This is a genomic window from Methyloversatilis discipulorum (assembly GCF_018780585.1).
GTDB classification, from domain to species: Bacteria; Pseudomonadota; Gammaproteobacteria; order Burkholderiales; family Rhodocyclaceae; genus Methyloversatilis; species Methyloversatilis discipulorum_B.
In genome coordinates, this window is sequence record NZ_JADMJL010000022.1 from 1 (window position 1) to 57,671 (window position 57,671).

The 57,671-nt window shown below is 66.7% G+C and carries 48 protein-coding genes (1 of these 48 running past the window's edge); 35 read left to right on the top strand and 13 right to left on the bottom strand.

Annotated features, from left to right (window positions below):
* On the bottom strand, window positions 1-664 hold a 664-nt coding region (locus tag IV112_RS11110), incomplete at its 3' end, for a sulfate ABC transporter substrate-binding protein (protein ID WP_304003558.1).
* Window positions 665-862: 198 nt separating this feature from the next.
* Here IV112_RS11110 and IV112_RS11115 point away from each other — a divergent pair.
* Genes IV112_RS11115 through IV112_RS11125 form a run of 3 tightly spaced genes read left to right on the top strand, consistent with a single transcriptional unit; the run spans window position 863 to window position 4,063 of the window.
* Window positions 863-2,044 carry an FAD-binding domain-containing protein gene (locus tag IV112_RS11115; protein ID WP_304003559.1) on the top strand — a complete coding sequence of 394 codons (1,182 nt, stop codon included), beginning with the start codon at window positions 863-865 and terminating at the stop codon, window positions 2,042-2,044.
* 7 nt (window positions 2,045-2,051) lie between these two features.
* A complete protein-coding gene (locus IV112_RS11120; protein ID WP_304003560.1) occupies window positions 2,052-2,501 on the top strand; it encodes a DUF3429 domain-containing protein in 450 nt (149 codons plus the stop codon).
* Between the two features lie 2 nt (window positions 2,502-2,503).
* Window positions 2,504-4,063 (top strand): cryptochrome/deoxyribodipyrimidine photo-lyase family protein, encoded by a 1,560-nt coding sequence (locus IV112_RS11125; RefSeq protein ID WP_304003561.1) that lies wholly within the window; start codon window positions 2,504-2,506, stop codon window positions 4,061-4,063.
* Window positions 4,064-4,079: 16 nt separating this feature from the next.
* Here the strand turns inward: IV112_RS11125 and IV112_RS11130 are convergent, their stop codons facing one another.
* The 4 genes from IV112_RS11130 to IV112_RS11145 all read right to left on the bottom strand — a co-directional run bounded on the left by IV112_RS11130 (window position 4,080) and on the right by IV112_RS11145 (window position 8,320).
* On the bottom strand, window positions 4,080-5,255 hold the full coding sequence (locus tag IV112_RS11130) for a trans-sulfuration enzyme family protein (RefSeq protein WP_304003562.1): 1,176 nt from the start codon (window positions 5,253-5,255) through the stop codon (window positions 4,080-4,082).
* A 53-nt stretch (window positions 5,256-5,308) separates the two neighbouring features.
* The gene (locus IV112_RS11135) at window positions 5,309-6,202 is read right to left on the bottom strand and encodes an adenylate/guanylate cyclase domain-containing protein (RefSeq protein WP_020164562.1); all 894 of its coding nucleotides are present in this window, start codon (window positions 6,200-6,202) and stop codon (window positions 5,309-5,311) included.
* Window positions 6,203-6,208: 6 nt separating this feature from the next.
* On the bottom strand, window positions 6,209-7,201 hold the full coding sequence (locus IV112_RS11140; RefSeq protein ID WP_304003563.1) for an HpcH/HpaI aldolase/citrate lyase family protein: 993 nt from the start codon (window positions 7,199-7,201) through the stop codon (window positions 6,209-6,211).
* Between the two features lie 126 nt (window positions 7,202-7,327).
* Window positions 7,328-8,320 carry a malate dehydrogenase gene (locus IV112_RS11145; protein WP_024300454.1) on the bottom strand — a complete coding sequence of 331 codons (993 nt, stop codon included), beginning with the start codon at window positions 8,318-8,320 and terminating at the stop codon, window positions 7,328-7,330.
* A 223-nt stretch (window positions 8,321-8,543) separates the two neighbouring features.
* On the opposite strand from IV112_RS11145, the gene IV112_RS11150 reads away from it, so the two are divergent.
* The 17 genes from IV112_RS11150 (at window position 8,544) to pqqE (ending at window position 25,682) form a co-directional block, all read left to right on the top strand.
* Window positions 8,544-9,272 carry a GntR family transcriptional regulator gene (locus tag IV112_RS11150; RefSeq protein WP_019918357.1) on the top strand — a complete coding sequence of 243 codons (729 nt, stop codon included), beginning with the start codon at window positions 8,544-8,546 and terminating at the stop codon, window positions 9,270-9,272.
* 54 nt (window positions 9,273-9,326) lie between these two features.
* Window positions 9,327-9,713: a succinate dehydrogenase, cytochrome b556 subunit gene (gene sdhC / locus IV112_RS11155; RefSeq protein WP_019918356.1), complete on the top strand. Its 387-nt coding sequence runs from the start codon at window positions 9,327-9,329 to the stop codon at window positions 9,711-9,713.
* Window positions 9,707-10,054, top strand: a complete 348-nt coding sequence (sdhD, locus tag IV112_RS11160; protein ID WP_019918355.1) for a succinate dehydrogenase, hydrophobic membrane anchor protein — start codon at window positions 9,707-9,709, stop codon at window positions 10,052-10,054. The genes sdhC and sdhD overlap by 7 nt, the downstream gene beginning before the upstream one ends.
* Window positions 10,055-11,842, top strand: a complete 1,788-nt coding sequence (gene sdhA / locus IV112_RS11165; protein ID WP_304003564.1) for a succinate dehydrogenase flavoprotein subunit — start codon at window positions 10,055-10,057, stop codon at window positions 11,840-11,842.
* A 10-nt stretch (window positions 11,843-11,852) separates the two neighbouring features.
* On the top strand, window positions 11,853-12,563 hold the full coding sequence (locus IV112_RS11170; protein ID WP_304003565.1) for a succinate dehydrogenase iron-sulfur subunit: 711 nt from the start codon (window positions 11,853-11,855) through the stop codon (window positions 12,561-12,563).
* Window positions 12,564-12,565: 2 nt separating this feature from the next.
* A complete protein-coding gene (locus IV112_RS11175) occupies window positions 12,566-12,826 on the top strand; it encodes a succinate dehydrogenase assembly factor 2 (RefSeq protein ID WP_304003566.1) in 261 nt (86 codons plus the stop codon).
* A 50-nt stretch (window positions 12,827-12,876) separates the two neighbouring features.
* On the top strand, window positions 12,877-14,169 hold the full coding sequence (gene gltA / locus IV112_RS11180; protein WP_304003567.1) for a citrate synthase: 1,293 nt from the start codon (window positions 12,877-12,879) through the stop codon (window positions 14,167-14,169).
* Between the two features lie 186 nt (window positions 14,170-14,355).
* Window positions 14,356-17,175 carry a 2-oxoglutarate dehydrogenase E1 component gene (locus tag IV112_RS11185; protein WP_304003569.1) on the top strand — a complete coding sequence of 940 codons (2,820 nt, stop codon included), beginning with the start codon at window positions 14,356-14,358 and terminating at the stop codon, window positions 17,173-17,175.
* A 28-nt stretch (window positions 17,176-17,203) separates the two neighbouring features.
* A complete protein-coding gene (gene odhB, locus IV112_RS11190) occupies window positions 17,204-18,493 on the top strand; it encodes a 2-oxoglutarate dehydrogenase complex dihydrolipoyllysine-residue succinyltransferase (protein ID WP_304003571.1) in 1,290 nt (429 codons plus the stop codon).
* Between the two features lie 95 nt (window positions 18,494-18,588).
* Window positions 18,589-20,025, top strand: coding sequence for a dihydrolipoyl dehydrogenase (gene lpdA / locus IV112_RS11195; protein ID WP_304003573.1), 1,437 nt, complete (start codon window positions 18,589-18,591; stop codon window positions 20,023-20,025).
* Window positions 20,026-20,041: 16 nt separating this feature from the next.
* Window positions 20,042-21,187, top strand: coding sequence for a cell division protein ZapE (zapE, locus tag IV112_RS11200; RefSeq protein ID WP_304003575.1), 1,146 nt, complete (start codon window positions 20,042-20,044; stop codon window positions 21,185-21,187).
* A gap of 199 nt (window positions 21,188-21,386) precedes the next feature.
* The gene (locus IV112_RS11205) at window positions 21,387-22,262 is read left to right on the top strand and encodes a hypothetical protein (RefSeq protein WP_304003577.1); all 876 of its coding nucleotides are present in this window, start codon (window positions 21,387-21,389) and stop codon (window positions 22,260-22,262) included.
* Window positions 22,263-22,385: 123 nt separating this feature from the next.
* Window positions 22,386-22,460, top strand: coding sequence for a pyrroloquinoline quinone precursor peptide PqqA (gene pqqA, locus IV112_RS11210; protein WP_008060142.1), 75 nt, complete (start codon window positions 22,386-22,388; stop codon window positions 22,458-22,460).
* A 144-nt stretch (window positions 22,461-22,604) separates the two neighbouring features.
* Window positions 22,605-23,522, top strand: coding sequence for a pyrroloquinoline quinone biosynthesis protein PqqB (pqqB, locus tag IV112_RS11215; RefSeq protein ID WP_304003578.1), 918 nt, complete (start codon window positions 22,605-22,607; stop codon window positions 23,520-23,522).
* The gene (pqqC, locus tag IV112_RS11220; RefSeq protein WP_296811294.1) at window positions 23,519-24,247 is read left to right on the top strand and encodes a pyrroloquinoline-quinone synthase PqqC; all 729 of its coding nucleotides are present in this window, start codon (window positions 23,519-23,521) and stop codon (window positions 24,245-24,247) included. Before pqqB ends, pqqC begins: the two co-directional genes overlap by 4 nt.
* An 8-nt stretch (window positions 24,248-24,255) precedes the next feature.
* Entirely contained in the window at window positions 24,256-24,528 is a 273-nt protein-coding gene (pqqD, locus tag IV112_RS11225; RefSeq protein WP_019918341.1) for a pyrroloquinoline quinone biosynthesis peptide chaperone PqqD, read from the top strand.
* Window positions 24,525-25,682, top strand: a complete 1,158-nt coding sequence (gene pqqE, locus IV112_RS11230; RefSeq protein ID WP_304003580.1) for a pyrroloquinoline quinone biosynthesis protein PqqE — start codon at window positions 24,525-24,527, stop codon at window positions 25,680-25,682. The genes pqqD and pqqE overlap by 4 nt, the downstream gene beginning before the upstream one ends.
* An 82-nt stretch (window positions 25,683-25,764) precedes the next feature.
* Here pqqE and IV112_RS11235 read toward each other — a convergent pair whose 3' ends face one another.
* Complete coding sequence (locus IV112_RS11235; protein ID WP_304003581.1) at window positions 25,765-26,646, bottom strand: hypothetical protein; 882 nt, start codon at window positions 26,644-26,646, stop codon at window positions 25,765-25,767.
* Between the two features lie 212 nt (window positions 26,647-26,858).
* Between IV112_RS11235 and IV112_RS11240 the strand changes: the two genes are divergently transcribed.
* Both IV112_RS11240 and IV112_RS11245 read left to right on the top strand, forming a co-directional pair.
* Window positions 26,859-30,194 carry an MHYT domain-containing protein gene (locus IV112_RS11240; RefSeq protein WP_304003583.1) on the top strand — a complete coding sequence of 1,112 codons (3,336 nt, stop codon included), beginning with the start codon at window positions 26,859-26,861 and terminating at the stop codon, window positions 30,192-30,194.
* Window positions 30,195-31,238 carry a response regulator gene (locus IV112_RS11245; RefSeq protein WP_304003584.1) on the top strand — a complete coding sequence of 348 codons (1,044 nt, stop codon included), beginning with the start codon at window positions 30,195-30,197 and terminating at the stop codon, window positions 31,236-31,238.
* A 6-nt stretch (window positions 31,239-31,244) separates the two neighbouring features.
* Here the strand turns inward: IV112_RS11245 and IV112_RS11250 are convergent, their stop codons facing one another.
* The 4 genes from IV112_RS11250 to asd form a co-directional block, all read right to left on the bottom strand.
* The gene (locus IV112_RS11250) at window positions 31,245-31,616 is read right to left on the bottom strand and encodes a hypothetical protein (protein WP_304003586.1); all 372 of its coding nucleotides are present in this window, start codon (window positions 31,614-31,616) and stop codon (window positions 31,245-31,247) included.
* 136 nt (window positions 31,617-31,752) lie between these two features.
* Entirely contained in the window at window positions 31,753-32,136 is a 384-nt protein-coding gene (locus tag IV112_RS11255) for a hypothetical protein (protein WP_304003588.1), read from the bottom strand.
* A gap of 13 nt (window positions 32,137-32,149) precedes the next feature.
* Window positions 32,150-32,338: a hypothetical protein gene (locus IV112_RS11260; RefSeq protein WP_304003589.1), complete on the bottom strand. Its 189-nt coding sequence runs from the start codon at window positions 32,336-32,338 to the stop codon at window positions 32,150-32,152.
* Window positions 32,339-32,447: 109 nt separating this feature from the next.
* A complete protein-coding gene (gene asd, locus IV112_RS11265; RefSeq protein ID WP_304003591.1) occupies window positions 32,448-33,326 on the bottom strand; it encodes an archaetidylserine decarboxylase in 879 nt (292 codons plus the stop codon).
* A 35-nt stretch (window positions 33,327-33,361) separates the two neighbouring features.
* On the opposite strand from asd, the gene IV112_RS11270 reads away from it, so the two are divergent.
* Entirely contained in the window at window positions 33,362-35,011 is a 1,650-nt protein-coding gene (locus IV112_RS11270; RefSeq protein WP_304003593.1) for an aminotransferase class III-fold pyridoxal phosphate-dependent enzyme, read from the top strand.
* A 133-nt stretch (window positions 35,012-35,144) separates the two neighbouring features.
* On the opposite strand, the gene IV112_RS11275 is transcribed toward IV112_RS11270, so the two are convergent.
* Window positions 35,145-35,759 (bottom strand): hypothetical protein, encoded by a 615-nt coding sequence (locus tag IV112_RS11275; protein ID WP_304003595.1) that lies wholly within the window; start codon window positions 35,757-35,759, stop codon window positions 35,145-35,147.
* Window positions 35,760-35,953: 194 nt separating this feature from the next.
* Here IV112_RS11275 and IV112_RS11280 point away from each other — a divergent pair, with 194 nt between their 5' ends.
* A complete protein-coding gene (locus IV112_RS11280; RefSeq protein ID WP_304003596.1) occupies window positions 35,954-37,771 on the top strand; it encodes an EAL domain-containing protein in 1,818 nt (605 codons plus the stop codon).
* Window positions 37,772-37,784: 13 nt separating this feature from the next.
* Here IV112_RS11280 and IV112_RS11285 read toward each other — a convergent pair whose 3' ends face one another.
* Window positions 37,785-39,617, bottom strand: a complete 1,833-nt coding sequence (locus tag IV112_RS11285) for a pseudouridine synthase (protein WP_304003598.1) — start codon at window positions 39,615-39,617, stop codon at window positions 37,785-37,787.
* Between the two features lie 115 nt (window positions 39,618-39,732).
* Here IV112_RS11285 and htpG point away from each other — a divergent pair, with 115 nt between their 5' ends.
* Window positions 39,733-41,661 carry a molecular chaperone HtpG gene (htpG, locus tag IV112_RS11290; RefSeq protein ID WP_304003599.1) on the top strand — a complete coding sequence of 643 codons (1,929 nt, stop codon included), beginning with the start codon at window positions 39,733-39,735 and terminating at the stop codon, window positions 41,659-41,661.
* Between the two features lie 112 nt (window positions 41,662-41,773).
* Here the strand turns inward: htpG and IV112_RS11295 are convergent, their stop codons facing one another.
* The gene (locus IV112_RS11295; RefSeq protein WP_304003600.1) at window positions 41,774-42,505 is read right to left on the bottom strand and encodes a Crp/Fnr family transcriptional regulator; all 732 of its coding nucleotides are present in this window, start codon (window positions 42,503-42,505) and stop codon (window positions 41,774-41,776) included.
* Between the two features lie 374 nt (window positions 42,506-42,879).
* Between IV112_RS11295 and IV112_RS11300 the strand changes: the two genes are divergently transcribed.
* From IV112_RS11300 to IV112_RS11345, 10 genes are all read left to right on the top strand, one after another.
* Window positions 42,880-43,059: a prenyltransferase gene (locus IV112_RS11300; protein ID WP_304003601.1), complete on the top strand. Its 180-nt coding sequence runs from the start codon at window positions 42,880-42,882 to the stop codon at window positions 43,057-43,059.
* Window positions 43,056-43,379 carry a hypothetical protein gene (locus tag IV112_RS11305; protein WP_304003603.1) on the top strand — a complete coding sequence of 108 codons (324 nt, stop codon included), beginning with the start codon at window positions 43,056-43,058 and terminating at the stop codon, window positions 43,377-43,379. Before IV112_RS11300 ends, IV112_RS11305 begins: the two co-directional genes overlap by 4 nt.
* A gap of 311 nt (window positions 43,380-43,690) precedes the next feature.
* On the top strand, window positions 43,691-43,852 hold the full coding sequence (locus IV112_RS11310; RefSeq protein WP_304003688.1) for a DUF1328 domain-containing protein: 162 nt from the start codon (window positions 43,691-43,693) through the stop codon (window positions 43,850-43,852).
* Between the two features lie 61 nt (window positions 43,853-43,913).
* The gene (locus IV112_RS11315; protein WP_304003604.1) at window positions 43,914-44,216 is read left to right on the top strand and encodes a DUF883 family protein; all 303 of its coding nucleotides are present in this window, start codon (window positions 43,914-43,916) and stop codon (window positions 44,214-44,216) included.
* A gap of 108 nt (window positions 44,217-44,324) precedes the next feature.
* A complete protein-coding gene (locus IV112_RS11320) occupies window positions 44,325-46,697 on the top strand; it encodes a phosphoketolase family protein (protein ID WP_304003605.1) in 2,373 nt (790 codons plus the stop codon).
* 316 nt (window positions 46,698-47,013) lie between these two features.
* Window positions 47,014-47,328 (top strand): BON domain-containing protein, encoded by a 315-nt coding sequence (locus IV112_RS11325; RefSeq protein WP_304003606.1) that lies wholly within the window; start codon window positions 47,014-47,016, stop codon window positions 47,326-47,328.
* A gap of 109 nt (window positions 47,329-47,437) precedes the next feature.
* Window positions 47,438-56,281, top strand: a complete 8,844-nt coding sequence (locus IV112_RS11330) for a glycoside hydrolase family 94 protein (protein ID WP_304003607.1) — start codon at window positions 47,438-47,440, stop codon at window positions 56,279-56,281.
* Window positions 56,282-56,403: 122 nt separating this feature from the next.
* Entirely contained in the window at window positions 56,404-56,604 is a 201-nt protein-coding gene (locus IV112_RS11335) for a CsbD family protein (RefSeq protein WP_304003608.1), read from the top strand.
* 156 nt (window positions 56,605-56,760) lie between these two features.
* Entirely contained in the window at window positions 56,761-56,976 is a 216-nt protein-coding gene (locus IV112_RS11340; RefSeq protein ID WP_304003609.1) for a hypothetical protein, read from the top strand.
* A 32-nt stretch (window positions 56,977-57,008) separates the two neighbouring features.
* Window positions 57,009-57,671 carry the beginning of an EAL domain-containing protein gene (locus IV112_RS11345; protein ID WP_304003610.1) on the top strand. 1,860 nt of this gene lie beyond the right edge of the window, so 663 of the gene's 2,523 nt are visible here — the first part of the coding sequence; the start codon lies at window positions 57,009-57,011; the stop codon falls past the right edge of the window.

Genomic DNA, 57,671 nt, shown 5'->3' on the forward strand with positions numbered 1-57,671 from the left:
AGGCTTCGTTTTCCCAGGCGATCAGCACGTCGCCGATGCCGCGCTCGACGAAGGTGGTGGTCGAGCCGCGCGCGCCGGAATCGAGCACCTTCACGTTGGCGAACAGTTTCTTGACGAAGTCCTTGGCGGTGGCGTCCGAGCCGCCCGGCTGCTTCAGCGCGTAGGCCCAGGCGGCCAGGTAGTTCCAGCGGGCACCGCCCGAGGTCTTCGGATTCGGCGTGATCACTTCGACGCCTGGCTTGACCAGGTCGCTCCAGTCCTTCAGGCCCTTGGGGTTGCCCTTGCGCACCAGGAACACGATGGTCGAGGTGTAGGGTGAGGCGTTGTGCTGCAGCCGCTTCTGCCAGTCGGCGGGGATGAGCTTGCCGTTCTGATGCAGTGCATCGACGTCGTAGGCCAGCGCCAGCGTCACCACGTCGGCTTCGAGGCCGTCGATGACCGAGCGCGCCTGCTTGCCGGAGCCGCCGTGCGACTGCTTGATGGTGACGTTGTCGCCGGTCTTGGCCTTCCAGTGCTTGGCGAAGGCGCTGTTGAAGTCCTGATAGAGCTCGCGCGTCGGGTCGTAGGACACGTTCAGCAGCGTGATGTCGGCGGCGAAGGAATTGGCGACAAGCGTGGTGCCGAGCAGCAGGCTGGCGGCGAGGGTGCGCAGGGTCGTTTTCATTTTGTGTGGCTCCGTGTTGGGAAACATGCGATGGAGCGCACTCTAGGCAGCGGGCCGTGCGAAGCGAACCAATTAAAACTGCGCTGCTTTGCAGTGGATTCCTGCAAAGCATTTGCAGCGGAGTGGGAAGCGACCGTGCGAACCTGCGCGGGATTTTTCCGGCGTGGCAGTGGTCTGTGGCACGAAAGGATGCTGCCGATGAACGACCTCTTCACCCCACTCGCGCGCGACGCGGCCGACCACGATTTCGAACCGACACCGCGGGCCGCGCTGGCGCGTATCGACGCCGTCCGCCCGGGCGTCTATGCGCGTACGCGCAATCACCTCGACGGCGCGGTGACGCGGCTGTCGCCCTATCTGACGCACGGCTTCATCGATGTACCGCAGGTGATCGAGCGGCTGTCGCAGCGCGTCGCACTGTCGGCGGACGACAAGATCGTGTTCGAACTGGCCTGGCGCGAGTACTTTCACCACCTGTGGCGCCACTCGGGCGAAGGCATTTTCGAGCCGCGCCGGCCGCCGCCGGCCTCGGGCTACGCCGCAGCGGTGCCGGACGACGTGCGCGCGGGGCGCACCGGCGTGCCGGTGATCGACGGCGCGGTGCGCGCCCTGTACGACACCGGCTATCTGCACAATCACGCGCGCATGTGGCTGGCCAGCTATGTCGTACACCTGCGCAAGACGCACTGGCGCGCCGGCGCCGACTGGATGTACCGCCATCTGCTCGACGGCGATCTGGCGTCGAACACGCTGTCCTGGCAGTGGGTGGCCGGCACGCTGACCGGAAAGCCTTATCTGTTCAATGCGGAGAACGTCGCCCGCTACGCGCCCGATCTGGCCAGTCCGGGTACGGTGATCGACGCCGGTTACGAGGTGCTCGACCGCATCGCACGGCAGTCGCCGGACTGTGGTCCGGAACCCGGGCACGCACCGGGCGTGGTCGAACCGGCGCCGGGCGTGGTGCCCGACCCGGATATCTGGGGCCTGCGCGACGACCGTCGCGAGTGCTGGATCATGCATCCGTGGGCGCTGGGCGCGCCGCCGCAGGGCCGGGTGATCGGCTGGCTGGAGCCGTCCTTCCACGCGCGCTTCCCGTGGAGCGAAAAGCGCTGGAACTTCGTACTCACGCGCATGCGTGCCGCCTGCGACGGCATCGTCGTCGGCGATGCGCGTGCGCTGCGCGAACGGCTGGGCGAGGTCCGGCTGGCGTCGATGCAGACGCTGAATCCGGGCTATACCGAGGCGATGCACGCCGCCGGCGTGCTGTGCGAGCCGGTGGCACGGCAGTTCGACGACCCACCGCAGCCCATGCCGTCCTTCACCCGCTTCTGGCAGACAGTGGCGCCGCAGGCGGCGACTACGCAGCCTTGGCATCGCTGAGGATTCCATGACACTGAACGTTGCCGCTCGCCATCCCGCCCGGCTGCTCGGGCTGGCCGGCCTGCTTCCATTCGTCGGACTGACCGTCGCCATTCACGCCCTGGATGCGCAGCGCGCGTCGCTTGCGCACGCCCAGCTCGCCTACGGTGCCACCATCGTCAGCTTCATCGGCGCGCTGCACTGGGGGCTGGCGATGCGCGACGCCGCACTCGATGCGACGGCGCAGTGGCGCGCCCTCGGCTGGGGGGTGATGCCCTCGCTGGTCGCCTGGTGCGCCTTGCTGCTGCCGCTGCCGACCGGGCTGTGGCTGCTGGCGGCGCTGGTGCCCGCCTGCTGGTGGATGGATGCGCGGCTGTCGCGTGCGCTGTCGCTGGAGCCGTGGTTCATGCAGCTGCGCACGCTGCTCAGTGCCATCGTGACGGTCTGTCTGTTGCTGTCTGCGCTGGCGATGGCCTGACCATGCAGGTGGTCTGGTTCAAGCGCGACCTGCGCGTCGCCGACCACGCGCCGCTGTGTGCCGCGGCAGCGGCGGGGCCGGTGCTGGCGCTTTACGTCTACGAGCCGCGACTGCTTGCCGAGCCGGACGTCGATGCGCGCCATATCGGCTTCCTGAACGAGGCGCTGGACGATTTCGAGCGCCGGCTGCACGCGCTCGGCCTGCCGCTGCTGCGCCTGCACGGCGACATGCCGGCACTGCTCGAACGGCTGCATGCGTCCACGCGGATCGATGGGCTGTGGAGCCATGAGGAGACCGGCAACCTGGCCAGCTTCGAGCGCGACCGCGCGGTTGCCGCCTGGTGCCGGCAGCACGGCGTGGCCTGGCGCGAACTGCCGAGCGGCGGCGTGGTGCGTCGGCTCAGCGACCGCGACACCTGGTCGGATCGCTGGATGCGCCGCATGACTCCGGCGCCGCTGCCGCCACCGCCACGCATCACGGCGGCACGCGTGCCGCTCGCTGGCCTGCAGCGCGCGCCGACTGCGGCCGAGCTGGGCCTGCACTCGACCGACATCGAAGCGCGCCAGCCGGCGGGCAGGGCGCAGGCGCGGCAGATACTGGACGATTTCCTCGCGCACCGCGTGACGCGCTACCGGCGTGGCATGTCGAGTCCGCTCAGCGGTGCGCACGACTGTTCGCGCCTGTCGCCGCATCTGAGCTTCGGCTCGCTGTCGCTGCGCGAGGTCGTGCATGCGGTGTGGCGCGAACGGGCCCGCTGGCTCGCGCAGCCACCAGGCGCGCACGCGCAGGCCGTGCTCGCCGGCCTCAAATCGTTCGAGAGCCGGCTGCACTGGCACTGTCATTTCATCCAGAAGCTGGAGTCGGAACCGCAGATCGAGCTGCGCGCGGTGAACCGCCTGTACGACGGTCTGCGCGAGGCGGACTACTCGGTCGAGCGGCAGCGCGCGTGGTGCCGCGGCGAAACAGGCTATCCCTTCATCGACGCCTGCATGCGGGCGCTGAATGCGACCGGCTGGATCAACTTCCGCATGCGCGCGATGCTGGTCGCCTTCTCGTCCTACCAGCTGTGGAACCACTGGCGCGAACCGGGCCTGCATCTGGCGAGGATGTTCACCGACTTCGAACCGGGCATCCACTGGCCGCAGGTGCAGATGCAGTCGGGCGTCACCGGCATCAACACGCTGCGCATCTACAACCCGGTGAAACAGCAGCTGGACCAGGACCCGAAGGGCATTTTCGTGCGCCGCTGGCTGCCCGAACTGGCGCGCGTGCCGCTGTCGTTGCTGGCCGAGCCCTGGCTGATGAGCGTCGCACAGCAGCGCGAAGCGGGATGCCTGATCGGACGCGACTACCCGGCGCCGGTGGTCGATCACATCGTCGCCGCGCGCCATGCGCGCGACGCCGTGTGGGCGGTCAGGAAGAAGCCGGAGGCGGCGGCCGAGGCGCGACGCGTGCTGGTGCAGCACGGCAGTCGGAATCCGGACAGGGAAGGGCGGCGGCGCCCTGGGCGCAAGGTGAAGACGAAAGCTGACGACGGCGGCCAGATGGGCTTCGGCTTCTGACCGCCCCCTGACCCCTCTAGTCCCCGAGTGCCTGCACCAGATCCGCGATCAGGTCATCCGCGTCCTCGATGCCGATCGACAGGCGCAGCATCGAATCGGGAATGCCGCGCCGCGCCCGTTCTTCCGGCGCGATGCCGTGGTGCGTGGTGGTGCAGGGCTGGGTGACCAGACTTTCGACACCGCCAAGGCTGGGCGCCAGCTTGATCAGGCGCAGGCGGTCGGCGACGCGGGTGGCGGCGGCGCCGTCGCCGCGCACGACGATGCTCAGCATGCCGCCGAAGCCATCCATCTGCGCCCTGGCCAGCGCATGACCCGGTGCGTCCGGCAGTCCCGGGTAGTGCACGCGCGCAATCTTCGGGTGGCGCGCCATCGCCTCGGCCACAGCCTGTGCATTGGCATTGTGCTGACGCACGCGCACGACCAGCGTGCGCAGGCTGCGCGACAGCAGCGCGGCGGTTTCCGGCGACGGCACGGTGCCGAGATTCTTGCGCCAGGCCTGAATCGGCTCCAGCAAGGCTTTGTTGGCCATCAGTGCACCGGCGGTCAGATCGCTGTGACCACCCAGATACTTGGTCGCGCTGTGCATGACGATGTCGGCGCCCAGTTCGAGCGGCCGCTGGTTCACCGGCGACGCGAAGGTGTTGTCGATGGCCACCAGCGCGCCGTGTGCATGCGCCCTGTCGGCAAGCGCGCGGATGTCGACGACGTCCAGCGTCGGGTTGGTCGGCGTTTCGAAGAACACCAGCCCGACGCCATCGGCCAGCAGCGCGTCGAGCCTGTCGGACTCGCTGCCGAGAATGCAGTGCGTGCGCAGTCCGAGGCCCGGCAGCTGCTGTTCGAGCAGTTCCAGCGTGCCGCCATAGGCATCTCCGACGCAGACGATGCCCTTGCGGCCGTGCGTCAGGAAAAGCGCACTGAGGGCTGCCATGCCGGACGAGAACACCCAGGCCGCCTCGGCCGACTCCAGACCGGCCAGCGTTTCCTCGACCGCCTGTATCGTCGGATTCAGACCGTAGCGCGTGTACAACCCACCACGCCTGCGGCCGTCGATCACCTCAAGCAGATCGGCGGTCGAATCGAAACCGAAAGTGGTGGTGTTGTAGACCGGCGGGTAGGGGCTGCCATAGGCGTCACCGGTCGTGTGACCGTGAATTGCGCGAGTGGCGAGGCGTGTGTGCTTGGTGCTGGACATGGGCGGCCTTCCTTCAGGGGAAGGCCGAAGAATACGCCGGCTGAACGGTGAGATCAGCCCAGGCAGAAGAACTCGACCACGTCGCTCGCTGCGCTGCGCGGTGAGCCGAAGGCGAGCCAGCCGTGGCCGTCGATGACGACTTCCTCGCGCGTCAGTGCGAATTCGTGGCGACCCTCGATGGTGACGAAGGTGCCGTTGCTGGAGCGGTCAGTCAGTACGAAGCGGTCGCGGCGGAATTCGAGGTCGCAGTGCTGGCGCGACGCGCGGGCGTCCTTGACCAGGATGTCGACGCCGGCGTCGCGTCCCATGCGCAGGCGCGGATGTTCGGCGCCGAGCAGCCAGACGCGGCCGCCGTGGTAGACGCGCATTTCCAGCTTGCCGCTGCTGAAGTTCAGTCCGCCGACGTGGGTGACGTGCTCCGAGTGCTCGCAGCGCAGTTCGCACATTTCGACCGAGCGCGCGACACCCTTGACGACGCGCGGCGGCATCGGCCGCACCATATGCTGGAAGTGCTCGCTGAGGCGCACCGCGGCTTCGGTCGACACGATGGCGCGGCCGTGGCTGCCCAGTTCGGACAGACGGGCGGCGATGTTCACCGATTCGCCGTAGATATCGTCGCCGGTTTCGATGACCGGTCCGAAGTGGAAACCGGTGCGCACGCCGAGCGAGAAATGCGTGGCCAGCGGCAGGCCGCTGATGTCGCGGTGGATGGCCAGCGCGGTATCAGCGGCGTGGTCGCAGGCGCGGAAGGTGGCGAGCAGGCCGTCGCCCGTCATCTTGATCACGCGGCCTGAACTGCCGATGACCGAGTCGCGCATGGTGCGCAGGCAGCGGTCGATCAGCGCGAAGGCGGCGGTGTCACCCATGCGCTCATAGAGCTGGGTGCTGCCCACCAGGTCGGCGAACAGCACGGCGCATTCCTTCGATACGGGCGGTACGCGGGCCATGATTCCTTAGGCGAAGAAGCGGCTGCGCACGTCGTCGGGCAGGACGACGCCGGTGGCGTGTGCGCGGGCGAGCAGCTCCCAATAGTAGCGATAGGAGGCGCGATCGTGCAGCGTGTCGTGGTGCCGCGTCGGGCCCCAGCTCGCGTCCTGCGCACCGCAAAGGATGGCGATGGCGTCCTCGACTTCGCTGAAGTCGGGCCGCATTTCCTCGACGATGGGCAGGATCTGGTTCGGGTGGATGCTCCACATGCGCATGAAACCGAACTGGCGGCGTGCGCGGCGAGCGTCGTTGCGGATGAAGTCGACGTCGCGGATTTCGGTGGTGACGTTGTGCGTCGGCACCACACCGCAGCCGTGCGCCGCGGCGGCGATTTCGCACTTGGTGCGCACGATGATGGGGTGTTCGAACTGGGTCGGGCTCTTCATCGCGTCGCCCGGCAGCGCACCGTGGTGGGCGCTGACGAAGTCCATCAGGCCGAGGTCTATCGATTCCACGCGTTCCATCGCGGCGATGTTCCACACCTCACGCAGCGCGCCGTGGCTTTCGATCAGCACGTGCACCGGAATGCTGCGCTTCAGACCGGCCATCGTTTCGCAGGTGCGCAGCCAGTCGAGCTGCACGCGCACGTCGTCGGCCGAGCGCGCCTTGGGCAGTGTGATGAAGGCAAGCTTGTCGCCGGCTTCGCCGACGATGACGTCCATGTCGGCCTTCCAGTGCGCATGCGTCACGTCGTGGATGCGCACGCCGACGCGGTTGAAACGGTTGTCCTCACTGGCGATCACGGACGCGCACAGCTTGCGGTGTTCGACCTCGTTGCCGGCGGCTGCGCCGTCCTCGCAATCGCAGGTGACGTCGAAGATGGGGCCCAGTTCGGCCTGCAGCGCGAGCGCCTTGCGCATCAGCTTTTCCGAGCCGGCGTAGTGGTCGACGGCGGGCAGGATGGGGAAGGGCTTGTCGCCCTTGTACAGCACCTCGCGCGGATGGACGGCAGCGTTCATGCGGAAAACTCCGGCATAAAAAAAGCGGCCACGTTACCGGGCCGCTTCTTTCGATTCAAGCCTGTGCGCCCCCGGATCGGCCCAGCAGAGCGGGGTGATCCGGAACGGGCGCACATGACCGGCAGATCAGAGCAGGTCGGCGACGCCGGCGCGCTCCTCTTCCAGTTCGGCCAGCGTCTTGGCGACGTAGGGCTTCGAGAACTCGTCGATCTCCAGGCCCTTGACGATGGTGTATTCGCCGTTGGCGCAGATGCACGGGAAGCCGAACACCAGGCCTTCCGGGATGCCGTAGGAACCGTCGGACGGCACGCCCATGGTGACCCAGTCACCGTTTGAGCCGAGATGCCAGTCGCGCATGTGGTCGATCGCGGCGTTGGCGGCCGAAGCAGCCGACGACAGGCCACGGGCCTCGATGATGGCGGCGCCGCGCTTGCCGACGGTCGGCAGGAAGGTCTTGGCGTTCCACTCCTGATCGTTCACCAGCTGGGCGACGCTGTCGCCGTTCGAGGTGGCGAAGCGGTAGTCGGCGTACATCGTCGGGCTGTGGTTGCCCCACACGGTCATCGTCTTGAATGACGACACCGGACGGCCGATCTTGGCCGACAGCTGCGACAGCGCGCGGTTGTGGTCCAGACGCAGCATGGCGGTGAAGTTCTTCGCCGGGACGCGGCCACCGGCCTTGGCGGCGGTCTTCATCGCGATGTAGGCGTTGGTGTTGCAGGGGTTGCCGACCACCAGGATCTTGCAGTTCGGGCTTGCGTTCTGGCCGATGGCCGCGCCCTGCACGGTGAAGATCTTGGCGTTTTCGGTCAGCAGGTCCTTGCGCTCCATGCCGGGGCCGCGCGGACGGGCACCGACCAGCAGCGCGAAGTCGGCGTCCTTGAACGCGACGTTCGGGTCATCGGTGGCGATCATGCCGGCGAGCAGCGGGAAGGCGCAGTCGTCCAGTTCCATCATCACACCGGTCAGCGCCTTCTGGGCCTGCGGCAGGTCGAGCAGTTGAAGAATGACCGGCTGGTCCTTGCCGAGCATTTCGCCGCTGGCGATACGGAACAGCAGGGCGTAGCCGATTTGACCGGCAGCGCCGGTCACCGCGACGCGAAGAGGCGTCTTTGACATGGTGGTCTCCTGTCTGAGGATGGGACGGGGCGTTATCAGTGCGTTGTGCGCGGGCCGAATTATGGTCGACCCGCGGCGGTTTTGACACACAGCACAAAAATCGGCGTTCGCAACCGGGGCTGGCCGGCCGGAAAGTGCGTTTTTGCACGGCATCAATTTATATCATATATAAGACATCAGACACGATGTAGACGTGACAGGATTTCTGTGCTGAAATTGTTGCATGGCACAGGAATCCCCCACCTTCAGCCCGCTGTATCGACAGATACGCGGCTTGCTCACGCAGGCATTGCAGAGTGGCGAATGGCGTCCGGGTGAGGCGATCCCGAGCGAAACCGAACTCGCCCAGCGCTTCAACGTGAGTCAGGGGACGGTGCGCAAGGCCATCGACGAGATGGCGGCGGACAACCTGCTGGTACGCAAACAGGGCAAGGGCACCTTTGTTGCGACGCATCACGATCCCCGCGCATTCTTCCGTTTTCTCCGTCTCGCGCCGATCAACGGCACGATAGAAACCTCGCAGAGCGTGCCGCTCGAATGCTGGCGCGCACGTGCCGGCCAGGAAGTGGCGCGCACGCTGGACGTCGAAGTCGGCTCGCAGATCATCATCGTGCGCCGCCTGCTCAAGTTCGCCGGCAAGCCGGTGGTGATCGACGAAATCTATCTGCGCGGCGACCTGTTCCCGGGGCTCAACCTCGACGTGCTCAAGGAGCAGCAGGGCTCGCTCTACTCCTTCTTCGAAACCCGCTTCGGCGTACGCATGGTGCGTGCCGAAGAGCGTCTGCGCGCGGTCGCGGCGGACCGCCAGAGCGCGGATTACCTCGAGGTGCAGGAAGGCAGCCCTTTGCTGTCGGTCGAGCGTGTTGCCTATACCTACGACGACAAGCCGGTCGAATGGCGCCGCGGGCTGTGTTCGACGGCAGACCACTACTACCTGAACAACCTGAATTGACGGAGCCGGCGACGACCGGCATGTGACACGACTTTTTCCAGGAGAGCGAGCCAGATGGCCAATACAGCCAGCAAGACCAGACCGAAGCACCTCCAGCTGACGGCGATACGCCTGCCGTTGCCGGGCATCGTGTCCATCCTCCACCGCATCAGCGGTGCCGGCCTTTTCCTCTGTCTGCCGCTGCTGCTGTGGCTGTTCGACGCCAGCCTGGGTTCGCCGGATACCTTCGAATCGTTCAGCGCGGTGGTCGGTCACCCGCTGGCCAAGCTTCTGCTGCTCGGTCTGATGTGGGCCTACCTGCATCACTTCTGTGCCGGCGTCCGCTTCCTGCTGCTGGACATGCACAAGGGCCTCGAACTCGCCACCGCGCGCAAGAGTTCGGTCGCCGTGCTGGTGGTCAGCCTGACGCTTACCGTGATTCTGGGGGTGAAACTGTGGTGAATCGTGTCGTTGTCGGTGCCCACTACGGGCTGAAGGACTGGCTGGGCCAGCGCATCACGGCGGTGGTGATGGCTGTGTACACGCTCATCTTCGCGGTCGGCGTGCTGTCGATGGGCGAATTGAACTACGAGAACTGGCACGGTCTGTTCGCAGGTGGGTTCATGCGCTTCGCGACCTTCCTGTTCTTCGCGTCGCTGATGTACCACGCCTGGGTTGGCGTGCGCGACATCTACATGGACTACATCAAGCCCACCGGCGTGCGCGTCGTGCTGCACGCGGTGACCTTGCTTGCCCTGATCGGTTATCTGGGCTGGGCAGCCCAAGTTCTCTGGAGACTGTAAGTGAGCGTACCTGTCCGCAAGTTTGATGCAGTCATCGTCGGCGCCGGTGGTGCCGGTCTGCGTGCCGCCATCCAGCTGTCAGAAGCCGGCCTGCGCACCGCAGTGATTTCCAAGGTGTTCCCGACCCGTTCGCACACCGTTGCGGCGCAGGGCGGCGTGGCCGCCTCGCTCGGCAACTCCGAGGAGGACCACTGGCACTGGCACATGTACGACACGGTCAAGGGTTCCGACTGGCTCGGTGACCAGGACGCGATCGAATTCATGTGCCGCAAGGCCAATGAGGTGGTGATCGAGCTCGAACACTACGGCATGCCGTTCGACCGTCTCGACAGCGGCAAGATCTACCAGCGTCCGTTCGGCGGCCACATGTCGAACTTCGGCGAGAAGCCGGTCCGCCGCTCCTGTGCCGCCGCCGACCGCACCGGTCATGCGATGCTGCACGCGATGTACCAGCGCAACGTCAAGGCCAATACCCAGTTCTTCATCGAATGGATGGCGCTGGACCTGATCCGCGACGAAGAAGGCGACGTGGTCGGTGTGACCGCGATGGAAATGGAAACGGGCGAGGTGTTCGTGTTCCACGCCAAGGCCGTGCTGTTCGCGACCGGCGGTGCCGGCCGCATCTATTACAGCTCGACCAACGCCTTCATCAATACCGGTGACGGTGTGGGCATGGCGGCGCGTGCCGGCATCCCGCTGGAAGACATGGAGTTCTGGCAGTTCCACCCGACCGGCGTCGCCGGTGCCGGCGTGCTGATCACCGAAGGCGTGCGCGGCGAAGGCGGCATTCTGCGCAATGCCTCGGGCGAGCGTTTCATGGAACGCTACGCGCCGAACGCCAAGGATCTGGCGTCGCGTGACGTGGTGTCGCGCGCCATGGTGACCGAAATCAACGAAGGTCGCGGCTGCGGTCCGAACAAGGACCACGTGATGCTGGACATCACCCACCTCGACCCGGCGACCATCATGAAGCGCCTGCCGGGCATCCGCGAGATCGGCATCCAGTTCGCCGGTGTCGACGCGATCAAGGAACCGCTGCCGGTGGTGCCGACCTGCCATTACCAGATGGGCGGCATCCCGACCAATTACAACGGTGAAGTCGTGGTGCCGAAGGACGGCAACCCGAGCACGCCGGTGCCCGGTTTCTACGCCGCCGGCGAATGTGCCTGTGCATCGGTGCATGGTGCCAACCGCCTGGGCACCAACTCGCTGCTCGACCTGCTGGTGTTCGGCAAGTCGGCCGGCGAGTCGATGGTCGAGTACATCAAGGCGCAGCCGGCCGCGCACAAGCCGCTGCCGGCCAACGCGGCCGACTACTCGCTGTCGCGCATCAACCGTCTCGACACGCAGACCGATGGCACCGCCGTCGGCGCTACCCGTCTGGCCATGCAGCGCACGATGCAGGCGCACTGCGGCGTGTTCCGCTTCAAGGACATGCTGGCCGAGGGCGTGAGCAAGATTCTCGACATCGAGAAGATGGTTGCCGCGACCGAAATCAAGGACAAGTCCAAGGTGTTCAACACCGCCCGCCTGGAGGCGCTGGAACTGGACAACCTGATCGAGGTGGCCAAGGCGACCATCGTGTCGGCCAATGCGCGCACCGAGTCGCGCGGCGCCCACGTGCGCGACGACGCGACCGACACCCCCGAACGTCCGGACGGCCGTGACGATGTGAACTGGCTCAAGCACACGCTGTGGCACCGCGAGGGCAACAAGCTCGAGTACAAGCCGGTGAACATGAAGCCGCTCACGGTTGACACCATCGCGCTGAAGAAGCGCGCCTACTGAGGATCACAGCATGACTGCCCGTACTGTCGAATTCAGTATCTACCGCTTCGACCCGGACCGCGACGAAAAGCCCTACATGCAGTCGATTTCCATCGATCTCGACGGCACCGAACGCAAGCTGCTCGACGCGCTGGTCAAGCTGAAGGACAAGGACGACTCGCTGTCCTTCCGCCGTTCCTGCCGTGAAGGCGTGTGCGGTTCGGACGCGATGAACATCAATGGCAAGAACGGTCTGGCCTGTCTGACCGACATGAAGGACCTGCAGTCGCCGGTGGTGCTGCGTCCGCTGCCCGGCCTGCCGGTCGTGCGCGACCTCATCGTCGACATGACGCAGTTCTTCAAGCAGTACCACTCGATCAAGCCTTACCTGATCAACGACGAACATCCGCCCGAGCGCGAGCGCCTGCAGTCGCCGGAAGACCGCGAGGAACTGAACGGCCTGTACGAGTGCATTCTCTGTGCCTGCTGCTCGACCTCCTGCCCGTCGTTCTGGTGGAACCCGGACAAGTTCGTCGGCCCGGCCGGTCTGCTGGCCGCCTACCGTTTCATCGCCGATACGCGCGACCAGGCCACCAGCGAACGTCTGGACAACCTGGAAGATCCGTATCGCCTGTTCCGCTGCCACACCATCATGAACTGCGTCGATGTGTGCCCGAAGGGTCTGAACCCGACGCGCGCCATCGGCAAGATCAAGGACATGATGGTCCGCAGGGCAGTCTGATCATGGACGACGCGGCCAACGACCCGCAGGTCAATATGGGGCGTCTGCGCTGGCATTGCCGGCGCGGGCTGCTCGAGCTCGACCTGGTCCTGCAGCGCGTCGTCGAGGGAGGGTTGCTGGAGGAGTTGAGTGAACAACAGAGGGCAGAGCTGTTCGAACTGCTCCATTACGACGACATCACCTTGTTGGCGATTGTCAGCGGGCGCGAAGAATGTGAGGAGCCGCGCCTGAAGGGGATGGTCGATCTGCTGCGCGCAGTCTGACGCGCACTGGTTTCGGCCCGGGCATTTTTGAGGAAGTGAAGAGGTTAGACATGTCAAATCAACGCACCGCAACGCTGACCATTGATGGGCAGACCACCGAGTTCCCGATCATGGGTGGCACGGTCGGCCCCGAAGTGGTTGATATCCGTTCCATGTATGGCAAGACCGGCATGTTCACGTATGACACCGGTTACCTCTCCACCGCCAGCTGCAAGTCGTCGATCACCTACATCGATGGCGACAAGGGCGAGCTGTGGTATCGCGGTTACCCGATCGAGCAACTCGCCGAGCACTGCGACTTCCTCGATGTGTGCTACCTGCTGAAGAACAGCGAACTGCCGACCGCAGCCGAAAAGACCGAGTACGTCAGCCAGATCAAGCGCCACACGCTGGTGCACGAGCAGCTGGCCCGCTTCTACGCAGGTTTCCGTCGCGACGCTCACCCGATGGCCATCATGGCCGGCGTGGTTGGCGCGCTGTCCGCCTTCTATCACGACGGCATGGACATCTCGGACCAGGCTCATCGCGACATCTCGATCAATCGCCTGATCGCCAAGATGCCGACCATCACGGCCATGGCCTACAAGTACTCGGTCGGCCAGCCCTTCATGTACCCGCGCAACGATCTGAGCTACGCCGGCAACTTCATGTACATGATGTTCGGCACGCCGTGCGAGGAATACAAGCCGAATCCGGTGCTGGAAAAGGCGCTCGACCGCATCCTGACGCTGCACGCCGACCACGAGCAGAACGCCTCGACCTCGACCGTGCGTCTGGCCGGTTCGTCGGGCGCCAACCCGTACGCCGTCATCGCCGCCGGCATCGCCTGCCTGTGGGGCCCGGCGCACGGTGGCGCGAACGAGGCCTGCCTGCAGATGCTGGAAGAGATCGGTGACGTGTCGCGTGTGCCCGAGTACATCAAGCGCGCCAAGGACAAGAACGACAGCTTCAAGCTGATGGGCTTCGGTCACCGCGTCTACAAGAACTTCGATCCGCGCGCCAAGCTGATGCGTCAGACCTGCTACGAAGTGCTGACCGAACTGGGCCTGGAGAACGACCGCCTGTTCAAGCTGGCGATGGAACTGGAACGCATCGCGCTGGAAGACGAGTACTTCATCGAGAAGAAGCTCTACCCCAACGTCGACTTCTATTCCGGCATCGTGCAGAAGGCGCTCGGCATCCCTACCTCGATGTTCACCTGCATTTTCGCGCTGGCGCGTACCATCGGCTGGATCACGCAGTGGAACGAAATGATCACTGATTCCGAGTACAAGATCGGCCGTCCGCGCCAGCTCTACGTCGGCCCGAACCGCCGTGACGTGAAGCCCGTCGAACAGCGCTGATTCATCGCAGCAGAAAGCCCCGCGGCCTGGCGGACGCCGCGGGGTAAATAATCATTACCGCATGCAGCAGGCCTTCTCGAATTTCCGCGAGACGGAAGGGGGCGCGGCACGACTGGCGCCACGTTCCCCGACCGCGCGGAAAGACGCGACAACAAACCCGGGCATCCCCGGGCGGAGGAGCGAGTCATGATGCACATGTTGAGCCATTCCTACCTCTTCGGGGGCAATGCGCCCTTCGTCGAGGAACTGTACGAGTCCTACCTCGCCAACCCCGGTTCAGTGCCGGACGCCTGGCGTACCTATTTCGAATCCCTCCAGCATCTGCCCGGCGCCGCCAGTGACGTGGCGCACGCCCCGGTCGTCGCCTCCTTCGCCGAACTGGCCAAGCGCGGCCCGGTCCGCATCGCGGCCGCCAGTGGCGACGACAAGCGTCAGGTCGGCGTGCTGCAGATGATCAATGCCTACCGCTTCCTCGGTAACCGCTGGGCCCAGCTCGATCCGCTCAAGCGCGCAGAGCGCCCCGACATTTCCGAACTCGAGCCGTCGCACTACGGATTCACCGAAGCCGACCTGAACGACAGCTTCAGCACCGGCTCCTTCCGCTTCCCGCCCGAAGACCGCGCCAGCCTGCGCGAAATCCTCGAAGCGGTCCGGCAGGTGTATTGCGGCAGCATCGGCGCCGAATACATGTACATGGCCGACATTGCCCAGAAGCGCTGGATCCAGTCGCGCCTGGAGCCGATGCGCGGCAACTACGGCTACAGCGCCGACGACCGCAAGCGCTTCCTCGAGCGCACCACGGCCGCCGAAACGCTGGAGCGCTACCTGCATACCAAGTACGTCGGCCAGAAGCGCTTCTCGCTCGAAGGCGGCGAATCGACCATCGTCGCAATGGACGAACTGGTGCGCGTGGCCGCCGGCCAGGGCGCGCAGGAGATCGTCATCGGCATGGCCCACCGCGGTCGCCTGAACGTGCTGGTGAACACGCTGGGCAAGGCGCCCTCGATGCTGTTCTCCGAGTTCGAAGGCAAGGCTGCATCCGACCTGTCGGCCGGCGACGTGAAGTACCACATGGGCTTCTCGTCCGACGTGAACACCCCGGCCGGTCCGGTGCATCTGACGCTGGCCTTCAACCCGTCGCACCTGGAAATCGTGAACCCGGTGGTGGTCGGCTCGGTGTATGCGCGCCAGCGCCGCCGCGGCGACAAGACCGGTACCCAGGTCGTGCCGGTCATCCTGCATGGCGACGCGGCCGTCGCCGGTCAGGGCGTGAACCAGGAAATGCTGAACTTCTCGCAGACGCGCGGTTACGGCGTCGGCGGCACCGTTCACATCATCGTGAACAACCAGATCGGCTTCACCACCTCCGATCCGCGCGACTATCGCTCCTCGCTTTACTGCACCGACATCTTCAAGATGGTCGAGGCGCCGATCTTCCACGTGAATGGCGACGACCCGGAAGCCGTGGCTTTCGTCACCAGGATGGCGATGGAATTCCGCGCCGAGTTCAAGAAGGACGTGGTGATCGACATCATCTGCTACCGCAAGCTCGGCCACAACGAGCAGGACGAGCCGATGGTGACGCAGCCGCTGATGTACAAGAAGATCGCCGCCCACCCGGGCACGCGCAAGCTGTATGCCGACCGGCTGATCTCGGCCGGCATCATCGACGAAGCCGCCCCCGAGCGGATGATCGCCGACTACCGCGCCGCGCTGGACGAAGGTCGTCTGGCCAGCAACCCGGTGCTCACCAACCACCAGCGGCGCTTCGCGGTGGACTGGACGCCCTTCCTGAAGCAGCCCTATACCGACGAGTGCGACACCCGCGTGCCGCGCGAGGAACTGGCGCGTCTGGGCGAGCGCCTCACGACGCTTCCGGACGGTTTCTCGCTGCACTCGCGCGTGCAGAAGATCATCGACGACCGGCGTGGCATGGCGGCCGGCACGCAGCCGGTCGACTGGGGCATGGGCGAGAACCTGGCCTACGCGACGCTGCTGGTCGAAGGTTACGGCGTGCGCGTGTCCGGCGAGGACTGCGGCCGCGGCACCTTCTTCCACCGTCACGCCGTGCTGCACGACCAGAAGCGCGAGAAGTGGGACAGCGGCAATTACATGCCCTTGCAGCACCTGCAGGACAACCAGGCACCGTGCGTCGTGATCGACTCGGTGCTGTCGGAAGAAGCCGTGCTGGCCTTCGAATACGGTTACGCGACTACCGAACCGAACGAGCTGGTGGTGTGGGAAGCGCAGTTCGGCGATTTCGCCAATGGCGCCCAGGTCGTGTTCGACCAGTTCATCGCCTCCGGTGAAGCCAAGTGGGGTCGCCTGTGCGGCCTCACCATGATGCTGCCGCACGGTTACGAAGGGCAGGGCCCGGAGCACTCGTCGGCGCGCATCGAGCGCTACATGCAGCTGTCGGCCGAGAACAACTGGCAGGTCACCATTCCGACCACGCCGGCGCAGGTGTTCCACCTGCTGCGCCGTCAGATGCTGCGCAAGGTGCGCAAGCCGCTGGTCATCATCACGCCGAAGTCGCTGCTGCGTCACAAGGACGCCGTCTCCTCGCTGGATGAACTGGCCGACGGTCGCTTCCAGCCGGTGATCCCGGAGATCGACGCGCTGCAGGAGAAGGACGTCGAGCGCGTCATCCTGTGCAGCGGCAAGATCTATTACGAGCTGCTGGCTCATCGCCGTGCCCAGGACATCAAGAACGTCGCCATCCTCCGGCTCGAGCAGGCCTATCCCTTCCCGGGTGCGGAGCTGTCGGCGCAGCTGCTGCGCTACCCGAATGCCAAGGGCGTGACCTGGGTACAGGAAGAGCCGCGCAACCAGGGCATGTGGTACTGGCTGATCTCGCGTGCCTTCCTCGGCAAGGCACTGGGCGATCTGAAACTGGAACTGGTGTCGCGTCCGGCCTCGGCGTCGCCGGCGGTCGGCTACGCAGCCAAGCATCTGGCGCAACAGAAGGCGGTCATCGAAGCAGCGTTCGAAGGAGTGGGGCGCTGAGGCGCCTCCGACAGGGAGAAAGAATCAAATGCTTATCGAAGTGAAGGTTCCCCAGCTGTCCGAATCGGTGGCTGAAGCCACGCTCGTGCGCTGGCACAAGAAGGTCGGCGAGGCGGTGTCGCGAGATGAAAACCTGATCGACATCGAGACCGACAAGGTCGTGCTCGAAACGCCGGCACCGGATGCCGGCGTACTGGTGGCGATCATCAAGCAGGACGGTGCTTCGGTCACCAGCGGCGAGCTGATCGCCCAGATCGATACCGACGCCAAGGCTTCGGCGGCCGTCCCGGCCGCTGCGCCTGCTGCCGCTCCGGCTGCAGCGCCGGCCGCCGTTGCCGCCGCGACCACGTCGGCTGCGGCCTCCGGCCCGGCCAGCCCGGCTGCGCGCAAGATCATGGACGAACGCGGTCTGTCGGCCGGCGACGTGCAAGGTACCGGCCGCGGTGGCCGCATCACCAAGCCGGATGCCGCGGGCGCACCGCAACCGGCAGCGCCAGCCCCGGCTGTGCCGTCGGCCGCCGTCGCGCGTCCGGCACCGACCGCCGCCCAGTCTGCCGCCGCAGCGCCTGCGCTGCCGCAGCCGCCGGTGCCGGTCCGTCTCGAAGAGCTGCTGGCCGATCGCCCGCAGCAGCGCGTACCGATGTCGCGCCTGCGTGCTCGCGTCGCCGAGCGTCTGCTGCAGTCGCAGGCGCAGAACGCCATCCTGACCACGTTCAACGAAGTGAACATGGGCCCGCTGATGGAACTGCGCAAGAAGTACGCCGAGAAGTTCGAGAAGACGCACGGCGTCAAGCTGGGCTTCATGTCCTTCTTCGTCAAGGCGGCCCTGCAGGCGCTGCGCAAGTTCCCGGTGCTGAACGCCTCGGTCGATGGCAATGACATCGTCTATCACGGCTTCTTCGACATCGGCATCGCCGTCGGCAGCCCGCGCGGTCTGGTGGTGCCCATCCTGCGTGACGCCGACCAGATGAGCTTTGCCGACATCGAGCAGAAGATCGCCGAGTTCGGTCAGAAGGCCAAGGACGGCAAGCTGTCGATCGAGGAACTGACCGGCGGTACGTTCTCGATCTCCAACGGCGGCGTGTTCGGCTCGATGCTGTCGACGCCCATCATCAACCCGCCGCAGTCGGCCATCCTCGGCATCCACGCGACCAAGGAGCGTCCGGTCGTCGAGAACGGCCAGATCGTGATCCGCCCGATCAACTATCTGGCGATGTCCTACGACCACCGCATCATCGACGGCCGCGAAGCGGTGCTCGGCCTGGTGACCATGAAGGAGGCGCTGGAAGACCCGGCCCGCCTGCTGTTCGACGTATAAACCCTCTCATTGCATGTTGACGTCTGCGCGCCGCCCGGAGAGAGGGCCGGGTGGCGCGCCGGACCAAGACTGCTTCTTTTTCCGGAGCAATTAAGATGTCCAAGGAATTTGATGTCGTTGTGATCGGTGCCGGCCCCGGCGGCTATGTCGCCGCCATCCGTGCCGCCCAGCTGGGTCTGAGCGCGGCCTGCATCGAGTACAACAGCTACGCCGACCCGAAGGGCGAAGTGCGCCTCGGCGGCACCTGCCTGAACGTGGGCTGCATCCCGTCGAAGGCGCTGCTGCAGTCGTCCGAACTGTTCGAGCAGGCCAACCACAGCTTCGTCATGCACGGCATTTCGGTCGAGTCGCCGAAGATGGACGTGTCGGTGATGATGAAGCGCAAGGACAACATCGTCGGTCAGCTCACCACCGGCATCCGCGGCCTGTTCAAGAAGAACAACGTGACGCTGCTGTCCGGTCTGGGCAGCTTCGCCGGCCGCGAGAACGAGAAGTGGAAGGTTGCGGTCACCCGTAACGGCGCCACCGAACACGTGCTGGCCAAGCACGTCATCGTCGCCACCGGTTCGCGTGCCCGTCATCTGCCGGGCATCGAGGTCGACAACAAGGTGATCTGCGACAACGAGGGCGCGCTCGCCTTCGACGGCGCACCGAAGAAGCTGGGCGTGATCGGCGCCGGCGTGATCGGCCTGGAACTGGGCAGCGTGTGGAAGCGCCTCGGTGCCGAAGTGACCATCCTCGAAGCGGCGCCGGAGTTCCTGTCGGCCGCCGATGCGGCGATCACCAAGGAAGCCTGGAAGACCTTCACCGCCAAACAGAAGCTGGGCATCAAGCTCGGGGCCAAGATCGGCAAGGTCGAACGCACCGATGCCGGCGTGCGCGTCGAGTACGAGCACAAGGACGAGCAGCACGTGCTCGAATGCGAGCGCCTCATCGTGTCGGTCGGTCGGGTGCCCAACACCGACGGTCTGGGCGGCGAATCGGTCGGCCTGAAGATCAGCGAACGCGGTTTCATCGAAGTCGATGCGCAGGGCCGCACCAATCTGGCCAATGTGTGGGCGGTCGGCGACGTCGTGCCGGGCCCGATGCTGGCGCACAAGGGCATGGAAGAGGGCGTCATGGTGGCCGAGTGCATCGCCGGTCAGCACGGACACGTCAATCACGACACCGTGCCCTGGGTCATCTACACCCACCCGGAAATCGCCTGGGTCGGCAAGACCGAAGCCCAGCTCAAGGCCGAAGGCATCGAGTACAAGGCCGGCCAGATCCCGTTCGCGGCGAACGGTCGCGCGCTCGGCCAGGGTGACACCACCGGCTTCGTGCGCATGTATGCCTGCGCCAAGACCGACCGTATCCTCGGCGTGCACGTGATCGGCAACAACGCATCGGAGCTGATCGCCGAGGCGGTGGTGGCGATGGAATTCGGCGCCTGCTCGGAAGACATCGCGCGCATCTGCCACGCGCACCCGACGCTGTCGGAAGTGATGCACGAAGCCGCGCTGGCCTGCGACAAGCGTCCGCTGCACTTCTGACCGGGACCCGCGCACCATGCCTCCGCACAAGATACTGAACGTTCCCGAGCGGGGCATGCTGGACACCTTCGAGGCCCAGCTCAAGGTGCGCGGTTACACCGCCGACGCGTCGCAGCGCGCCGCCGCCGAGCGGCTGCAGAAGCTGTACGGCGAGCTGCTCGATTTCAAGGCAGCCCGCCGCACCCAGCTGCGTAAGCTGCTGTCGCGCGCGCAGCCGCCGCGCGGTGTCTGGTTCTGGGGCGGCGTAGGGCGCGGCAAGAGCTTCCTGATGGACTGCTTCTACGATGCCGTGCCTTATCGTCGCAAGAAGCGCGTGCATTTCCACGCCTTCATGCAGCAGATCCACGAGGCGCTGAAAAAGCACAAGAACGAAGCCGATCCGCTGGCGCAGGTGGCCGACGAGATCGCGCGGGCGACCCGCCTGCTGTGCTTCGATGAATTCCACGTATCCGACATCGCCGACGCAATGATCCTCGGCCGTCTGGTCGACGCGCTGTTCGAGCGCGGCGTCGTGTTCGTCGCCACCTCCAACTATCCGCCGGACGGGCTGTACCCGAACGGCCTGCAGCGGCAGAACTTCCTGCCCACGATCGAACTGCTGAAGAAGCGGCTCGAAGTGTTCGAACTCGATGCCGGTATCGACTACCGCCTGCGCTCGCTCGAACGGATGGACATTTTCATGGTGCCGGGCGGCCGGGACGCCGACGCCAAGCTGGCCGACGACTTCCGCCAGATCTGCGGCGAGCCGTGCCCGCCGGGCCCGCTGGAAATCCTCGGCCGCACGCTGAAGACGCGCGACCGCTCGCTCGGCGCCGCCTGGTTCGACTTCGATGAAATCTGCGGCGGTCCGCGTTCGCAGAACGACTACCTCGAACTGGCGCGCCGCTATCACTCCATATTGATATCCAACGTGCCGAAGATGGGGCGCGACCAGGCCAACGAAGCGCGTCGCTTCACTTGGCTGGTCGACGTGCTGTACGACTTCCGCGTCAAGCTCATCCTGTCGGCCGAAGTCGAGGCGCAGGATCTCTACACCGACGGCCCGCACGCAAACGAATTCACCCGCACGGTGAGCCGCCTGATCGAAATGCGCACGCGCGAGTACCTGGCGTCGGCGCACCGCGTCGATTTCGCCGGCAGCATGTCCACCGTCGCAGCCTGATTCGCCGTCGCGGTCCTGGTCGCAAGGCCGACGGACCGCGTCACCCCCTGTAGGCGCGGTCTTCTGACCGCGACAGGGCCTGCGACCGAACACCGTCTCTCGCCAAGCTGCCGCGGTCCCCGCCTTGTCCTCATGACCGGACCTTTCCCGGCCGGCGGACGTCTACACTTGCATACAGATTCCTTGCCGCAGGTGCCCGATGTCCATTACCGCCTTGTTTCGCCCGCTGTGCCGACGACTGCTTCTGCTTTGTCTGCTGTGGCCACTCGCGGCCGCAGCCCAGATCAAGCTCGACATCATTCCGCTGAAGCACCGCACGCCGGACCAAGTGCTGCCGGCGCTGCGCCCTCTGGTCGGTGACGAGGCGGCACTGTCGGGCGCCAACAACCGCATCTTCATCCGCGCCGATGCAGCAACGCGTGCCGCCGTGAAGCAGGCCATCGACGCGCTCGACACGCCTCTGCGCAGCCTGATGATTTCGGTACGACAGGACAACGATGATTCAGTCGGCCGCGACGGCGTTGCCGTATCCGGCGATGTTCGCGCCGGCAACGCCGGTGTGCGGACGCCCGATGGTGGGCGCGAGGGGACCGTGATCGAGGGCCGCAGCGGCGACAGCCGGGTGCAGACGCGGGTGTGGTCCACCCGTGGTGATGCGGCAGACCGTTTGTCGCAGCGCGTACAGGTGGTCGAGGGCGGTGCGGCGTTCATCCAGGCGGGCAGCTCGACGCCCATTCCCTTCACCCAGATGGTGGTCGGGCCGCGCGGCGCAGTCGTCAGCCAGGGCACGCAGTACCGCGACATTTCGAGTGGCTTCTACGCTGTGCCGCGCGTCAATGGCGATCAGGTAACGCTCGACATCTCGCCGCAGAAGGAATCGCTGTCCGACACCCAGTACGGCGAGGTGCGCTCGGCGCGGCTGGTCAGCACGCTGCGCGGCCGGCTCGGCGAGTGGATGGAACTGGGCAGTTCCGGCCACGACGAACAGGTGAGCGAGCGCGGCGTCACCCGCTATGGCACGCGCGATGCGCAATCGCAGCGACGGGTGTGGGTGAAGGTCGACGTCGTGCAGTGACCTTCATGAATTTCCCTAGCCGCGCTTCAATCCGCCCGCGACGCGGGCGCGGGGACGGGTGGTGATACTGAAGGAGCGTTGGATGACGACGCACATTCTTAAACCGACTGTCAGGAGAAAACCATGAGCTGGGAAACCCCGAAGGCAACCGACCTGCGTTTTGGCTTTGAAATCACGATGTACGTCGCCAACCGCTAAGGTTGCGATCGCCCGGCAGGTTCGCCCTGCCGGGCATCCCGTCTTTCCGGCCCCGCTGCGGCGCGGGCCCTGAATAAACCGACGCCCGGAACGGCCGTCGGCACAAGAAATCAGGCCCTCGATGGCCAACGATGGAGGAGAAGCATGCGACTGCACGTACTCGGTTCCGGCGCGGGCGGCGGTTTCCCGCAATGGAACTGCAACTGCCCCAACTGCGACGGCCTGCGCCGCGGCACCATCAAGGCGCGCGCACGCACCCAGTCGTCGATCACGGTCAGTGGCGATAACGAGAACTGGGTGCTGTTCAACGCTTCGCCCGACATCCTGACGCAGTTCCAGCAGTTCCCCGAGCTGCAGCCGGCGCGCGCGCTGCGCGACACGGCAGTGAAGGCCATCGTGCTGATCGACGGCCAGATCGACCACACCACCGGCCTCTACATGCTGCGCGAGCACCGTCAGCCGCACCAGATCTGGTCCACCGCACCGGTGCGGCAGGACCTGACCGAAGGCAATCCGCTGTTCAAGCTGCTCGGCCATTACTGCGGAATCGAGTGGAACGAGCTGGGCATAGACGACACCGAATTCAGCATCGCCGGCGCGCCCGGACTGAAGTTTCGTGCGCACGCGCTGCGCAGCAACGCGCCGCCGTACTCGCCGCGCCGTGACAAGCCAGTGCCCGGAGACAACGTCGGCGTCACCATCGAGGACGCGAAGAGCGGGAAGAGGATCTACTACGCCCCGGGTCTGGTCGAGATCGAACCGCAGGTGTGGGCCGCGATGCAGGCGGCCGACGTGGTGCTGGTCGATGGCACCTGCTGGAGCGACGACGAAATGATCGCGCTCGGCGCGTCGAAGAAGCGTTCGCGCGACATGGGCCATCTGGCGCAGAGCGGCCCGGGCGGCATGATCGAGTGGCTGGACAAGCTGCCGACGACGACGCGCAAGATCCTCATCCACATCAACAACACCAACCCGATCCTGAACGAGGACAGCCCGCAGCGCCGCGAGCTGGACGCGCACGGCATCGAGGTTTCGTACGACGGAATGGACATCACGCTATGAGCACGCAACAGCCCTGGAACCACGAAGAATTCGAAGCCAAGCTGCGCGACAAGGGCGCTGCTTATCACATCTTCCATCCGTTCAACGTGATGCTCAATTCCGGCAAGGCGACGCCGGAACAGATCCGCGGCTGGGTGGCCAACCGCTTCTACTATCAGATCGCGATCCCGGTGAAGGACGCGGCCATCATGTCGAATACGCCGGACCGCGAAATCCGTCGCCAGTGGATACAGCGCATCCTCGATCACGACGGCTACGAAATCACCGGGCCGGACGGCTCGGTGGTGCGCGATGAGGGCGGTATCGAGGCGTGGATCAAGCTGGGCATCGCCACTGGCCTGACGCGCGAGGAAATCGTCGATCTGCGCCACGTGGTGCCCGGCGTGCGCTTTGCGGTCGATGCCTACATCAATTTCGCGCGCCAGCGCCCGTGGCAGGAAGCGGTGTGTTCGTCGCTGACCGAACTGTTCGCGCCGAAGATCCACAAGGAGCGCCTCGCCAACTGGCCCGAGCACTATCCGTGGATCGAATCGACCGGCCTGCAGTATTTCCGCAACCGCGTGTCGCAGGCGCGCCGCGACGTGGAGCAGGGCCTGGCGGTCACGCTGAACTACTTCAACACGCGCGAAATGCAGGAGCGCGCGTTGAACATCCTGCAGTTCAAGCTCGACGTGCTGTGGGCGATGAACGACGCGATGGCCAATGCCTACGGCGTGAACAAGTGAGTGCCGCGATGACCGTCACGACCGCGTCGGTGCCGAAGATCGGCCGCCACTTCCGCATCCAGTGGGAAGAGGCGCAGAAGGCCTATGTACTGCTGTATCCGGAAGGGATGGTGAAGCTGAACCAGAGCGCCGGCGAGATCCTGAAGCGCTGTTCCGGCGAGGCCAGCGTGGCCGACATCACCGCCGATCTGGAACAGACCTTCAATGCGCAGGGCCTGCAGCAGGACGTGATCAATTTCGTCGAACTGGCGCTGCAACAGAAGTGGGTGGAAACGACATGACTGATCTTTCCGAAGCGCAAGCCGCTCAGGAAGCGAGCACGATAGGCCCGCCGCTGTGGCTGCTGGCCGAGGTGACCTATCGCTGTCCGCTGCACTGCGTCTACTGCTACAACCCGGTCGACTTCGCCAAACACGAAGACGAACTGACGACCGAGGAGTGGTTCAAGGTGCTGCGCGAGGCGCGCGCGCTCGGTTCGGTGCAGTGCGGCTTTTCCGGCGGCGAGCCCATGCTGCGTGACGACCTCGAACTGCTCGTGGCCGAGGCGCACCGGCTGGGCTACTACACCAACCTGCTCACCTCGGGCGTCGGCCTGAACGAGAAGCGCATCGACGCGTTGAAGGAAGCCGGGCTGGACCACATACAGCTGTCCTTTCAGGATTCGACCCGCGAAATGAACGACTTCCTGTCGTCCACCCGCACCTTCGACCTGAAGCGTCGGGCGGCCGACCTGATCAAGTCGCGCGGCTACCCGATGGTGATGAACTGCACCATCCACCGCCACAACATCGACCACATCGAAGCCATCCTGCAGCTGGCCGACGACATCGACGCGGAGTACGTCGAACTGGCGAACACGCAGTACTACGGCTGGGCGCAGGTGAACCGCGACCAGCTGCTGCCGTCGCGCGAACAGCTGGAGCGCGCCGAGCGCATCACCAACGAATGGCGCGAGAAGCACGGCAACAAGATGAAACTGTTCTTCGTCGTGCCTGACTACTACGAGAAGCGGCCGAAGAAGTGCATGAACGGCTGGGGCAACATCTTCCTGACCATCACGCCGGACGGGCGTGCGCTTCCCTGTCACACTGCGCGCATGCTGCCGGGGCTGGAATTCCCGAGCGTGCGCGAGATGGGCATCCGCGAGGTGTGGTACGAGTCGGAAGGCTTCAACCGCTATCGCGGCACCGGCTGGATGAAGGAGCCCTGTTCGAGCTGCCCGGAAAAGGAGAAGGATTACGGCGGCTGCCGCTGCCAGGCCTACATGATCGCCAACGACCCGGCCGCCGCGGACCCGGTGTGCGACAAGTCGCCCTTCCACCACAAGATCGTCGCCGCGGTGGAGCAGGCGCAGATTCCGGGTAACCCGCAGCAGGTGAAGCCGCTGATCTACCGCGGCCCGAAGGAATCGCTGCAGCTCGATCGTCCGTTCTGATCCCGCGTCGACGCAGGTCGCCGCTGTGGGCGCATCCATCCGGATGCGCCCTTTTTCATTCCGGCGCCCGGGCGGCGTCGCGTCAGTCGCGGGACAGGCGGTAGGGCTGGAAGCGGAAGGGGGCGGGCGCAGCGCTGTCCACATCCACCCGTGTCCAGCCCAGCCACGGCGAGCCGTGCGATTCAAGCCGTGTCACGTGCTCGAAGCGTTCGCCGGTGGCCGGGTCGACCAAGGGTTTATCGACCCGGTAGGTATGCGTGTCGCCGTGTATCAGCAGCAGCGGTCGGCGGTCATGTTTCGCCCAGGCCACCAGCCGATCGAGGAACCACGCATGGCGCACTGACACCCCGCCGCGCCCATGCGCCGCGAAGCCCGGATGGGCGTGGAAGGCGATCACCGTCGCACGAACGGTCTGCGGGTCGGCCAGCGCCGCGGCCTCGTCCAGCCAGTCGAGCACATTGCGGCGCAGTGCGCGCCCAGCTGCGTTGTCCGGCAGCGGACTGCCCGGCAGGTTCACCGCGATGAACAGCACACCATTCCGTATCCAGCGGACGTTCTCCGGCGCTCCGTCCTGTCGCTGAAGCGGAAGCGAGGCAGGCGCCGAGAAGAAGCGCCGTCGCAGCGCCTCCAGCCGCTCAAACGGATCATGGCCGCCGGCCGACGGCCGAGCGCAGTCCAGCCAGTCGTTGTCGCCAGGCAGAAGCACCAAAGGATGGCGCGAACCCGCCAGCAGAGCCTGCCGGTCGGCGTAGAGCGCGTCGTCGCAGGGCTGGTTGCCGCTCTTCAGGTCACCGATGTGCAGCGAGAAGGCGAGCGGCTGACGTGACTGCTCGGCCAGCATGTCGACCGCCAGCTCGCGCTCGACCCGGCTGTAGGGCATGTCGCCCCAGACGGCGAAGGACAGCCGGTCGTCCGCCTGCGCACCAGGCGTCAGCGCTGCGAGCAGCAGCAGAGAGCGCTTCAAGGGCTTCAGCCGCCTGAACACGCGCTGGACGGCGGTGCAGATGCGCCCGGCGACACGCCCCGGCTCCTTGCGCGCTCCGGGCAAACAGTGACGATCTTCCTCAGTGTGCGGAAAAAAAGCGGGGCGGAACATCAAGGCGCCAGGCGAAACCGCCGTAAGTGACAGAGATGCCGTGCTGAGCGGCACTGCCCACCATACGTCACTTCGGCACGATGCAGAACTTCTTCACCTCCGGTACCGACGACGCTGCGCTGATCCTGCCGATGACGCACGATCCGGCGCTGGTTGCGCTGTCGCTGCTGGTGGCCGTCCTCACCTCGCTGGTCGCGCTGTACACGGTAGGCCAGTCGGAACAGACGCCGCATCAGCGCATGGCGTGGCTGATCAAGCTCGGCTGCAGTCTCGCGCTGGGCGGCGGCGTGTGGGCCATGCATTTCATCGGGATGCTGGCGCTGGACCTGTGCGTGACCGTGCGCTACGACCCGTGGATCACGCTCGCCTCCATGCTGCCCAGCCTGCTCGCCGCGCTGGCAACCATACAGCTGATGACGCGCCCCTCGCTGACGCCGCGCGAACTGCTGGCGGGCGGCGTGCTGATGGGCGGTGGCATCGGCCTGATGCACTACACCGGAATGCAGGCCATGCACATGGAGGCGCAGCTGCGCTACGACCCCCTCATGTTCGGCGTGTCGATCGCGGTGGCGGTGGTACTGGCGACGCTTGCGCTGTGGGTGAAGTTCTTCGTGCCCATTTCCGATCGCCGGCTTCGCCTGGCGGTCAGTGGAACGGTGATGGGACTGGCGATCGCCGGCATGCACTACGCGGGTATGGCGGCGGCACGTTTCACCGGCGTCGCCGAAAGTGCACCGCATGTCGACACCCTGGTGCTCAGCATTCTCGTCGTGATCGGCACCATCGGCCTGACCGGTTTTGCGATGGGCACCAATGCGCTGCTGCGCTATCGCCAACTGGTCGATCAGCTCAGCGCGAGCGAGGCGCGCATGCGCGCGCTGCTCGCCACACCGGTCGACGGCGTCGTCATGCTCGATGCGGAAGGCATCGTGCAGACGATGAACCCGACCGCGGAACAGATGTTCGGCTGGCGCGAGTCGGAAATGCGCGGGCGCGACTTCGGTCTGCTGCTGGCGCCCGACGAGAGTGAAACCTACGCAGCCTATCTGGCCGAGTTCAGGCGTACGCGCGTGCCTGCGCTGTCCGGCCGCAGGCGCGAAATCACCGGCCGTCGTCGCGACGGCAGCGAACTGCCCATGCATGTATCGATCGGCCACGCCAGCCTGCGCGAGGGTGACGTATTCGTCTGCTACATCGCCGACATTTCCAGCTTCAAGGAAATGGCGCGTGCGGTGCGCGAAAGCGAGGCACAGCTGCGCTCGCTGATCGGCAACATTCCGGGCGTGGCCTATCGCTGCCTGATGGATGCGCAGTGGACCATGCTCTTCATGAGCGACGCTACGCAAACCCTGACCGGCTATCCGAGCACCGATTTTGTCGGCGAGAACGCCATCCGCAACTTCAACGACATCACGCATCCGGACGACGTCGCACACACCTGGAAGGTGGTCGAGGCGTCGATCCGCGAACACCGGCCTTTCATCGTCGAGTACCGCATCGCCCACGCCGACGGTTCCGTCCGCTGGATGTGGGAGCACGGTTCGGCGGTGCGCAACGAGGACGGCGACATCAAGTGGATAGATGGCGTCATTCTCGACATCACCGAGCGGCGCGAGATCGAGCAGGAGCTGCGCGCCGCGAAGGAGCGCGCCGAGCAGGCCGCCGCCTCGAAGTCGGCCTTCCTCGCCAACATGAGCCACGAAATACGCACGCCGATGAACGCCATCATCGGCTTCACCGACGTGCTGCTCGGCAGGGAACTGCCGGCCGAGCACCGGCGCCCGCTGGAAATCGTCGGCAACTCCGCGCGTTCGCTGCTGCGCCTGCTGAACGACATCCTCGACACCGCCCGGCTCGAACGTGGCGCGGTCGAACTCGAAGTGCTCGATTTCGACCTGCCCGAACTGCTGAACCAGCTGGTGATGACGCTGAACGTGCAGGCGGCCGACAAGGGGCTGGCGCTGCGCGTCGATATCGACCGTGCGGTCGGTCGCTACTACCGCGGCGACTCGCTGCGCATCCGCCAGGTACTGACCAATCTGATCGGCAACGCGGTCAAGTTCACCGAGCGCGGCGAAGTGGTGGTGACCGTGCAGGCGTACGCGGACGGCGTGCATTTCGCGGTCAGCGATACCGGCATCGGTATCGCGCCAGAGCGACTCGATGCCATCTTCGAACCCTTCACCCAGGCCGACGCATCGATGAGCCGCCGCTTCGGCGGTACCGGTCTGGGGACCTCCATCTGCAGGCAGCTGGTCGAACTGATGGGCGGCCGGATCGGCGCCCGCAGCACGCCGGGCGAGGGCAGCACCTTCCACTTCACGCTGCCGTTGCGGCCCGGCAGCGCGCCGGTCGTCGCGTTGCCGTCGCCGATGGCGCTGCCGCCGATGCGCGTGCTGGTGGTCGATGATGTCGACCAGAACGTCGAACTGCTGGCTTCCCTGATGACGCGCGATGGACATGAGGTGACGCCCTGCACCGAGGCGACCGAATCGGTGGTTCGGGCCGGCGCCGAACGTTTCGATCTCATCCTGATGGATCTGCACATGCCCGGCATGAGCGGCCTCGACGCCACGCGGGCCATCCGCGCCGCCGAGCTGCGTACCGGTCGGCCGCCGGTGCCGGTGATCGCACTGACCGCCAGCGTGCTCGACGAGGATCGCGAGGCTGCGCGCGCGGCAGGCATGAACGGATTCGCGTCCAAGCCGATCGATCTCGAAGCGCTGCTCGCCGAGATCGCGCGCGTGCTGGGCATGCAGGCCGCAAGCACGAAGGCCGGCGTCGATGACCGCGCCGACGATCCGGTGATCGACATGAAGCGCGCGCTTGCGCTGTGGCGAACCCGTGAGCGCGTCGAGCGGGGCATGCGACGGCTGCTCGATGACAACACCGGCTTGACGCAGGAATTGGATCGTCTCGCTGCGCTGTCGTCGCGTGACGGTCTGCGCGCGCTGGCTCACCGCGTGCGGGGCGTGGCGGCCAATCTGGGGGCCGTGCAGCTGGCCGCCACGCTGGCCGGCCTGGAAGACGCCGCGGCAACGGAACTGCCGCTGTCACTGACGACGCGCATCGCCGAAGTCGGGGGCGCGCTGTCGGCTTTGCGCAGCGAAGTCGCCGGCTGGCACGGTGCGGTCGAGCAGCCGGTGGCGAAAGAGGCGGAAGCACCCTGCGATGCACAGGTCGTCCTGCGTTACGCCGACACGCTGCTGAAGGCGCTGGAGCGCGGCGAGTTCGACGATCTCACGCTGGCGCGTCTGCTGGCCGCGGTCGGCAGCCATTCCGCAAGCGCGCTGCTCGGTCCGCTTGCCGATGCAATCGAGAACTTCGATGGAGCGCTCGCCATGACACATCTGCGCGCCCTGATCGCCCGCATGCAGGCGATGGACGCCACACGGCTGCACGAGGCGGAGGCCTGAATGGACAGGCTTGAACCACTGACGACCGATGCTCCCATCGACGCAGGCGACGCGCGTCAGACCGTGCTCTGCGTCGACGACGAGCCATCCAATCTGCAGGTGCTCAAGCAGATACTGCAGGGTGATTACCGTCTGCTGTTCGCGCGCGACGGGCGGCGGGCGATCGAACTTGCGCAGGTCGAGCGGCCCGATCTCATTCTGCTCGACGTGATGATGCCGGACATGGACGGTCACGCGGTGTGCCGCACGCTGAAGGCGGACGAGCGCCTGGCACGCGTGCCGGTCATCTTCGTCACCGCGCTGAGCGATGTCGAGGACGAGGCGCGCGGCCTGGAGCTCGGCGCCGTCGATTACATCTGCAAGCCGGTCAGTCCAGCCATCGTGCGTGCGCGCGTACGGACCCATCTGTCGCTGGTCAGCGTGAGCGAACTGATCGAGACGCGCCTGCAGGTGATACAGCGGCTCGGTCTGGCCGCCGAATACAAGGACAACGAGACCGGTCTGCACGTTATCAGGATGAGTCACTACGCATGCATCCTCGCGCGTGCCGCCGGCTGGAGCGAGCCGCGTGCGCAGGAACTGCTGCATGCGGCACCGATGCACGATATCGGCAAGATCGGCATTCCCGACCACATCCTGCGCAAGCCCGGCAAGTTCGACGACGCCGAGTGGGAAATCATGAAGAGCCACGTCGACATTGGCGTGCGCATCATCGGCGAACACGACAGCGGCCTGCTCGCCGTCGCCCGGCGCATCGTCAGCGGGCACCACGAGAAGTGGGACGGTTCGGGCTATCCGCACGGCTTGCGCGAAACGGCGATCCCGATCGAGGCACGCATCGTCGCCATCGCCGACGTGTTCGATGCGCTGACCTCGGAACGGCCCTACAAGAAGGCATGGTCGGTCGAGGACGCCTGTGCGCTGCTGATCGAACAGAAGGGACGCCACTTCGAGCCGCGGCTGGTCGACCTCTTTCTCGATTGCTTGCCGCAGGTGCTGGAAATCAAGCAGCGCTGGTCCGAACGAGCGCCGGACACCCCTTGAGCGAGTTCAGCGCCTGAAGCGCCGCTTCACGTCGAGCACGCAGCCGGATCTGTCCTTGTTGCCGAGCGTGCTGCAGGCCGCCAGTTCTGCCTCGTAGGCTGCCGCCTCTTCGGGCTGCAGTGGCGTCATCGCCTCGCCCGGGAAAAGCTTGCGTGCCTGATCGAGGGTCGCTTCGTACCGCATCCTGCTGCGCGCAAGACAGTCGTCCCTGAGTTCGGCTGCGACGCGCTCGCACTCGTGGTCGGTACGCGAGCGCTCGATGTCCGCGCGCCGCAGCGCGTCCGCGTAGCCCCGGCGATCGGCGGCCGGCGCACTCGTGGAGAAGCCGGCGAGCAGCGAGCACAGCAGAAGCGGCAGAGCGCGGCGGAAGCAGGACACGAACGTCGTCCGTCAGAAGGTCGGATGACGGATTCTAGTGATCCCGCGCGCGCTTGCCGTGGCGGAATCCTCTCTGCCGATGTCTGATTTGTGTCCATGCGTTAAGTCGCGGCACAGATGCCCGAACTGAGTCCCGCTAGCTGCGCAGCATCACCTCGCCGAACAGCCGCACCCGATCGCCCACGCGCAGATTGCCCAGACTCGGGCGCACGACCGTGCGCAGTTCACCGCTCTCCAGCATGATGCTGATGCTGTAGCGCCCGGGCGGCGCGATGCCATCCTGCTTCGGTGCATCGGGCGTGTGTGGCTCCAGCGGCTGCTCGACCAGGGGCCACAGCATGTCGATACGGACGATTTCACCATACGGGCTTTCGACGCCGTAGGACCATGGCGTGGCCGCCGCGATCATCGCCGCCTCGGCGGTACGGCTGTCGGCGATCGCAGCGATGTCGGGCTGGCGCGCGCACGCCCCGAGCAGCAGCCCGGACAGCAGGGCGAGGGTGATCGGCGCGGCGTGCATGGGGCGGGTCGTCCTACTTGCGCGCTTCGTCCAGTGTGTCCTTGGCCTTGTCGCCGGCGTTCTCGATCTTGTCGCCAGCCTGCTCGACCGCGTTGTCGAGTGCCTTGCCGGCGCGTTCGGCCGGTCCTTCCTGTTCGCAGGCGGCCAGCGTGAAGGCGAAGGCGGCGACGAGGGTGGCGGCGATGGTGCGATGGATGTTCATGTCGGGCTCCCTGTTGTGGTGTTCGGCGCACGCGCGCCGCCCTGGCATCTTCTTCATCCGGCGTCGAAAGTTCCGTCGGTGCGCCGCGCTGCAGCGTGTCGGGACCGTCCTACACGCTGTCCGCGCTCGGCGGCGCGAACAGCGCCTGACCCATCCGGATGCGCTCGCCGGTGCGGACCTGCGGCGCCAGCGCCGCCTGCGCCGGCAGCAGCACGATGATGGTCGAGCCGTGCTCGAACCAGCCCATTTCCTCGCCCCGGCTGACGGTCGAATCGCAGCGCAGCCGATGCGGCCCGGCGTAGCGCGCGTGCAGCGTCAGGTCGATGCAGTGCAGGCGCAGGCTGGCAACCAGGATGGCGGCCACCGGCACCATGACCAGCGGCGTGCCGTCGCGCATCCGTGCCGTCAGCACGGCCCGCTCGTTGCGGCAGTACAGTCGCTCGACGCGATCGAGCGCCGGCGGATTCACGTTCCAGGTATCGCCCGGAAAGTAGTGCACCTGCTCGACGCGGCAGTCCGTCGGCGCGTGGAATCGGTGGTACATCGACGCCGTGATTCGCAGCGTCACGTAGCACCCGTCGCGCAGCTGCGCCGCCAGCGCCTCGTCGCCCAGCAGTTCGCCCAGCGTGTAGCGCATGCCTTTGGCCTGCAGCAGCGTGTCGCCGTCGATACGGCCGAGCGCGCCGACGATGGCGTCACAGGGGCTCACCAGTGTGTCCGGCCGCGGGTCGATCGGTCGGGCGCCGTCGCGCAGTTCGCGGATGAAGGCGTCGTGCAGGCTGGCGAAGCGCGTCTTCTTCGCCTCCGACAGATCGACCTCACCGAAGGCCTTCCACAGCACAATCGACGCGTCGCGCACCCACGGATGCTCGATCTTGCTGAACCAGCCGAAGAAGCGGGTGAGTGCCGCGCGCGGGATGCGGTTGGTCAGCGCGAAGTTCAGCGCGTCGTTGGCCAGCAGGCGCTGGAACAGGGTGCGTGCAGTCACGGTTGCGTAACCTCGCGCTGATACATGTGCAACATATGAACGAATCCCTTCCTCTCTATGTGGCCGGCGCTGCGGCGCTGGCAGCGCTGTTGCCGCGGCTGCACCGCCGGCTCCAGCTTTCGCGGGCCAAGCACCGCTCCCTCGCCGGCCACTCGAAAATGTCGCGGCGGGTCGCGAAGCTGCTGCCCTTCTATGAATTCGACGAAACGGGCTTCTACACCGCCGACGGTGCGCCGGACGACGTGGCCGCCCGTCGTCGCCACGGCTTCGAGGCACTGGCCGCGCTGTACGCGCAGCGTTTCGCGCTTACCCGCGCGCTGACCGACGACACGCAGTCCATGGTGTCGGACATGCAGTTCACCGGCAGCTACCGCGTGCCCTTCCAGTTCAGCCGCCATGTGCGCAGCCATCTGAAGGCCGGTTCCTTCGTCCAGTCGTCGGCCGGCGTCACGCTGACCGACCTCGACGGCAACGTGTTCTACGACCTCGCCGGCTCCTACGGCGTGAACGTGTTCGGCTACGACCTCTACAAGGGCTGCATGGCGCGCGGCGCGGCGGCGGTCGAGGCGCTCGGTCCGGTACTCGGCGCCTACCATCCGCTGCTGGCCGACAACGTGAAGCGGCTCTGCGCGATCTCGGGCATGGAAGAGGTGTCCCTTCACATGTCCGGTACCGAGGCCGTGATGCAGGCGGTGCGGCTGGCGCGCTATCACACCGGCCGCAGTCATCTGGTGCGCTTCTGCGGCGCCTACCACGGCTGGTGGGGCGACGTGCAGCCGGGTGTCGGCAATCCGACCGCAGCCGAGCACACCTACACGCTGAAGGACATGCACGAGGACACCTTGCGCGTGCTGCGCAGCCGCCCTGACATCGCCTGCGTGCTCGTCAATCCGCTGCAGGCGCTGCACCCGAACGCCGGCGCACCGGGCGACTCGTCGCTGGTGGATGGCGGCCGCCGTGCCGGCTACGACCGGGCTGCCTATACCGCCTGGCTGCAGCAGTTGCGCGAGGTGTGCACGGCGCGCGGCATCGTGCTCATCTTCGACGAGGTGTTCCTCGGCTTCAGGCTGGCCAAGGGCGGCGCACAGGACTACTTCGGCGTACGCGCCGATCTGGTCACCTACGGCAAGACGCTGGGTGGCGGCTACCCGGTCGGCGTCGTCTGCGGCCCGCACCGGTTGATGAAGCGCTATCGCGACGACCGGCCGGCCGACATCTGCTTCGCTCGCGGCACATTCAACTCGCATCCGCACGTGATGGCAGCGATGAACGAATTCCTGAAGCTGCTCGACACGCCGGAAATCGAAGAGATTTACCGCAACGCCGACGCAGTCTGGACCGCGCGCGCAGATCGACTGAACGAGCGCTTGCGTATCGATGGTCTGCCGGTGCGCGTGGCACACATGCAGTCGATCTGGACGGTGACCTACACCGTGCCGTCGCGCTACAACTGGATGCTGCAGTACTACCTGCGCGCGGAAGGCCTGGCATTGAGCTGGGTCGGCACCGGCCGCTTCATCTTCAGTCTGAATTACGGCGAGGCCGAGTTCGATGCGGTGTGCGAACGCTTCGTGGCCGCGGCGAAGACAATGGAAGCCGATGGCTGGTGGTGGACGCCGCCCGGCGCCAGCAACAAGGCCATACGCCGGCGCATCCTGCGTGAAATGCTGACGCGGAAGCGCTAAGCCGTTCCCGGACCGGCGTGCCGCCGGTCCGGTGCGCCCATCTCGAGCGCACGTGATCCGGACCACGCAGATGAAAACGGGGAAGGGCGATGCCCTTCCCCGAATGTCGTCGAACCGAACGTCTGCGTGCAACTCAGGCCTTTGCTGCGTGCTGCGCGTGCATCGGATCGATCAGTTCGCCACGCAGCAGCGCCAGCGGCGCGCGGTGGTAGAGCTTCACGTCGTGGAAGGGATCGGTGGCGATCTTGGTCGCCCACACCAGACCGGTCTGCACGCCCTGCAGGTGGAACAGGTGCAGCGTGCGGAAGATGAGGCCGCCGATGCCGATGGCAATCCACGTGACCGACATGTTGTACAGGAAGCCGCGCGCGTCGGTGTGCACCTCGAACAGGCCGAACAGCGTCGGATCGATGTAGAGGGCCAGCGGCGATGCCGCCCAGATCGCCATCAGCACCACCTTGCGGCGCAGGTTGTAGCCGACCTTGATGTCTTCCTTGTGCTCGTGCGTCGCCTGATTGACGTGATCGTAGCCCTTGGGCTCGAAGAAGAAGTGTCCGGCCTGGCGCGACACCATGGCCACGCCCCAGCTCAGCAGTGCCGCGATCACCGGGTCGACGAAAAGCATGACGTAGGCACACAGAAAGCTCAGCGCGCTGAGCAGATGCAATGCCTGATTGATGCGGCTGTGGTGGTAGTAGCGGTGATCGTCCCAGCGCTGGGTGCGCAGTTCTTCGAAAAAGGAATGCATGTAAGTCCTCCTGTGAGTGTGGCAAGACTAGGAAGACAGGGTTACGGCCGGAATGCAGTTCGTCTAAGAATTGGTGACAGATCCGCATCGCGATCCGGAAGCACTGCACGTAGCGAAAGCTTCACCGAAGCTTCACGAAAGCTGGCGGCGTCGCTGCCGATAGGCACTCGGGTCCATGAATACAACAGACAGACATGCACACCTCTTCCGACAAGCTGAACCAGACCGCGCTGCGCGCATTGATCGATGGCCGCGCGCTGGGCATGGTGTTCCAGCCCATCGTCCGCCTCGATGACGCTGCCGTGGTGGCGCACGAAGCGCTGGTGCGCGGCCCCGAGGGCGGCGCGCTGCACCTGCCGGCGGTGCTGTTCGCCACGGCGCGCGCCATCGGCCTCGAAGCCGAACTCGAAATCGCCTGCGTCGAGGCGGCGGTGCGCCAGTTCGATCCGGCGACGCCGGGCCAGCTCTACGTCAATTGCAGCGCCGGCACCATCCGCCACCTCGGCTCGGAGGGCTGCGTCGGCCTGCTGTCACTGCTGGCCGAGCACGCGCTGTCGCCAGCGCGTCTGGTGCTGGAACTGACCGAGCACGAACGGGTGACCGACGTCGATTCGCTGCGCATCAGCCAGGCTCGGCTGTCGGCGCTGGGCATCGTCGTGGCGCTCGACGACTTCGGCGACGGTCGTTCCAGCCTGCGTCTGTGGGCCGAACTGGCGCCGCCGCGGGTGAAGCTGGACCGCTACTTCACGCACGGCATCCACACCGACAGCCGGCGCGTCGAGGCGGTGCGTGCAGCGGTGCAGCTGGCGCGCTCCTTCGGCGCCGAACTGGTGGCCGAGGGCATCGAGCACGAAGCCGAACTGGCGGTGCTGCGCGATCTGGGTGTGCATTTCGGCCAGGGCTATCTGCTCGGGCGGCCGCAGGGCCAGACGGTCAGTCACATGCAGTCGGCAGTGATCGCGCTGATGCAGTCGCGGCAGATCGCGGTGCTGCCCGACACACCGCATCGCGACATGAGTACCGGTACGGTGAGCCGGCTGGCGATTTCCGCGCCGGCGGTCGAGCCGGATACGCCGAATCTGACGGTGGTGCAGGTGTTCGCCGATCACCCGGAACTGCTGGCGCTGCCGGTGCTGGAGCAGGGCATCCCGGTCGGGCTGATCAACCGGCGCAGTTTCATGGACCTGTACACCCAGCCGTATCACAAGGAGGTGTACGGCAAGCGGCCGTGCGCGCTGTTCATGAATCCGAACCCGCTGCGCGTCGAACGCAGCACGCCGCTGGAGTCGATGAGCACCGTGCTGGCGGGCGAGGACCAGCGCTATCTGTACGACGGCTTCGTCGTCACCGAACACGGCCGCTACGTCGGCGTGGCGACCGGCGAAAGCCTGGTGCGCGCGGTGACCGAAATGCGCATCGAAGCGGCGCGGCACGCCAATCCGCTCACCTTCCTGCCGGGCAATATTCCGATCACCGAGCACCTTCAGCGGCTGATGGCGGGGCGGGCCAGTTACGCGGCATCCTACTTCGACCTGAACAACTTCAAACCCTTCAACGACCTCTACGGCTATTACCGCGGCGACGAAATGATCAAGCTGGCGGCGCGCAGCATCCAGCACGAGGCGGACCCGCTGCGCGACTTCGTCGGCCACGTCGGCGGCGACGACTTCATCGTGCTGTTCCAGAGCGAGGACTGGCAGGCGCGCTGCGAGCGCATCATCGCCCGCTTCAACACCGAGGCGCGTGGCCTGTTCAATGCGGAAGAGCTGGCCAGCGGTCACATGGAGGGTGAGGATCGCAAGGGCAACCGCACGCGCTTTCCGCTCACCACGCTGTGTGCCGGCGTGGTGCTGGGGCAGGGCGGCGGCTTCCGTACGGCCGAGGAGGTCGCTTCGGCCGCAGCCAGCGCCAAACGGCAGGCCAAGGCCAGCGGCGGCGGCCTGCACGTGCAGACCGCCGGTTGCAGCGCCAACGACGCGGCGCCGGAGGTGCCGGCGCTCGACGTGGCGTGAAACCGTCAGGCGCTCAGAACAGCTCGTCCTTGCGCAGGTAACGCCACTTGCCGACCGGCAGGTCGGCCAGTGGAACGCGGCCGATGCGCACGCGCTTCAGTGCGACGACTTCGAGGCCGACCAGTTCGCACATGCGGCGGATCTGGCGCTTCTTGCCCTCGCGCAGCACGAAGCGCATCTGCTCCTCGTTCTGCCAGCTCACCTTGGCCGGCTTCAGCGGCTCGCCGTCCAGCTCCAGCCCGTGGTTCAGCAGCTTCAGCGACTCCTCGGGGAAATCCTCGGACAGCGCACCGCGACCAAAGGGCTTGGTCGCGCGTACGCGCACCAGGTATTCCTTCTCGATGGTCGAGTCCTCGCCGATCAGCTGGCGGGCGACGCGACCGTCCTGGGTCAGCACCAGCAGGCCGTGCGAATCGATGTCGAGACGACCGGCGGGCGCCAGACCGCGCAGGTGGTTGCGGTTGAACTTGAGGCCCGATCGGTCACCGGCCCACTGGTTCTCCGGCAGGAAGAGCACGCTGGCCGGCTCATGCCCGTCCTCCGCCTGGCCGCTGACGTAGCCGACCGGCTTGTGCATCAGCACGGTCACGCGCAGCGCCTGGTCGGCGCGTGCCTGCTTGTGCACCTCGACCTTCTGGTGCGGCAGCACGCGCTGGCCGAGCAAGGCCACTTCGCCGTCGACGGTGACCCAGCCGCGGGCGATCCAGTCGTCCGCCTCGCGACGCGACGCGGCACCGCGGTCGGCCAGCCAGCGAGACACGCGGATGCCGTCCTTCGCGTCGTCGCCATCCTCGCCCTTGTCAGCCTGCACCCGGCCCAGCTTGTCGGTTTCACGTTCGTCCCAGGCCTTGGCCGGACGCACCGGCGCAGCCTTGGGCGGACGCGGTTTGAATTCGGTGCCGGCGCGGGCAGGGCGACTGTCGCCTTCGCTGCGACGCGGCGGACGATCGCCGGAATTTCCGCCTGATTCGCTGCGGGCCGGGCGCTCGCGGTTCTCCCAAGGCTTGCGCTCACCGGAATCGGTGCGCGGCGGGCGGGCTTCGCGGTCCGGGCGCGGTGTCCACTCGCGCTTTTCGCCGGCCGGGCGTGGCGGACGGTCGCCGAATTCCTTGCGCGGCGGACGCTCGCCGGAATTTCCGCCCGTTTCGCTGCGGGCCGGGCGCTCGCGGTTCTCCCACGGCTTGCGCTCGCCCGAATCGGTGCGCGGCGGACGGGCGTCGCGGTCCGGGCGCGGTGTCCACTCACGCTTCTCGCCGGTCGGGCGCGGCGGACGGTCTCCGAATTCCTTGCGCGGCGGGCGGTCGCCGACATTCCCCCCCGATTCGCTGCGGGCTGGGCGCTCGCGGTTCTCCCACGGCTTGCGCTCGCCCGAATCGGTGCGCGGCGGACGGGCGTCGCGGTCCGGGCGCGGTGTCCACTCGCGCTTCTCGCCAGCGGGGCGCGGCGGGCGGTCACCGAATTCCTTGCGCGGCGGGCGGTCGCCGGAACTGCCGCCTGATTCGCTGCGCGCCGGTCGTTCGCGGTTTTCCCACGGCTTGCGCTCGCCGGAATCGGCGCGCGGCGGGCGGGCTTCGCGGTCCGGGCGCGGTGTCCACTCGCGCTTCTCGCCGGCCGGGCGCGGCGGGCGGTCGCCGTCTGGACGGGTGGCACGCGGCTTGCGCGCGGGAGCGTCCTTGGGGGCGGGTTTGGCGTAGGACTTGGCGGCCGGTGCGACCTGCGTCGTGTTGCGGCTCAGCGTGCGTGACTTGGCCGTACTGTTGCGTACCGGCTTGCGGGCCGGATTGCGGTCGGTCGGCGTGTCGTCGTCGGATTTGCGCGGCAAACCCAGTTTGGTGCGGGTGGTCATCGGCGTGAAAACATTCTGTGGACCCGACAGCATAGCGGGGTCTTGAAATGCCGGGGGGAAGTCTCCATATCCCGCCGTTGTCATCCCACCCCACGTCTACTGATTCGGAGTTGTCATGTCGGACACCGCAACCGCCCAGACCATGAATTTCCAGGCCGAGGTGAAGCAGCTGCTGCACCTGATGATCCACTCGCTGTACAGCAATCGCGACATCTTCCTGCGCGAACTGGTGAGCAATGCGTCAGACGCCTGCGACAAGCTGCGCTTCGAAGCCATCGCCAACCCGGCATTGTTCGAATCCGATGCCGACCTGAAGATCCGTGTCGCCTACGACAAGGCGGCGCGCACGATCACCATTACCGACAACGGCATCGGCATGTCGCGTGACGACGCGATCGCCCATCTGGGCACCATCGCCCGCAGCGGCACCAAGGAGTTCTTCTCCAGCCTGACCGGCGACCAGAAGAAGGACGCCAACCTGATCGGCCAGTTCGGCGTCGGTTTCTACTCCGCCTTCATCGTCGCCGACACCGTCACCGTGAACACCCGCCGCGCCGGTCTGCCGGCCGAGCAGGGCGTCCGCTGGTCCTGCTCGATGACCGGCGATACCGCCGGCGAGTATTCGGTGGAATCCATCACCAAGGCCGACCGCGGCACCGAAATCGTGCTGCACCTGCGCGAGGACCAGGACGAGCTGCTGTCCGGCTTCAAGCTGCGCGCCATCATCCGTGAGTATTCCGACCACATCCTGCAGCCGGTGGTGATGAAGAAGGAGGAGTGGAAGGACGTTGATGGCGAACACAAGCAGGTCGTGACCGACGAGGATGAAACGGTCAACCAGGCCAGCGCGCTGTGGACCCGTTCGAAGTCGGACATCAGCGACGAGCAGTATGTCGAGTTCTACAAGCACGTCGCCCATGACTTCAGCGACCCGCTGGCGTGGACCCACACCCGCGTCGAGGGCCGCCACGAATACACGCAGCTGCTCTACATCCCGTCGCGCGCGCCCTTCGACATGTGGGACCGCAACGCCAGCCACGGCCTCAAGCTCTACGTGCGCCGCGTGTTCATCATGGACGACGCCGAGAAGCTGCTGCCGGCCTATCTGCGCTTCGTGCGCGGCGTGGTCGATTCGGCCGACCTGCCGCTCAACGTGTCGCGCGAAATCCTGCAGGAAAGCCGCGACATCGACACCATCCGCTCCGGCTGCGCAAAGAAGATCCTGTCGGTGCTGGAAGACCTGGCCGAGAACCAGAAAGACAAGTACGCCACCTTCTGGAAGGAATTCGGCCGTGTGCTGAAGGAAGGCGTGGGCGAGGACCAGGCCAACCGCGAAAAGGTGGCGGGCCTGCTGCGCTTCGCCTCGACCCATCTCGATACCGAGGAGCAGTCGGTGTCCTTCGCCGACTACATCGGCCGCATGAAGGAAGGTCAGGACAAGATCTACTACGTCACCGCCGAAACCTTCAAGGCGGCGAAGAACAGCCCGCACCTCGAAGTGTTCCGGAAGAAGGGCATCGAGGTGCTGCTGCTGTCCGACCGCATCGACGAGTGGGTGGTCGGCAACATGAACGACTTCGACGGCAAGCCGCTGGTGTCGGTCGCCAAGGGCGGCCTCGACCTCGGCGCGCTCGCCGACGAGGAAGAGAAGAAGGCGCTGGAGCGTGACGAAGGCGAGTTCAAGCCGCTGGTCGACAAGCTTCAGGCCAGTCTGGTCGAGCGGGTGAAGGAAGTGCGCATCACGCACCGCCTGACCGAGTCGCCGGCCTGCCTGGTGTCGGACGAATTCGACATCGGCGGCAACCTCGCCCGCATCCTGAAGTCGGCCGGGCAGGAAGCGCCGCTGTCCAAACCCATCCTCGAAATCAATCCGCAGCACCCGGTGGTGCAGCGGCTGCGCGGTGAAGAAGCGCACTTCGATGACTGGGCGGGCGTGCTGTTCGATCAGGCCCTGCTGGCCGAAGGTGGCGCGCTCGAAGATCCGGCCAGCTTCGTGCGCCGGATGAACCAGCTCATGCTGGCGATGGCCGGCGAACGCAGCTGACCCGGCCAGGCCGCCGCGACCGGACGACCGGTGCGGCGGCTTCGGTGCAGGTCATGACGAACGGCGCAGGTATCGCACTGCGCCGTTCTTGCATCTGCGGCTGTCGGCGGGCCTAACCGGCGCGCTGCTGCGCGCGTCGCCCCATCACGCTGTCCCAGACGGCATTGTTGGCGGCGTAGCAGCTGCACGACGCGGCCTCCAGACCCGCGCGGTCGAGTACGGTGATGTTGCCGCGGCGGTAACTGATCAGCTTGCGCGTCTGCAGCGCGGTGGCCGCGTGTGTCACGCCGACGCGCCTGACGCCCAGCATGTAGGCGAGAAACTCGTGCGTCAGGTGGAAGTGCGGAGAGTGCGCGCGGTCCTGCGTCATCAGCAACCAGCGCGCAAGACGGGCTTCGACAAGGTGAAAGCGCGGGCAGGCTGCGGTCTGTGCAAGCTGCGCCATGGTCACGTAGAGGTAACGCCCGAGCGCGCGCTGCAACGCAGGCACCGACTCGAGTTCGTTGCGGAAACGCCTGGCGTCCATGGACAGCGCCGGCCCTGCGCCCTGCACCAGTGCGTGCAGCGGCGATACATCGACCCCGAACAGCAGGGTCGCACCCAGCATCCCTTCGTTGCCCACCAGCCCGACCTCGATGCTGGCGGTGGCGTCGACCGGCGTGATCAGTGAAATGAAGCTGTCGATCGGAAAGTGGACCTGACGTATGCGCTGACCCGGTTCGGCCAGCACGTCGGACAGGACAAGTTCAACGGTGTCGCAACTGGCCAGCAAATGCTGGCGTTCCCGGCGCGGCAGCGCGGCGATGAAGCTGTTGCCGGCTGATGCAGTGGAGTGAGTGGGCACGGCGACCTTCCTGGCGTCGGGTAATTCCGGCCAGTGCAAGCATACGCGGCGATCGACGAGCGGTCGGGGCGGTAGCGCACACAGTGCGATCGGAGGGGATGCCTGTGCGATACGCGCTGCCGCGAGGCTTCGGTACGCCAGCAGACAGACGGGCAAGGACTGCGGCTCCATTGTGTTTCCGGGGCGCGACACCCATGCAGGTGGCGCCGGGGATGACCGCTTCGAATCGGTCGAAAGCGGCGCGACGCCGCAGATCCCGAGCCGTTCCGGACCCCGCAGCAGATCGGCAGGCACGATCGAACAGACGAGGTGACACCATGGAAATGATGAATCGATGTACCCGGGGATGTACCCGGGTGAGCGTGGCGGCAGCGATGCTGCTTCTGCTCGGGGCCTGCTCCGGCATGTCGGCGCAGGACAGGAGTACGGCCATCGGCGCCGGTGCCGGCGCCGTGGGCGGTGCGGTACTGACCGGCGGCAGTGCGGCCGGCGCAGTAGGCGGCGCGGCCGTGGGCGGCATCATCGGACACGAGGTCGGCAAGGACAAGAAGTGAGCGATGCGCGGCCGGTGAAGGTCGCGCATTCTGTCTGCATGCACGAATCCGGAGAGGAGATACAGATGAAGAACGCACATGAGGGCATCGGCCGCGTATGGATGCTGGCGGCCTGCCTTGCCCTGCTGTCGGGTTGCCAGAAGGAGGAAGGCCCGATGGAAAGCGCCGGCAGGAACATTGATGAAGCCGGCGACAAGGTATCACGGGATGTGGATCGCGCCGCCGATCGCGCTGGCGACAATGTCGACGACGCGACACGGAAAGCCGGCGAGAGCATCGAGAGGGCTGGCGAGAAGATCCAGGACGCGGCCGGAAAGTAGTGGGTGCGCAGCCGATGGACCACGCACAGGCATCCGATGCGGTGCGACGCCCGTTCGATCGCCTCTGGTGTCGAGCAGGCGCGACCGCGAATTCGGTCGTGCGCCGGCCGGCACGCCTCGTGCGGCACATTGGTACGGTGGCGTACAGACGGGTCAGCGGTCGCGGCACACGATGGACTTACGCGCTTACCGATGGACGGCCCGCAAGGCGGCCGCCGTTCCGCGCCGTCGCGGGGCCGGCGTCGCCGGACCCGATTTGCAGTCTGATTCGGGGAAAGTTGCAGATCGCCGCCCCCGGGAAGGAGACCACCATGTTGAGATGGGCCGTCATATTCTTCGTCATCGCCATCGTCGCAGCCGTGTTCGGTTTTGGCGGCATTGCGGCAGGCGCCACCGATATCGCGAAGATACTTTTCTTCGTCTTTCTGGTCGTATTCGGCGTCACCCTGATCATGGGACTGATGCGACGCTGAACTTCGTTGCCGCGCCCGTCACGGGCGCGGTTGTCCGGACGTGCTTGTGAAAGGAATCCCGATGAACATCGAAACGAATCCGCTGCATTCCCCGCTGGACGGCAAGCAGGACAGCACCGTGAAGGACTGGCGAACGCCCGATGCCGACCTCGGCGAGGGAGACCGCGCCGCCGTGCAGGCCCGGGTCGAGGCACATCTGATCGACGCGAAGTCCCGCCTGCGCGAGGCACGCGTGGCGCTCGCCGACACGACGCGCCGCGCTGCCGACGCCACACAGGGCTACGTGACCGAACATCCGTGGAAGGCCATTGCGCTCGCGGCCACCGCCGGGCTGGTTGCCGCCTTGCTCATCCGGCGTCACTGAGCCATCTTCAATCCATTCGGACGGGTCCGGTCAGCGGCCTACCGCGAGGCGCCGGCGAACCCGGGCGCTCGCGGTGACTTCGCGCAGGCGATGACCAGGAGAGAGGACATGACCCAGCCTTCGGCGCTGCCCGACGCGGACGACCTGCGGCGGCTGGACGCGTGGTGGCGTGCCGCCAACTATCTGTCGGTCGGACAGATCTACCTGCTCGACAACCCGCTGCTCAGACAGCCGCTGCAGCGCGCCCACATCAAGCCGCGCCTGCTCGGACACTGGGGGACGACCCCGGGGCTGAACTTCATCTACGCCCACATGAACAGGGCGATCCGCCACCACGACCTCGACATGATCTTCGTCGCCGGTCCTGGTCACGGCGGTCCCGCGGTGGTCGCGAATACCTGGCTGGAAGGCAGCTACAGCGCGTTCTACCCGGATGTGACGCAGGACGCCGAAGGCATGCGCCGGCTGTTCCGCCAGTTCTCCTTCCCTGGCGGCATCCCGAGCCACGCCGCACCGGAGACGCCCGGTTCCATTCACGAAGGCGGCGAGCTCGGCTATGCGCTGCTGCACGCCTACGGCGCGGTATTCGACAACCCGGACCTGATCGCCTGCTGCGTGGTCGGTGACGGCGAGGCCGAAACCGGGCCGCTGGCCACCTCGTGGCATTCGAACAAGTTCCTGAACCCGCGCACCGACGGCGCCGTGCTACCGGTGCTGCACCTGAACGGCTACAAGATCGCCAGCCCGACCCTGCTGGCCCGCATCAGTCACGCCGAGCTGGAAAGCCTGCTGATCGGTTACGGCCACGCACCCATCTTCGTAGAGGGTGACGATCCGGTGCTGATGCACGATCTGATGGCGAAGGCGGTCGGCAAGGCGATCAGCGCCATCCGCGACATCCAGCACCGCGCGCGCCAGGGGACCTACATGAGCCGGCCGCAGTGGCCGATGATCGTGCTGCGCTCGCCCAAGGGCTGGACCGGTCCGAAGGAGGTCGATGGCCTGAAGACCGAAGGCAGCTGGCGTTCGCACCAGGTGCCTTTCGGCGACATGGACAATCCGGAGCATCTGCGCCTGCTGGAAGAGTGGATGCAATCCTACCGGCCGGACGAACTGTTCGACGCCAATGGCGCGCCCCGACCGGAACTGCTCGCCCTGGCGCCGCATGGCACGCGCCGCATGGGCGCCAATCCGCACGCCAACGGCGGCACGTTGCTGCGCGACCTGCGCCTGCCGGACTTCCGCAGCCACGCGATCGACGTGCCGGCGCCCGGCGCGACACTGGCCGAGTCGACGCGGGTGATGGGCGGCTTCCTGCGCGACGTGATGCGCGACAACCCGCACAGCTTCCGCCTGTTCGGTCCGGACGAGACCGCGTCCAACCGGCTGGGCGCCGTGTTCGAAGTGACCGGCCGCACCTGGATGGCGCAGCGCTTCGATGCCGACGACCATCTGGCGCCCGATGGCCGGGTGATGGAAATGCTGTCCGAGCACGCCTGCCAGGGCTGGCTGGAGGGCTATCTGCTGAGCGGGCGGCACGGCCTGTTCAGCTGCTACGAAGCCTTCATCCACATTGTCGACTCGATGTTCAACCAGCACGCCAAGTGGCTCAAGGTGTGCCGCGGCATACCGTGGCGCCGCCCGGTGGCCTCGCTCAACATCCTGCTCACTTCGCATGTCTGGCGCCAGGATCACAACGGCTTCTCGCACCAGGATCCCGGCTTCATCGATCACGTGGTGAACAAGAAGGCCGACATCATCCGGGTCTATCTGCCACCAGATGCCAACACGCTGCTCTACGTGACCGATGTCTGCCTGCGCAGTCGCGACCGGGTGAACGTGATCGTCGCCGGCAAGCATCCGGAACGGCAGTGGCTGTCGATGGACGCAGCAGTCGATCACGCCGAGGCGGGCATCGGCATGTGGGAGTGGGCCTGCAGCGACAGCGCGGGCGAGCCCGACGTGGTGCTCGCCGCCGCGGGAGACGTGCCGACGCTTGAAATGCTGGCCGCCATCGACCTGCTGCGCGAACTGGCACCGACGCTCAAAGTACGCTTCATCAACGTGGTCGACCTGATGACGCTGCAGCCGCGCGAGGAGCATCCGCACGGCCTGTCGGACGACGAGTTCGTGTCGCTGTTCCGGCCCGACGTACCCATCCTGTTCGCCTATCACGGCTACCCCTGGCTCATCCACCGCCTGACCTACCGACGCAGCAACCACGGCAATCTGCATGTCCGCGGCTACAAGGAGGAGGGCACCACGACGACGCCCTTCGACATGGTGGTGCTGAACATGCTCGACCGCTTCCACCTCGTCATGGACGTCGCCAGCCGTGTGCCGATGCTGCAGCCGCAGGCCGCACACATCAAGCAGCGCATGCGCGACCGTCTGAACGCCCACCGCCAGTACATCCTCGAGCATGGCGAAGACATGCCGGACATCCGCAACTGGCAGTGGCCGACGCCGCCGCTCGCCTGAGCGTCCGGTGTTCCGGGCGCAGTGCTCGCCTCTGCCTGAAAACATGTTGTGTGCGCTGCCGTACATACCCGGGCGCAGTCGATCGGTATGCTGGTCGTGCTGTGCCGGATTCCTCCGGATCCGGCGCCGCAGCTGGGCTTCATCGATGAATTCACCGATGACTTTCGCATCGGACGGGCCGGTTTGACCGGGCCGCCGGTACGGGCCCGCAGTTCGCCGGCACGTTGCGTTGCGCAAGCGCTGCAGCACGCGCCGAGACGTTTGTCCGGTGTGCCGTCAGGCCACCGTCCCCATTCCTCATCAGGAGATTTCCATCATGAAACAACTGGGCAAATACCTCTCAGCAGTCTTCCTTGCCGTGGCACTGGTGACGGCCGTCGGCTGCGCATCCACCTCGAAGCAGGAAGGCACCGGCGAGTACATCGACGACAGCGTCATCACCACCAAGGTCAAGACCGCCATCCTCAATGAGCCTACGCTGAAGGTGGCCGAGATCAACGTCGAAACCTTCAAGGGCGTCGTGCAGCTGAGCGGTTTCGTCAGCACGCAGGCCATGATGGACAAGGCTGTCGCGGTGACGCGCGCAGTCGGTGGCGTGAAGTCGGTCAAGAACGACATGCGCATCAAGTGAGTGGTCGCCGACTGCAGCCCGTCGGCGCGAACAGGGTCCGGCCGGTGGCCGGACACACACTTCAGCCCGCACCTGCGGGCGCCGCTGCGGCCGGCGAAAGGTCACTGCCGTGAGTGCCCGACTGTCCGCCGGGGCGCGATGGCGCGCATGGAGACGACGTCGCCACGATGCGCGGCGCGTTGAGCGCGCGCCCGACGACGAAACGCCGCTGCGCGGTGGCTTGTTCAGCGCCGAACAGATGGCGCAGCACGGCAAGGAACTGGCTGCTTCGCACACACTGACCGCCGCTCGCCTGCCGGACCGCCTGCTGGCGCGACTGGCCGAGAACGAAGTCGTGCTCGCGGGCGTCAGCGCCCTGCTGGCCGAGGCGGCGACCGAAAGCCGGCGCATCACGCCGGCTGCCGACTGGCTGCTCGACAATTTCTACCTGATCGAAGAGCACATCCGCGCCGCCGAACGGCATCTGCCCAAGGGCTACAGCCGCGAACTGCCGCGCCTGGCGCGTGGCCCGTCGGCCGGGCATCCGCGCGTGTACGACATCGCGCTGGCCGCCGTGGCGCACGGCGACGGCCGCGTCGACACCGAAAGTCTGGGCCGCTTCGTGGCCGCCTACCAGACGGTGTCGCCGCTGACGATAGGCGAACTGTGGGCGGTGCCCATCATGCTGCGTCTGGCGCTGATCGAGAATCTGCGCCGGGTGGGCGCGCACGTGGCCGCCTGCTGGAATCAGCGCACGCTGGCCGGCGTCTGGGCCGACCGCATGACGGAGGCGGTCGAGCGCAACCCCGCCGGACTGATCCTCGTCATCGCCGACATGGCGCATTCGAAGCCGCCCATGGTGGGCGCCTTCGTTGCCGAACTGGCGCGTAGGCTGCAGGGACGCGGCCCGGCGCTGGCGCTGCCGCTGACCTGGATCGAACAGTATCTGTCCGAGTCCTCGCTGACGATCGAACAGCTCGTGCAGCAGGAGAACCAGCAGCAGGCGGCCGACCAGCTGTCGATCAGCAACAGCATCGGCAGCCTGCGCGTGCTCGGGGCCGCAGACTGGCGAGATTTCGTCGAAAGCCTCAGCGTGGTCGAGCAGATCCTGCGCCAGGACCCGGACGGCATCTACGGCCGGATGGATTTCGGCAGCCGCGATCACTACCGCCATGCCGCCGAGGCCATCGCGCGACGTGGCGGCGTGAGCGAGAGCGAGGTCGCGCTGAAGGCGCTCGAACTGGCGAGCGCCGGCGCCGCGGTCCAGCCCGGGCGCATCGGCCACGTCGGCTTCTACCTGGCCGACCGCGGACTGCCCGAACTGGAGCGCGCGCTCGGTATCCGCCTGTCCGCCTTCCGCGCACTGGGCAGGGCCGTCGGGCGCGTGCCGTTGCTGCCCTATCTTGGCAGCATCGCGCTGTTGACCGCACTGGTCGAAGCCTGGCTGCTGGCCGGTGTGCCGCTCGATCGCGTGCCCGGCTGGGCGGGCGGACTGGCGCTCTACGCGCTCGGCCTGCTGTTGCTGCCGGGCGTGAGCCAGCTCGCACTTTCGCTGGTGAACTGGCTGGTGACGCTGCTTGTGGCGGCGCGCCCGCTGCCGCGCATGGATTATTCGGCGGGCGTGGAAGAGGGTGCCCGCACGCTGGTCGTGGTGCCGACGATGATCACCGGCGAAGCGGCCGTCGAATCGCTGGTGGAAGCGCTGGAGGTGCGCTTTCTCGCCAACCGCGACCCGCGCCTGCACTTCGGGCTGCTCACCGACTTCGCCGACGCGCCGGTGGCCACGCAGCCGGGCGATGCCGCCCTGCTGGCGCTGGCCCGACTGCGGATCGAGGAACTGAACGCGAAGTATGGCGACGCCTGCGCAGCGCTGAGTGGCGACCGCTTCTTCCTGTTCCACCGCGCACGGCGCTGGAATCCGCAGCAGGGCGTCTGGATGGGCTACGAACGCAAGCGCGGCAAGCTGGCGGAGCTGAATGCGCTGCTGCGCGGCCGCCTGCCCGAACAGGACGTCGACGTCTTCTCGCTGGTCGTCGGCAATACCACGCCGCTGCGCGACGTGACCTATGTGATCACGCTGGATACCGACACCCAGCTGCCGCGCGACGCCGCCCGCCAGTTGGTCGGCGCCATGGCCCATCCGCTGAACCGGCCGCGCTACGACCCGGTGAAGCGACGCGTGGTCGAGGGCTACGGCATCCTGCAGCCGCGGGTGGCGACCAGCCTCCCGGCTGCCGGTCGGTCGCGCTTCGCGCGCATGCACGGCGGCGAGCCGGGCATCGATCCGTACACGCGGGCGGTGTCCGACGTCTATCAGGACGTGTTCGGCGAGGGCTCCTTCATCGGCAAGGGCATCTACGACGTCGATGCCTTCGAACAGTCGCTCGGCGGGCGCTTCGTGCCGAACCGCATCCTCAGTCACGACCTGCTGGAAGGCTGTTACGCACGCGCCGGGCTGCTCAGCGACGTACAGCTGTTCGAGGACCATCCGGCGCACTACGGCGCCGACGTCGCTCGCCGGCACCGCTGGATACGCGGCGACTGGCAGCTTGCCGGCTGGCTGAAGCGCCGCGTGCCCTGCATGTGCCTGTGCGACGCCGCGGAAGGAACACGCCTGCAGCCCAACCCGCTGTCACTGCTGGCGCAATGGAAGCTGTTCGACAATCTGCGCCGCAGCCTGGTACCGCTGTCGCTCGTGCTGATGCTGCTGCTCGGCTGGACGCTGCTGTCCTCCGCCTGGATGTGGACCGCCGCCGCGCTCGCCGTCGTGCTGCTGCCGGCGCTGTGCGCGAGCCTGACCGATCTGCTGCGCAAACCGTCCGAAGTGCTGCTGCGCCAGCACCTGTCCATGGTCGGGCGAGGTGCGCTGCGCCACCTCCGGCTGGCCGCCTTCGAACTGGCCTGCCTACCGCATCAGGCGCTCTACAGCCTGGACGCGATCGCGCGCACGCTGTGGCGCATGCAGGTGTCGCACCGGCGTCTGCTGGAATGGAATCCGTCCGGCGAAGCGGATCGCCAGGCGGCCCGACGCAGCACGCCCGCCCGCCACCTGCAGGCGATGTGGATCGGGCCGGCGCTGGCGGCAACCACCGCGCTGCACCTGGGCTTCGCCGCACCGCAGCTGCTGCTGGCGGCTGCACCGGTGCTCCTGCTCTGGGCCGCCTCGCCGGCGATCGCCTGGTGGGTGAGCCTGCCGCTCAGGCGCCGCGCCGTGCGGCTGTCGGCGGCACAGACCGATTTCCTGCGCGGCCTGGCGCGCCGTACCTGGGCCTACTTTGACAACCTGGTCGGCAGCGACGACCACGGGCTGCCGCCGGACAACTATCAGGAGTACCGCGTCGCCGCCATCGCCCACCGCACCTCGCCGACCAATATGGGGCTGGCGCTGCTGGCCAACCTGTCGGCCTGGGACTTCGGCTATCTGTGCGCCGGACCGATGATGGAACGCACCGCATCGACGCTGCGCACGATGTCGGGGCTGGAACGCTACCGCGGCCACTTCTACAACTGGTACGACACACAGACGCTGCTGCCGATGCCGCCGCTCTACGTGTCGTCGGTCGACAGCGGCAATCTGGCGGGCCATCTGCTGACGCTGCGCGCCGGCCTCGCCGCGATGGCCGATCAGCCGCTGTTGCCGGTCCGCCTGTTCGCCGGTCTTGACGACACCGCAGCGCTGCTCGCCGAAGCGCTCGACGTTGACGCCGCACGGCGTGTGACCGTGCTGCGCGGCGAACTGCGGGCACTGTGCGTTGCGCCGCCGGACAGCCTGATCGCGGTCGCCGTCGCGCTGCGACGCCTGCTGGTGCTGATCGGCGAGCTGGACCTGCCGCTTGCGCCGGGCAGCGACGCCGCTGCGTCCGAGGCCGCAACGTGGGCTGCAGCGATGCGCCGTCAGTGTAGCGACGCCCTCGACGAACTTGCGTTGCTGGTGCCCTGGCTGTCGATGTCGCACCAGACGGGCGGCCTGACCGATCTGTTGCCGTCGCTTGGGGCGATGTCGACGCTGTCGACGCTGGCCCGCCTGGACCGCACGCTCGGTGCCGACATCGGGCGCCGGCTTGCCGCCCGCACCCAGTTGGGCGAAGACGAGTGCTCGGCGGAGCAACGGACCTGGCTGAACACGCTGCAGCACCATCTGGACGAAGGCTGCCGCCGGGCGCGCGAACGACTGGCGCGGCTCGACGCGCTGGCCGCCCAGGCAGCCGGTCTGGCGCGCATGGATTACGACTTCCTGTACGACACCTCGCGTCATCTGCTGACCATCGGCTACAACGTGCCGGAGCGCCGCGCCGACAGCAGCTACTACGATCTGCTGGCCTCCGAGGCGCGCCTGTGCAGCTTCGTCGCCATCGCCCAGGGACAGTTGCCGCAGGAGGGCTGGTTCGCGCTCGGACGCCTGCTCACGGCTGCCGGCGGCGAGCCGGTGCTGCTGTCCTGGAGCGGATCGATGTTCGAGTATCTGATGCCGATGCTGGTGATGCCGTCCTTCGACGGCACGCTGCTCGACCAGACCTGCCGCGCAGCGGTGGCGCGGCAGATCGAGTACGGACGGCAGCGCGGCGTGCCCTGGGGCATTTCGGAGTCCGGCTACAACACGGTCGATGTGCACCTGAACTACCAGTACCGCGCCTTCGGCGTGCCGGGCCTGGGTCTCAAGCGCGGTCTGGCCGACGATCTGGTGGTCGCGCCCTATGCGTCGGTGCTCGCCTTGCTGGTGACGCCGGAAGAGGCCTGCGTCAACTTGCAGCGGATGGCCGGGGAGGGCTTCGTCGGGCGCTACGGCTTCTTCGAGGCCATCGACTACACGCCGGCACGCCAGCGACGCGGCCAGACGCGCGTCGTCGTGCGGGCCTTCATGGCGCACCACCAGGGCATGAGCCTGCTTGCGCTGGCGTCGCTGCTGCTCGACCGTCCGATGCAACGGCGTTTCGCGTCCGACCGGCTGTTCCAGTCGGTCATGCTGCTGCTGCACGAACGCATCCCCAAGGCCACCGCGCTGTTCGAGCACACGGCCCAGCTGCACGCGCTGCGCTCGACGCCACTGACGTCGCAGACGCCGATCCGCGTGTTCGACACGCCGGACACGCCGATACCCGAGGTGCAACTGCTGTCCAACGGCCGCTATCACGTCATGGTGACCCAGGCCGGCGGCGGCTACAGCCGCTGGAAGGATCTGGCGGTCACGCGCTGGCGCGAGGACGGCACCTGCGACGACCGCGGCAGCTTCTGTTATCTGCGCGAGCTGGATGTCGCCGACGGCGCGTCGAACATGTGGTCTGCCGCGCACCAGCCGGTGCAGGGTCGCGCACTGTCCTACGAGGCGATCTTCTCCGAAGGCCGGGCGGAGTTCCGCCGACGCGATGCCAGCGCCGACGGCGAAGGCGAGTTCGAGACGCATACGGAAATCGTCGTGTCGCCCGAGGACGACATCGAACTGCGCCGCGTGCGCATCACCAACCGGACCTCGACACGCCGGCGCATCGACGTCACCAGCTATGCCGAGGTGGTGATCGCCCCGGCGGCCTCCGACGCACTGCACCCGGCGTTCAGCAATCTGTTCGTGCAGACCGAAATCCTGCGCGACCGGCCGGCCATCCTGTGCACCCGGCGGCCGCGCTCGGACGGCGAACAGGCGCCGTGGATGCTGCACCTGATGGCGGTGCATGGCGTCGACGTCGAGCAGGTGTCGTGCGAAACCGACCGCATGCGCTTCATCGGTCGTACCCGTACCTGCGCCGATGCACGGGCGATGGACACGGCCACGCTGTCGGGTACCGACGGCGCGGTGCTCGATCCGGTGGTCGCCATCCGCAGCGTTCTCACGCTCGACGCCGGTCAGGCGGTCACGCTGGACATCGTGACCGGCGTGGCGGACAGCCGCGACATCGCGCTGGCGCTGGTCGACAAGTATCGCGACCGCCACCTGTCCGATCGCGTGATCGATCTGACCTGGACGCACGGTCAGGTGGTGCTGCGTCAGCTCAACGCGACCGAGGCCGACGCCCAGCTGCACGCGCGCCTCGCGGCGTCGGTGCTGTTCGCCAACCCGTCGCTGCGCGCCGACCCGGCGGTGCTGATGCGCAACCGGCGCGGGCAGTCGGGGCTTTGGGGCTACGCCATTTCCGGCGACCTGCCCATCGTGCTGCTGCAGATCGCCGACGCCGCCAACATCGATCTCGTGCGCCAGATGGTGCAGGCGCACGCCTACTGGCGGCTGAAGGGGCTGGCGGTCGATCTGGTGATCTGGAACGAGGACCACGCCGGCTACAGGCAGATGCTGCAGGACCAGATCACCGGCCTGATCGCCTCCGGCATCGAAGCCAGCGTGATCGACCGGCCGGGCGGCATCTTCGTCCGCCAGGCGGAACAGATTTCGGGCGAGGACCGGGTGCTGCTGCTGTCGGTCGCGCGCGTCGTCATTTCCGACAGCAGCGGCTCGCTGGCCGAGCAGATCGAACAGCGCGGCATCGCGCCGGTAAGGGTGCCCAGGCTGGCGGTCCGGCCCGTCGATGTGCCGGCGCCCGCAGTGCCGGACAGCGCCGCGGCGGCAGCGGCAGGGCGCACTCACTTCAACGGCATCGGCGGATTTGCCGCGGACGGTCGCGAGTACGTGATTTCGCTGGCGCCAGGCCAGGTCACGCCGGCGCCGTGGGCGAACGTGCTGGCCAACCCTCAGTTCGGCACCGTGGTGTCGGAATGCGGCAGTGCCTACACCTGGTGCGACAACGCCCACGAGTTCCGCCTGTCGCCCTGGCACAACGATCTGGTCAGCGACACCGGCGGCGAGGCGATCTATCTGCGCGACGAGGAAAGCGGCCGCTTCTGGTCGCCGACACCGCTGCCGGTGCGGGCAACGAGCGCCTTCACCATACGGCACGGCTTCGGCTACAGCGTGTTCGAAACCGTCTGCGACGGCATCCAGTCGGAGCTTTGGGTGTTCGTCGCCATCGACGCCCCGGTCAAGTTCTCGCTGCTCCGCCTGCGCAATGTGTCCGGTCGCGCACGCAGCCTGTCGGCCACCGGCTATGTCGACTGGGTGCTGGGCGATCTGCGGGAGAAGTCCGCCATGCACGTGGTCACCGAAACGGTGCCACGCAGCGGTGCGCTTTACGCGCGCAACCCCTACAGCATGGAATTCGCCGAGCGGGTCGCCTTCTTCGACGTCGACGATACGGCGCGCACCGTGACCGCGGACCGCACCGAGTTCATCGGTCGCAACGGCAGCCTGCGCGCGCCAGCCGCGATGCGGCGACAGCGCCTGTCGGGTCGGGTGGGCGCCGGTCTGGACCCGTGCGCGGCCATCCAGGTGAGTGTCGATCTTGAAGAGGGGCAGACACGCGAGCTCGTGTTCCGCCTCGGCAGCGGGCGCGACCTCGAGGATGCCGGCCGCCTGGTGCAGCGCTTTCGTGGCGCGTCGACGGCGCAGTCGGCGCTGGACGCCGTGCGTACGCACTGGCGGCACACACTCGGTACGGTACAGGTGCGCACGCCCGACCGTGCGCTCGACCTGCTGGTCAATGGATGGCTGGTCTATCAGACCCTGGCCTGCCGCGTCTGGGCGCGCAGCGGCTACTACCAGTCGGGCGGCGCTTTCGGCTTCCGCGACCAGTTGCAGGACATGATGGCACTGGTGCATGCCGAACCGCAGCGCGCGCGCGCGCACCTGCTGCTGTGCGCCAGCCGCCAGTTCGCCGAGGGCGACGTGCAGCACTGGTGGCATCCACCGTCCGGTCGCGGCGTGCGTACCCGCTGTTCCGACGACTACCTGTGGTTGCCGCTGGCCGTATGCCGCTACGTGCAGAGCACCGGCGACGCCGCGGTGCTGGACGAGGAGGTCGCCTTCATCGAAGGTCGCCCGGTACATGCCGAAGACGACGCCTATTACGATCTGCCGGCGCGTTCGGCCGATGCCGACAGCCTGTACGCGCACTGCGTGCGGGCCATCCGGCACGGTCTGCGCTTCGGCGGGCACGGATTGCCGCTGATGGGCTCCGGCGACTGGAACGACGGCATGAACCGCGTCGGCATCAAGGGGCGCGGTGAAAGCGTCTGGCTGGCCTTCTTCCTGTGCGAGGTGCTGCAGCAGTTCGCTGCGCTGGCACGGGCACGCGAGGACGCCGCCGTCGCCGATTTGTGCCTGAGCGAGAGCGTGCGTCTGCGCCGCAATATCGAGAAGCATGCCTGGGACGGCGCCTGGTACCGCCGCGCCTGGTTCGACGACGGCACGCCGCTGGGTTCGGCGCTCAACGCCGAATGCAGCATCGATTCGATCTCGCAGAGCTGGTCGGTACTGTCCGGCGGCGGCGAGGCGGACTGCAGCCGCGCGCGGCTTGCCATGCAGTCGGTCGACGCCCGGCTGGTCCGGCGCGCCGACGCGCTGGTGCAGCTGCTCGACCCGCCGTTCGACACCGCCGGTCTCGATCCGGGCTATATCCGCGGCTACGTGCCGGGCGTGCGCGAGAACGGTGGCCAGTACACGCACGGGGCCATCTGGGCGGCGATGGCCTTCGCCGCGCTCGGCGACGGCGAACGCGCCTGGGCCGTCGCCGACATGATCAATCCGGTCAATCACGCGCTGTCGGCGGGCGCGGTGGCGATCTATCGCGTCGAGCCCTATGTGATGGCCGCCGACGTCTACGCGGCGGACCCGCACACCGGCCGCGGTGGCTGGAGCTGGTACACCGGCTCCGCCGGCTGGATGTACCGGCTCCTGCTCGAATCGCTGCTCGGTTTCACACGCACGGGCGACACACTGCGCATCCGGCCCTGCATGCCGCCGGAGTGGCGCGACTTCGTCATCGATTACCGCTTCGGCGAAACCGCGTACCACATCGTGGTGGAGCGCTCGGTGGCAGATGGCGAGCGGCCGGACAGCCTGGTCACGCTGGATGGCGCCTACTGTCGCGACGGCGCGGTGGTGCTGGTCGACGACCGGCAGCCCCACCGCGTCGAGGTGAGCCTGCCGGGCTGACCCGTCCGTCGGCATGTCGCATCTATGTACGACACCGTACCGACTCTTCGCGCACGAAGCCTCAGTCTCTGCGTCGTGCATCGGCGATTTCGCAGGTGTGTCAATCAGAGAGGGCATCCGACATGAACTGGGACACTGTTGAAGGCAACTGGAAGCAATTCAAGGGCACCGTGAAGGCGCGCTGGGGCAAGCTCACCGACGATCAGATCGACGTCATTGCCGGCAAGCGCATGGAGCTGTCGGGCCGCATCCAGGAGGCCTACGGCCTCACCAAGGAGCAGGCGGAACGGCAGATCGAACGCTTCGAACTTCTGCACAAGTAAGCGCCGGGCGAACCGTCCTCCGGGTGCCGAGTTTCGCCCCGCCGAACGGCGGGTGGAAAGGAAGCGCCATGAGGACGGCGGATCGGCGATTTCGCCGCGGGCGGTCGGCTCGGACAACCGGGCCGCCGTCGGCGCCATGACGAGACGGAGACTCCGATGAGCACACCCGCTATCGGTCAGGCCGGTCGCAGAGACGATTCCGGTCATTACGCAATAGGCATTCCATGCCCCCGCTGCGGGCGCGCCGCCCACCGCGTGCAACGCAACTTCATGGACCTGTTCATCAATATGTTCGTGTCCGTCCACCGCTACCGTTGCGGCTCGATGAGCTGCATCTGGGAAGGCAATGTGCGTCTCAAGCGCATGCCCTGAAGCCACTTCCTTACGTGATCCGGGAGCGCGCGATGGACGCCCATGACATGGATGCCGCTCGCACCGGGGTGCTGATCGTAGACGCCGATCCGCAGGATGCGGAACGGCTGCGCAGCGCGCTGGAGGGCGGAGAGGCGCACGCGATGACCGGGCGCCCCTATCTGGTCGAGTGCGTGAGCGCGCTTGCCGATGCGCGCGAGCGCTTGGCCGCTGGCGGCATTGCCGTCGTGCTGCTCGACCTGGATCCGACCGCCTTCGACGCGCTCGATGCCTGCGAGCAGCTGTGCGTGCTCGCCCCCGACGCACTCGTGCTGGTGCTGGCCGAGGCCGACGGCGAAGCACGCGCCCGTGCAGCCCTGCAGCGCGGCGCTCACGACTTCCTGCTCCGGGGATACACCGACGCGCACTGGCTGGCGCGCACGGTGGACCACGCGATGGAAAGACGGGCAGCCGCAGGAGCGCTGCGCTTCAGCGAAGCGCGCTTTCGCGCGATCAGCGATGCCTCTCCGTTGGGCATCCTGGTGACCGACGCACAGGGTCACTGCACCTATACCAATGCCGCCTACCGCACGATCTCCGGACTCGATTCCGGACAGGCCGAGGGCATGCACTGGAGCAGCTTCATCCACCCCGATGACCGCCGCCGCGTACGACGGGAATGGGCTGCGGCGCAGCAGGGCGCCGCCGCCTTCAGC

Coding starts and splice junctions, on each gene's coding strand:
- IV112_RS11115 (WP_304003559.1), top strand. CDS start 863: ATGAACGACCTCTTCACCCCACTCGCGCGCGACGCGGCCGACCACGAT.
- IV112_RS11120 (WP_304003560.1), top strand. CDS start 2,052: ATGACACTGAACGTTGCCGCTCGCCATCCCGCCCGGCTGCTCGGGCTG.
- IV112_RS11125 (WP_304003561.1), top strand. CDS start 2,504: ATGCAGGTGGTCTGGTTCAAGCGCGACCTGCGCGTCGCCGACCACGCG.
- IV112_RS11130 (WP_304003562.1), bottom strand. CDS start 5,255: ATGTCCAGCACCAAGCACACACGCCTCGCCACTCGCGCAATTCACGGT.
- IV112_RS11135 (WP_020164562.1), bottom strand. CDS start 6,202: ATGGCCCGCGTACCGCCCGTATCGAAGGAATGCGCCGTGCTGTTCGCC.
- IV112_RS11140 (WP_304003563.1), bottom strand. CDS start 7,201: ATGAACGCTGCCGTCCATCCGCGCGAGGTGCTGTACAAGGGCGACAAG.
- IV112_RS11145 (WP_024300454.1), bottom strand. CDS start 8,320: ATGTCAAAGACGCCTCTTCGCGTCGCGGTGACCGGCGCTGCCGGTCAA.
- IV112_RS11150 (WP_019918357.1), top strand. CDS start 8,544: ATGGCACAGGAATCCCCCACCTTCAGCCCGCTGTATCGACAGATACGC.
- sdhC (WP_019918356.1), top strand. CDS start 9,327: ATGGCCAATACAGCCAGCAAGACCAGACCGAAGCACCTCCAGCTGACG.
- IV112_RS11170 (WP_304003565.1), top strand. CDS start 11,853: ATGACTGCCCGTACTGTCGAATTCAGTATCTACCGCTTCGACCCGGAC.
- IV112_RS11175 (WP_304003566.1), top strand. CDS start 12,566: ATGGACGACGCGGCCAACGACCCGCAGGTCAATATGGGGCGTCTGCGC.
- gltA (WP_304003567.1), top strand. CDS start 12,877: ATGTCAAATCAACGCACCGCAACGCTGACCATTGATGGGCAGACCACC.
- IV112_RS11185 (WP_304003569.1), top strand. CDS start 14,356: ATGATGCACATGTTGAGCCATTCCTACCTCTTCGGGGGCAATGCGCCC.
- odhB (WP_304003571.1), top strand. CDS start 17,204: ATGCTTATCGAAGTGAAGGTTCCCCAGCTGTCCGAATCGGTGGCTGAA.
- lpdA (WP_304003573.1), top strand. CDS start 18,589: ATGTCCAAGGAATTTGATGTCGTTGTGATCGGTGCCGGCCCCGGCGGC.
- zapE (WP_304003575.1), top strand. CDS start 20,042: ATGCCTCCGCACAAGATACTGAACGTTCCCGAGCGGGGCATGCTGGAC.
- IV112_RS11205 (WP_304003577.1), top strand. CDS start 21,387: ATGTCCATTACCGCCTTGTTTCGCCCGCTGTGCCGACGACTGCTTCTG.
- pqqB (WP_304003578.1), top strand. CDS start 22,605: ATGCGACTGCACGTACTCGGTTCCGGCGCGGGCGGCGGTTTCCCGCAA.
- pqqC (WP_296811294.1), top strand. CDS start 23,519: ATGAGCACGCAACAGCCCTGGAACCACGAAGAATTCGAAGCCAAGCTG.
- pqqD (WP_019918341.1), top strand. CDS start 24,256: ATGACCGTCACGACCGCGTCGGTGCCGAAGATCGGCCGCCACTTCCGC.
- pqqE (WP_304003580.1), top strand. CDS start 24,525: ATGACTGATCTTTCCGAAGCGCAAGCCGCTCAGGAAGCGAGCACGATA.
- IV112_RS11240 (WP_304003583.1), top strand. CDS start 26,859: ATGCAGAACTTCTTCACCTCCGGTACCGACGACGCTGCGCTGATCCTG.
- IV112_RS11245 (WP_304003584.1), top strand. CDS start 30,195: ATGGACAGGCTTGAACCACTGACGACCGATGCTCCCATCGACGCAGGC.
- IV112_RS11255 (WP_304003588.1), bottom strand. CDS start 32,136: ATGCACGCCGCGCCGATCACCCTCGCCCTGCTGTCCGGGCTGCTGCTC.
- IV112_RS11260 (WP_304003589.1), bottom strand. CDS start 32,338: ATGAACATCCATCGCACCATCGCCGCCACCCTCGTCGCCGCCTTCGCC.
- IV112_RS11270 (WP_304003593.1), top strand. CDS start 33,362: ATGAACGAATCCCTTCCTCTCTATGTGGCCGGCGCTGCGGCGCTGGCA.
- IV112_RS11275 (WP_304003595.1), bottom strand. CDS start 35,759: ATGCATTCCTTTTTCGAAGAACTGCGCACCCAGCGCTGGGACGATCAC.
- IV112_RS11280 (WP_304003596.1), top strand. CDS start 35,954: ATGCACACCTCTTCCGACAAGCTGAACCAGACCGCGCTGCGCGCATTG.
- IV112_RS11285 (WP_304003598.1), bottom strand. CDS start 39,617: ATGACCACCCGCACCAAACTGGGTTTGCCGCGCAAATCCGACGACGAC.
- htpG (WP_304003599.1), top strand. CDS start 39,733: ATGTCGGACACCGCAACCGCCCAGACCATGAATTTCCAGGCCGAGGTG.
- IV112_RS11300 (WP_304003601.1), top strand. CDS start 42,880: ATGCTGCTTCTGCTCGGGGCCTGCTCCGGCATGTCGGCGCAGGACAGG.
- IV112_RS11310 (WP_304003688.1), top strand. CDS start 43,691: ATGTTGAGATGGGCCGTCATATTCTTCGTCATCGCCATCGTCGCAGCC.
- IV112_RS11315 (WP_304003604.1), top strand. CDS start 43,914: ATGAACATCGAAACGAATCCGCTGCATTCCCCGCTGGACGGCAAGCAG.
- IV112_RS11320 (WP_304003605.1), top strand. CDS start 44,325: ATGACCCAGCCTTCGGCGCTGCCCGACGCGGACGACCTGCGGCGGCTG.
- IV112_RS11325 (WP_304003606.1), top strand. CDS start 47,014: ATGAAACAACTGGGCAAATACCTCTCAGCAGTCTTCCTTGCCGTGGCA.
- IV112_RS11335 (WP_304003608.1), top strand. CDS start 56,404: ATGAACTGGGACACTGTTGAAGGCAACTGGAAGCAATTCAAGGGCACC.
- IV112_RS11340 (WP_304003609.1), top strand. CDS start 56,761: ATGAGCACACCCGCTATCGGTCAGGCCGGTCGCAGAGACGATTCCGGT.